The organism is Corynebacterium marambiense, assembly GCF_016342275.1.
GTDB lineage: Bacteria > Actinomycetota > Actinomycetes > Mycobacteriales > Mycobacteriaceae > Corynebacterium > Corynebacterium marambiense.
In genome coordinates this window covers 57,672-115,342 of the sequence record NZ_JAEIOT010000008.1, presented here as the reverse complement: position 1 = coordinate 115,342, position 57,671 = coordinate 57,672, and the positions used below count along the sequence as shown (strand labels likewise).

Genomic DNA, 57,671 nt, shown 5'->3' with positions numbered 1-57,671 from the left:
GCAGTTCGTCACGGCGACGGGGCGGGCACCGGTGACGGCGACGTTGCGGTACGCCTCGGCGAGTGCGAGTCGGGCACCGGTCTCCGGGTCGAGCTTGGTGTAGCGCCCGGAGGCGTCCGCCGAGACGGCGACGCCGCGCCCGGTGGTCTCGTCGATGCGCAGCACGCCGGAGTCGGCGTTCCGGGCGAGCACCGTGTTGCCGCGGACGTAGCGGTCGTACTGCTCGGTAATGAAGGCCCGGGAGCACAGCGCCGGGGAGGAGATCATCCGCATCCAAGCGTCATGGATCGCGGCGGCGTCGGTGGGCTTGTCCACCTCGACGGGCCGCTGGAGGTCGTCCTGCCAGTCGGGGCGGGCGAAGGGGCGCTCGTAGACGGGGCCCTGGTGGGCGATGGTGTGTGCGGGGGCGTCGACGACGGTCTCCCCGCGGTGGGTGATCACGAGGTGGTCGTTGTCGGTGACCTCGCCGATCTCGGCGCAGGCGACGTCCCAGTGGGCGCAGATCTCGAGGAAGCGGTCGACGTTCTCGGGTGCGACGACCGCGCACATGCGTTCCTGCGACTCGGAGGCGAGGATCTCCGCTGCGGTCATGTTCTCGGCGCGCAGGGGCACGGCGTCGAGGTTGACGAGCATGCCGCCGTCGCCCGCGGCCGCGAGTTCACTGGTGGCGCAGGACAAGCCCGCGCCGCCGAGGTCCTGGATGCCGACGACGACACCGGCGCGGTAGAGGTCGAGGCAGCATTCGATGAGGACCTTCTCGGCGAAGGGGTCACCGACCTGCACGGCGGGGAGCTTGCGTTCGGCGCCCTCCTCGAAGGTGTCGGAGGCCAGTACGCTGACGCCGCCGATGCCGTCGAGGCCCGTGCGAGAGCCGAAGAGCATGACCTTGTTGCCCAGCCCGGAGGCGAAGGCGAGTTTGAGGTCCTCGGTCTTCAGGGTTCCCACACACAGGGCGTTGACGAGGGGGTTGCCGGCGTAGGAGGCGTCGAAGACGGTCTCGCCGCCGATGTTCGGCAGGCCGAGACAGTTGCCGTAGAAGCTGATGCCGTCGACGACACCGGGCAGGACACGGGCGGTGTCGGGGGCGTCGGCCGGGCCGAAGCGCAGCTGGTCCATGACGGCGATGGGGCGGGCACCCATGGCCATGATGTCGCGGACGATGCCGCCGACGCCGGTGGCCGCGCCCTGGTGGGGTTCGACGTAGGAGGGGTGGTTGTGGGATTCGACGCGGAAGGTGACGGCGTGGCCGTCTCCGATGTCGACGACGCCGGCGTTCTCCCCGATGCCGGCGAGGATCTTCGAGTTCATCTCGTCGGTGGTGGTCTCCCCGAAGTAGCGGAGGTGCACCTTCGAGGATTTGTAGGAGCAGTGTTCCGACCACATGACGGAGTACATGGCGAGCTCGGCGTCGGTGGGGCGACGGCCGAGGATCTCCCTGATCCGGGCGTACTCGTCGTCCTTGAGCCCGAGGCTGGCGTAGGGCTGTTCGGCGTTCGGGTCGGCGGTGGCGGCGTCGACGGTGTCGTTGAAAGTCATGGTGTTTTTCTCCGGTGTCCTTCTCGTGATGGCGCGGTCAGGCACCGATGTGGCTGATGGCGGACAGGAACAGTTCCAGGCCGTCGGTGGATGGCCCGGTGAGCTTCTCGACGGCGTGCTCCGGGTGCGGCATCAGGCCGACGACGCGACCGTCGGCGCTGCTGACGCCGGCGATGGCATTGACGGAGCCGTTGAAGTTGTCGGTGTAGCGGAACACCACGCGGCCCTCGTCCTCGAGCATCGTCACGGTCTCGGCGTCGGCCTGGAAGCGGCCCTCGCCGTGCTTGGCGGGAATAAGGATTCTCTGCCCCTGAGCCAGGGTGTTGGTCCACGCGGTGTCCGCGTTGGCGACCTCCAGATAGGTGTCCACGCAGTGGAAGTGCAGGCCCTCGTTGCGAGTCAGCGCCCCGGGGAGGAGGTGGGCCTCGGTGAGGATCTGGAAGCCGTTGCAGATCCCGAGCACCGGCATGCCCTTGTGCGCGGCGTCGATGACCGCACGCATGACCGGTGCCAGCGCGGAGATGGCACCGCTGCGCAGGTAGTCGCCGTAGGAGAATCCGCCGGGAACGACGACCGCGTCGACACCCTTCAGGTCCTCGTCGGCGTGCCAGAGTTCGTGAACCTCGGCGCCGGCGATGCGGGCCGCACGCGCGGCGTCCACGTCGTCGAGAGTGCCGGGGAAGGTGATGACACCGATTTTCGCGGTCACTGGGCTCACGCCTCCCCGCGGACGATGGTGAACGTCTCGATGACGGTGTTCGCCAGCAGGGTTTCCGCGAGGTGGTTCAGCTGCTCGTCGGTGACGGTGTCGTCCACCTCTAGTTCGAAGCGCTTGCCCTGACGGACGTCCGCGACGCCGTCGATTCCGATTCGTCCCAGGGCACGGTGTACGGCCTGTCCCTGCGGATCGAGGATCTCTGCCTTCGGCATCACATTCACAACTACACGGGCCACGGTGTGTCAGCTCCCTATTTCACTGGTGTCAGGGGTGGTTCCGGCCCACGCTCCGTGAGCCGACGGATAACGGCCTTAAGACTACCGGCTACCGGGGCGTTCACACAGCTGCCAGGGGGTGTGCCCGCCCGTTCGACGACCGCCGTTGTTCCCCTGAGTGCCGGTACGCACCGGAAGGCTCCCGCGGCCGCGGCATCACGCCGTGGGGCGGGCACCGTCTCCGAAAACCGGTGCCCCGAGCCGTGATCCGGTGACCGCGTAGGTGACCGCAACCGTTCGAGTTGACCCCGGAGAGTGAATTCACCTGACACAACTTCCCGGCACTCGTCCCGGGAACCATTTACCGGCTACCACTTCCCCATCACGCCCTCACCCAACTTGTTTCCACCCATACCGGGACAACCGACCCGGTATGGGGGAAACACAGGGATGACGGTCATCCCGCGGCCGCGGCACAACGCCCTCCCCTCCCCACTGAAGGTTTCCCGCTCTCCTCAGCACCGGCAGCTGCACGCCGGAGGGGTGATCGGAAGTGATTATTGATACGCCAATTGCAGGATTGATTGAAGCTTCAGAAGTGCCGCTATACCATGGCCGAAAATCATATAATTTCCCTCGGAAAAATCTGGGCATTGAGCCGAACCCCGCCTTGTCCACCTCGCGAACACCATTGAATTCGATGGTTTCACCGTCACACCGGTATCCGGACAATTCAGCCCCCCTTTCTCCGCCTGCCACGGCATCACCCCTCAGGAGCACACATGACAACCGTATCCAGATATCTCCTCATACTGATGGCGGCGCTCGCTCTCATCTGCGGGGTCACGCTGCACCCGCAGATGTCGGGTACCGCCGAGGCCCAGACCGCTGGCGTCGTGCTGGCGGGGCCGACCATTGCCACCGGCGGCTCGTACACCTGCGCGATCATCACTGACGGAACCGTCCAGTGCTGGGGGTACAACCGTTTCGGTCAGCTGGGCAACGGGACCACAGTCGACTCCGCAACGCCGATGACCGTCACCCGTCTCAGCGGGCCAGCCACCGCTCTCAGCACATCCGGAGGCCACACCTGCGTACTCATCGAGGACGGCTCAGTCGAGTGCTGGGGCATCAACTCGCACGGCGAGCTCGGCGCCAGACCCGGAAACCACTCGAGTACACCAGTGACGATCACCGGGCTCAGCGGGCCAGCCACCGCTGTCAGCGCAGGCGGGGGCCACACCTGCGTACTCATCAATGACGGTTCCGTACAGTGCTGGGGACGCAACGACGAAGGCCAGCTCGGCGATGGAACCACCAGGGACTCCACGAAACCGGTGACCGTCAGGGGACTCGGCGGCACAGCGGTCGCCGTCACTGCAGGTGGAAAACACACCTGTGCGCTGATCGACGGCGGCGACATCCGCTGCTGGGGCTCGAACTACAACGGTCAGTTGGGTAACGGGCGCGCCGACGACTCGACCCAACCGGTGAAGGTCAGGGGAATCCCGGGAACCGCTGTCACCGTCAGCGCGGGTTTCGGTCACACCTGTGCACTCATCAATGACGGTTCCGTGCGCTGCTGGGGGCACAACTACTACGCCGAATTGGGCGACGGCACGAAGAACGACTCCAACACCCCGGTAGCCGTCCGGAATCTCCGCAGACCGGCCACTAGTGTCGTCGCAGGTCCGACCGAGACCTGCGCCATCATCGGCGACGGTTCCGTGCAGTGCTGGGGACTGCACCTCTACAGCCTGGGGAATGGGACCGATCACTTCTCCCCGTCTCCGGTCACCGCAACACTGGTCAACGGCACCGCGACAGTAGTCACCACAAGCGGTGAAACCGAAGGCGGTTCCTGTGTACTGATGGACAGCGGTGAGGTTCAGTGCTGGGGCGCCAATCACAACGGCGCGCAGTCGACCGTGCCGGTGACCATCACCGGATTGGCCGGCCCCGTTCTGCAGCCTGGGACCGCACCGTCGCCGTCCGAGTCATCTCCGCCCCTGGCGGATCTCTCATCAATGCTGGATACATCGCCGTCGCGGGGTGGCACAGGGCTGATCGCGATTCTGACGATTCTCGGCGCATCAGCGGCCCTGGTCGGCTACCTGAACTCCACCGGATTGTTCCGTATTCCGGCGATCCAGCTGCCCCCACTTCCGCGTTAGGGGACCGAGAACCCAGCACGGCAGCACACGCCCGCGCTGCTGTGGGCACAGTTCACCGCTCAAATCCCCGATCATCCGCTGCCACGATCCCCGAGGGTCGTGCACCTCGTGGCGCGCGTGCGCCAGTGGATCGGCCCGAGTATTCCCCACGGTCATCGCCCACCGGCGCATCTCAGGTACGTCCCGCGTGCGACGCAGATGCAGTCACCGCAGTCCGTGGAGTGAACCACACACCGGATTGCCGGGACGCGGAGTATCACGGTCGCCGCGCCTACCGGCGCTTCCGGCGGTAAGGGGTGGCGCGGAGTTCGGTGTAGCCGGGTTCGTCACCACCCTGGATGCGTTCCCACACATCAAGGTAGAGCTCCGCCGGGGGCATGACCTGCGGACAACCGGCGATCATGCCGCGCACGCGGTGATCCTCCCACAGCAGATGGTGGGGAGCCTTCCACACCTCCATCGGGCGATCGGGGCTGGACGCCTCCATCCAGCCCCCGGGCAGGAACCTCGTCCGGTTGGCACCCTTGCGCTTGGCCTCGATCACTAGTCCCCGCTGCAGCAACTCGGTGGCGGCTGCGTCGAGAGCTTTCCTGGTCCACCCGTTGAGTTCCCGGATGACCTTGTCGTCGGGAGCGGTCAACGCGAGGAGCTCCAGCCAGTAGCGGGCCGCGTCCGTGCCCAGTCCCCTCGCATCCGCAACCTCCTGCACCAGGTGTGGGACAGCCACCGCCGGATCCCACCGGCGCGGGTCCGGAGGGAAGCCTCCGGACTCGAGCCAGCTGATGAGGTCGTCCATGCCGCCGGCTGCAACGATCCGGGCGAGAACGGGGACGGGTTGATCGTCCACCAGCGTCCAGCTGTTGTCGGCGAGCCCGGGGATCGGGACCTGCCGGTCCCATTCCCTCCGTAGGGTATCGGGGCGTTCCCGCACCCAGTCTGCGGCCGACCTCATCTGGCAGGCGATCCAGGCGGCCTCGTCGGCACTGATGGAACACTCGACCGCGATAGTGATCAGCAGCCCGAGATAGCCATCGCGGACACCGGTATCGTCGACGACCTCCTCGCCACGCAGCAGCCGGCGAATGGTCCGCTCGTCGGGGTCGGTCTGCCTCCCGACGAGAAGGTCCAGGTCCGAGTCAGTCAGTCGGACCGCAGGTTCACCAAGGACACGGCCGATCGCCGCGCTTACCCCATCGGTGTCTGGGTGTCCGGTGGTGATTTCCGTGGGGTTGTCGGGGTTGACGGCGGCTGCGAGGATCGCGGCGCACTCCTCGGGTTCGAACTGGGCGATGATCTCGCGGACCGTCTTCGACTGCTGCACGGTCAGTCCCAGCAGGGCACGCTGCTCTTTCGTCTCCCGGTGAGTGGGTGGAAGGGGTGCGCCGAGGAGCCGGAGCAGGACCTGGGCGGGAACGGCGGAGTCCCGGGCGATGGTGTCAGCACTGGCCCGGAGCGTATCCAGTCGGCCCGTCGTATTCTGGGAGTCCTGCGCATCGACGGCGTCAAGCACTGCGGTGAGGGCGGCCGCCTCCAGGGAAGTGTCCGCACTGTCCCCCAGGTCCACTCCCATCCAGTGCCGCTTGTCCACCGGCGCGAGCAGGACGATTCGGTCCCCGCGGCCGGTTGATCCGGTGCAGTTGTGGTCGTACCTGTAGCTGATGACGGCGCAGTCGTCGTGCCACCCCTCGTACAGGGTCTCGGTGGACTCCACGGCATCGGCCGGAACCTCGACGTAGCGCCAGCCGTTGCACACCAAACCGGCCTTCAGCAGCGAACGGACGAACACCGCGGCCTCGCGACGCAGCTCCGGCGACAGACACGGCGCGGCGACGAGGGCGGCGAGCACCCGCTCGTTACCGATGAAGCCGATACCCCAGTTGATGCGGTCCCATTCCTCGTAGCCGTAGCTGTGCAACTCATTTCTCTGGATGACGCACCCCAGGTTCGTGAGGAGTGCCCCGTAGTTGTTGAGCCCGCCACCACCGGTCCCCAGATACCCGTGGATGTAGGCGTCGAGATCCTCGCTGATATCGGGAACCCGGAAATGCCTGTCGACCGGGGGGTGGATCTCGTTCATCGCCTGCGCCAGTTCCGCGCTGCGGCACACGAGCCCGTCGATGGCGTCGATGACCACCGTGTCCCGGACGCCGAGACGCTCAGCGATGAGTTCCCGCCGGTGACCGGGGTTGAGATCGTCGTCGAGCAGCGGGGCGACGTCGTCCGCAGTAACCGTGCGCAGGCTGGCGCTGAGTATCTCATCACGGGCGGAAAGGAAGTGGAGACAGGTGTCCGGGAGATGGTCGAGGTAGCTCTGTCGGCCGTCTCCCTCACAACTCTGCGGGAGGCGGTGGCCGGTGACCGCGTCGATGAAGCCGTCTGCACAATTGACGACTACTCCACCTCCCGGGCGGGCGATCGCCGTGGTCGGGCTGAGCCGCCGGTCCCGGGGAATACGGAATGTCCCCAGTGGGCCGATGATGTGGTGGTACCGACCGTGATCCACGGGGAAGTTCAGGTGCCAGCCACCGCAGTGCCCGGTGAGGCTGTCCGCTGTGGTGCCGGTGATGGGCAGACAGGTGGAGTACTCCAGCCTGTGCACCGTATCCCAGTCCGCGTCGGGGTCGCCTGAGAACTCCCACACCGCGGGCGGGAGAACACCCAGGTCGAGGTCACCGACGGGGCCGCCGAGTTCGGTGAGGCGTTCGGGCCAGTATCGTAGGTCGATCTCCCCGCATCTTTCCCCGGTCCGGGGATCGAAGCTCGGGCAGGCGTGATGCACCAGGGACCGCACGCCGACGACAGCCGACGGGGTGACCAGCACGGGTGACTGCCAGCGACCGGCGGTGACGTCACCGTCGGTGATCAGTCCGTTCGCGGTGATCCGACCGGTGCCGATCTCCCAGCTGGCCGAACCCTCCACCGACGTGACGAGCTCCCCGGTGTCGTGCCCCGCATCGTCGCCGCTCCAGAAGACACTCTCCTCGTGCGCGTGGCGGGCTTTGTAGCTGACCCGGACACGCCCGCCCACCGTCCGCACGCCGACGACCTTGCCGACCTCCCCGGGTACCCGCAACTCACGCACTATGCCGTCGGCGTCGAATACCACGACGAACCCACCGCAGCTGACGGCGTGCAGCGGCCAGCTCTCGTGGATTTCCAGGGGGTCGGACTCCCAACTCCCGGGCACGGTGCGGCGGGTGTCGGTGCCTGCGGCGAGGGCGCGGACGCGCTCCACCGCCTCCTCCAGGGCGGGGAAGGTGTACTCCACCGCAAGCCCCAAACGGAGCGCCGCCGCGACCTCCTCGGCCCGGTCGAAGGCGAAGATCCGCTCGATCGCTCCGGGGTTGAACTCGTCGATCCTCGGGTTCCGCAGCCGCTGCACCGGTCCGTCGACGAATCGCTCGAGCGCCTCAAAGCTACCGGCGGCGGCCGCGCGCTCGGCGGCGAAGTCGTCCAACCGCATGTTCAGCAACGTGGTTGCGCCCGGGTGGCCGAGCACGGTGTCGGCGTGATGCGCGAGGAAACCGGGATCGAGGCTCCGGGCGGCGACGGGCCCGAGAACCGGGTCGGCGGCGAGGTGGCTCAGATCTCTGCGCGATTGTCCGGCCTCCTCGTGTTCTCCCCCCAGCCAGCACAACCACGGTTCGTTCAGGGAGTCGGCCCGGACCGAATCGTAGAAAGACCGGGGTGGGAAGACCACTCCAGCGGCGCACAGCGCGTCAAGGAGGTCGAGACTGAGGTTCCACAGGCCGCGGGAACCGCTTCGCCTGCCCGCGAGTGCGTCGTGGCCTGCGTCAATGGTCTCGATCAGGTGTGGGGTGGCGGGTACTTCTCCGGCCGCACCACCGCGAAGCTCGTCGACCAGGCGGAGGATCAGGTCACCTGTGGCGAGGGGGTCGGTCGTGACTGTCCGCCAAATCCCGCTGTCCCGGAGCAGGATGAGGTAATCGTCAACACCGAGTTCGCGGGGGCGCGCCTCGAGTAACCACGACGCCGCCTCCGGGTGTCGCCCGATGTAGCTGATCAGGGAATCTCGTACGGCATCGAAGAATCCCGCCGGCGCACGGCGCACCGCCACGAGCCCGACTATGCGCTCCAGCAGCGCCTCATCCACCCGGTCGGGACTCAATCCCGCAGCGGCACCGACATCGCGGAGATCGCGGGCGAGATCGGCGTAGGGCGGTTGCCCGCCGACGGCGATCCGGGCGGTGTTGAGTTCGAGCAGATAGTCGAAGGCGTCGCGGGGGTCCGCGAAACGCCCGACGGCGCCCTCGGCTTCGGCGGTCAGCTCGCGAGCACCCACAATGCCCAGGGACGAGAACTCGGTGAATACGGCGCGGTGGCGGGCGGGGTCCACGGGGATGCCGTGGGTGCGTTCGATCTCACGGGCACGGCCGAAGAACTGCAGGGCCAGCGCGTCGTTGCCGACGTCATGGAGGATCCGCGCGATCTCCTCGAAAAGCGGCGGAACGAAGTGGGGAGCCGACGCCGTGAGGTCGGCGGCGAGCGCCTCGAAGCGCTTCTTCACGTCCCCGGGCCGCGAATGCGCCACCCGGCGCGCCCATTCGACGTCGCCCACGAGGTGCAGGGCTTCTCGGGCATTGTCCGGGTCCACGAGAATCGGCCACGCGGGGAAACCGATCGCCGTTGGCCGTACCTGTCCAGCTCCGGTCGTGCGTGTGCGAGAGAATCCCTGGGCTGCAAGGGCGGTATCTTCGGCCTCCAGCAGGGGCTCCGCGACGAGCCGCACGATGGTGTGCGTGGGCGAGGCGTAGGTCGCGGCCACCAGGGGGACCGACCGGGCGTTGGCGGGTGGTTCCGCATCCGGGGGCAGGATCGCACCACGGCGGAGTTCGGAGTCGACGGCGTGCGGGGTGGACATCATTTCTCTGTCGGTCATGGCACTACCATCCATCAATCTCGGTTTCCAGAGTGCCACCGGCGTAGATGTACCGCCCCATGCGGATCGCCTCGGAGTAGGCGACGGGTCCGACATCCTCCGGGCTGATCGTCCGACCGTCACGTTCGAAGTACAGGTAGTCGAGGTCCGCACCATCGTCGAGGCCATCAGTCCGGATTTCGAGGACCGCGGTGGTCAGTACACCTGATTCCCCCACCGTGACGCGGACACCGTCGAGGCTGGCCACGAACCCGGCGTCACGAGCACGTTCCAACAGGTCGGAGGTTTCTTCGTACATAGCGTCTGCATAGGCGCCGAGGGAGGCCCGCAGCGTCTCCTCGTCCTCGGGCCTGGGATGGACCTCGCGGAACAACTGTTCGATGTTCTGGTGGATTCCCGAGTCGATGGCGAGCTCGCGCCAGGCGGCGATTCCGGGTATCTCGGCCGGGTGGGGAAAGGTCAGCGTCCCAGTGCCGGTGACGGCCACGGTGACGCTCCCGCTATCCGGGCTGAGCACGTGCAGCCCACGGTCATCGACGTCACGCAGCAGGCCGGTAACGGTGCCGGAGCGAATGACGAGATCGGTCAGCCAGTGGCGCCAGGCCTCGTCCTCCCAGACGGCCTCGATCAGGGCGAGAGGAACCTCCTCGCCGTTCAGGAACCAGCCGAGCACCGTCGACTGGCATCTTTCGTCGTGTCGGGCAAGTAACTCGCGGGTGGCGCTGAGTATGTTGAACGCCTCCGTTTTTCGCACCTTCGCGGGAATCGTCTTCAGCGGTCTTCCGCAGGCGTTGCGACAGCGGATCTCCCCGCCGTCCAGTGCCAGCTGGTAGCCGTCGGCGTCTATCCACTGCGGTTCGCGGGTTCTGTCACTCATGGGGATCCCTCAATCCGGGAAGGTCCGGGGCCGCACCACGACTACGCGTCCCCGGGAGCGGCGCCGTGACTATTCCTCTGCGAAAAACACTACATCGGCAGCTCACCTGCAGTCACCGTTGTTTCGACCGCAGGTACCCCCTCTTTTTCTCACCCGAACGCGGAGCGGTCCGCGTCGACGGGGGCATCCACCCGGTAGATGCCGGGGCGTCCCGCCGCGGTGGCATAGCTCTGCGCCCAATAGGAGGTGGCATCCGGATCGAGGACGGTGGCGGTGTGGAACCAGTCGGCCTGGGTGCGTTCGCGCGTGATGTCGACGCAGAGGTAACCGTGGTAGCGCAGGTCGATCCACTTGAACCAGGGGTCGAGATCCCTCAGGGTCTGCTGCGCGGGCTCCATCGCGGGCGCCGTAACGGCCTCGTACGCGCGGTCCTTCGTGACGGTGTCGAAGACGGAGGCGCCCGTGATCGACGGCGCGACGAACTCCGTGGCGACGGCCTCCCCGCCGCGCATCCGGCGGTAGGTGAAGGCGTCGCGGGGGATGTCGGCGGCCCACGAAGTGTGGATGTCGCCGGTGAGGAATACCACATCGGTCCGTCCGGCGGCGACGAGCGCGTCGATGAGGCGTTGACGTTCGGCCATGTAACCGTCCCATTGGTCGGTGTTCACTGCCAGTCCGTTGGGCGGGATTCCGAGCTGATTGACCAGCCAGTCATGGATAATGGGGTCGAGGGTGTCGGGGATGGTCAGCGGTGCGAACATCACCTCGTTTCCGATCATCTGCCACTGGGCGGTCGAGGTGGTCACCGCGTCGCTCAACCAGTCGAACTGGGTCTGCCCGAGCATGGAACGGGAGTCACGGCCGACCGCGCGGAGGAAATCCGGGTCGGTGACATTCGCCAGTCCCTGTTCGACCTGGACGTCCCGGTAGCTGCGCAGATCGGGGATGATCAGTTCCATGAGGCTGCCCCACCGCAGGGTGCGGTAGAGGTGCCGGTCATCTGCGGCCCCCTGCGTGCGCACCGGCATCCACTCGAAATAGGCGCGGGTCGCCGCCGACTTGAGCGCGGCGAACTCGGGGCCGGACCACTCGTTGTCGCCCGTAGCACCGGCCCGCCAGGTATTGTCTGCGAACTCGTGGTCGTCCCAGATGCAGACCATCGGTTTCGCGGCGTGCAGGTCGGCGAGGTGGGGATCCCGGTGATAGCACCCCTGCCGGATCCGGTAATCCGCGAGACTCACCGTACGGTGCGGCGGCTGGACGGGCCGGACGACGGTGCCGTATGTCCCGGTGTATCCGCCGGTCTCGTACTCGTAGGTGTAGTCCCCGAGGTGCAGGACAAACTCAATGTCCTCGCGGGCGGCCATGTCCCGGTAGCCGAGAAAGTGCCCGGCCTCGTAGTTGGCGCAACTGGTGACACCGAAGCAGACGTTGGCGTTGTGGTCGAAGCGTCCCGGCGCAGTCCGGGTGCGTCCCGTCCGGGAGACAGAACCCGCGGCGGGGCCGTCGAGGACGGTGAAGCGGTAGAAGTAGGTTGTCGCGGGTGTCAGGCCGGTGACGTCGATCTTCACCGTGTGGTCGAACGCGGCGCTCGTGTGTTCGCCGCCGCTGCGGACGATGCGGCTGAAGCCGGGGTCGAGGGCCACTTCCCACCGCACGGTGGTGATGTCGCCGAGGCCGGATCCCGGGGTCGCCTCGGGTGTGGGGGTCACGCGGGTCCAGATGATGACAGCATCCGGAAGGGGGTCCCCGGAGGCGACGGAGTGGAGGAAGGCGGGATTTCCCGGCGTCCCAGGATCCGCATGTGCGGCTGCCGGGCTCGATGCGAGCCGCGCTCCCGCGAGCGCCGCGCCGGTGAGGGCAGTGCTCTTGAGGAAAGTGCGGCGTCCGAGGCCGCGGTTGACGGCTCCGGTGACGGCTGGGCTGGGTGAAGGACGTGCGGCGTGCTGCATTCTCGGGTCCCCTGGGCTGATCCGGCGGGTGGCGACCCCGGGCCCTGATCCGCCCGGGGGTACCGCAGCACGGTAACAACCTCAGGTGACCGACACTTGGGGGTTCCTGCAGGTCAGGTAAATATCCCGGGTGGTTTCACCGGGATGCCTGCGATATTTCACCGGAGTTTCACCAGCCCGCCAGCGCAGGGTCACCGCATGGGGGTGCGCCCGAGGCGGACCTCGGGGCGTGCGGTGACGTTCGGCGCCAGCCGCGGCGCACCCCGGGGACCGGATCAGACGGGGAGATGCTGCTCAATCAGTTCGATGATCTCGTCATCCTCCGGTTCGGTCCGGGGGTCGAAGCGCCCGAGAACCTCTCCCGCCTCATCGACGACGAACTTCTCGAAGTTCCAGGAGATGTCCGCCCCACCGGTCTCCTTCTTGAGGAAGGTGTACAGCGGGTGCTCGTTCGCCCCATTCACGTCCGTCTTGGCGAGCAGCGGGAAGGACACTCCGTACGTCGAGGAGCAGAACTCGGCGATCCCCCCGGCGTCACCCGGCTCCTGCGCGCCGAACTGGTTGCAGGGGACACCGATGACGAAGAAGCCGCGCATGCGGAACTCGTCATAGACGTCCTGCAGCCCCTCGTACTGTCCGGTCAGACCGCACTCGCTGGCGGTGTTGACGATGAGCAGGACGTGACCGGCCCAGTCGGCCATGGTGGTGTCCCGGCCGTCGAGCGTGGTCACGGGAATGTCGTGGAGGGAACTCATACCGAACAAGTCTAGTGGCTCCGGTATGTGTCCAGGTCCACCTGCGGGGTGGGCTGGAGCCGTTCCGTGGCGGGGTTGACCACGGTCGGGTTCTTCAGGCCGACGGTGTCGTCCACCTCGGATTCGATGTAGGGGATCTTCCCGTCGAGGACGTCGTGGACGCGCTGACTGTCGATCGTCCCGGTCCAACGGCCGACGAGGAGGGTGTCCACGGCGTTGCCGACGGAGGCGGCCGCACGGACGGAGCCGATGCCGATGGTGCAGAAGATCACCGGGGAGATCATCCTCTTGATCAGGGACACGAACACCGTGCCGACGACCTTGAAACCGGCGGCGGCCTCGGGGGCGATTAGGCCGAAGGCGATGCCCGCGATGACGGCGACGATGACCGCGATGTAGAGCCAGTGGGTGCTGCCCTTCTTCGTCTTTGGCGCGGCGATACGCGGGCCGGAGATTCACTCCGGCTAGTGGTGGGTTGGTGCGTGGCCGGAGTGCACCCGGCGATGTGGTGACAATACGCCCACGACCACCCCGATCTACAGCCTGCTCAGACCCGGCAGCAAAAACGCTGTATTCAGGGGGTATATCAGAAAATACCCCTGCCCTACAGCCCCTCAAACACCCCCATGCGGGACCGGCGCCATCACGCCACCCGGGCACGACCGGATGCCGGTACCCGTCCCTCCGGGCTACTCGGTGCGGCCCGTCGCCTGGTTGATCAGCCAGGCATACTCGAACGCGGTCTGCCGCCAGCGCTCGTAGCGGCCGGAGACCCCACCGTGCCCAGCGGACATCTCAGTGCGGAGCAGGAAATCACCCGACGTCGCGGTGACGCGGAGTTTCGCTATCCACTTCGCCGGTTCGACGTAGAGCACTCGGGTGTCGTTCAGCGAGGTCACGGCGAGGATGTTCGGATAGGGCTTGGCCTCGATGTTCTCGTAGGGGGCGTAGGAGGCCATGTATTCGTACGCGGCCTTATCGTGCAGCGGGTCGCCCCACTCCTCCCACTCGGTGACGGTGAGTGGCAGTTCCGGCATCAGCATGCTGGTCAGGGGGTCGACGAACGGCACAACGGCCTCGATCGCCCGGAACCGGTCGCCGCCCATGTTCGCGACCGCGCCCATGAGCAGGCCGCCCGCAGATCCACCGAGGGCGACGAGCTGATCGCGGGTGGTCACGCGTCGATCCAGGAGGTCGTCCGCGACGTCGATGAAGTCGGTGAAGGTGTTCTTCTTCGACATCGTCTTGCCGTTGTCGTACCAGAGGCGGCCCATCTCCCCGCCGCCGCGGATGTGGGCGAAGGCGGTGATCATGCCGCGGTCGAGCATCGACAGCCACGACACCGAGAAGCCGGGGTCCATGGAGGATTCATAGGATCCGTACCCGTAGAGCAGGGTGGGGTTCGGGCGGGTCAGGTCGAGATCGGTGCGGTGCAGGAGGGACACGGGGATCCGGGCGCCGTCGCGTGCGGTGACCCACAGGCGGGTCGCCGTGTAGTCCCGCGGGTCGTAGCCGCCGCGGACCTCCTGTTCCTTCAGTAGCACCCGTTCACCGGTGGCGACGGTGTAGTTGTACAGCTGGGCCGGGGTGACGAAGGAGGTGTAGCTGAGCCGGATGACGGGGGCGTCCCACTCGGGTTGTCCACCGGCGCCGACGCTGCTCAGTTCCTCGTCGAAGCGGATCTCCTCGAAGGTGCCGTACCCGTCGGTTCCGTCGAGCCGCATGACCGCGACGCGGCCGATGGCGCCGGCGCGGTAGGCCAGGACGATGAAGTCACGGTAGGTATCGACGCCCTCGATGCGGACGTCGTCGCGGTGCGGAACCAGCTGCCGGAGGGAGCGCAGGTCGATGAGCCCACCGACGGCGCACTCCCCGACGGCGAAGTTCGGGCCGTCGGCGTTGTGGGTAATCAGCCAACGATCCTCACCTCCGATGACGGCATGGTCGACGTCATACTCGATGCCGTTTTCGCGCGGGAGCAGACACCGAAACTCCCCCGTCGGGTCGTCCATATCCAGCACCCAGGTCTCGCTCGTGGTCTTGGAACCGGTACTGATGAGCACGAACTTCTGACTGCGGGAAGTTCCGACGCCGGTCCAGAACCGCTCGTCTGGCTCGTGGAACACGCGCACGTCCTCCTCCGTCGGGGTGCCGACCCGGTGACGCCAAACGGAGTCCGGCCGCCAGGCGTCGTCGACGCGCTGGTAGAAGATGTAGTCCTCCCCTACCCAGGTCGCGCCGTAGGAGATGCCCTCCAGCCGGTCGTCGAGGAGTTTCCCCGTCTGCAGGTCCTTGATCCGGAGGGTGAAGCGTTCGTCACCTGCGGTGTCCACCGAGTAGGCAAGGTAGCGGCCCGAGCGGGTCACACTCGACGCCCCGAGGGCGAAGAACTCGTGCCCCTCGGCAAGTTCGTTGCAGTCGAGGATGACCGTCTCCCCCTTGAGCGTCCCGTCCTCGGGGATGACCGGCGGCACCCAAGCGTCGGCCCCAGGGTCCGCGGGCACCCGGCAGGAGATACCGTAGCTCGACCCCTCGACGGTCCGCCCGAAGTACCACCACTCACCGGCACGGGTGGGAACGGACATGTCCGTCTCCTTCACCCGGGACTTGATCTCAGTGAAGACGTTCTTCCGCAGGACATCCAGGTCGGCAGTCATCGCATCGGTGTAGGCGTTCTCCGCACGCAGATGGTCGAGGGTCTCCGATGATTCCTTGTCCCGCAGCCACTCGTAGTCATCGACGAGCCGGTGTCCGTGATACTCGCGGACGACAGGATGCCGGGCGGCGAGCGGCGGTCGTACGGTTTTCGGGCGTGTTGCTCCGGATTCTGCATTGTCCATTTCGTTGATGCTACTCGCGCACCGCTGGCCCCGCGTTCCCGGAACAGGCCCCGCGGAACAGCCCGGAGGAGGAGGGGCATTTCCCGCCGTATCCGTCAGTTCGGGCTATTGACCGTACTGGTGAATCCACCCCCTCAAACCACCCCCTATTTTCTGGGTCAGGACGGAACTGACCACTGTTTTCGTCGCTCACGGGAGAGCTGAAACATAGTGCCACAACGATTGTTAACGAATGAACACGTCCGCCCGCTACATTTAAGTCGAGTACCGTCTCGTACCGAACGCAGACGGAGTGCCTGCGGGTCAGCGGTGAAAAGCATGATCCGGGTGAACATCCCCGGAGTCCCGCCAACCACGGACGATCAAACCACCCCCTCGCAGGTACCCCCTGTGACATACACAGTTGAAAGAGGCACCATGTCCAAACCGATCGACAACATCGGTGAACACGAATCCATCGTGTCCCACCCCTACCTCTCAGCGAAGTCCCACGGTGACGTCGACCCGTTCGAGCACCACGACATCGGCCCCGGTGCACCCCACGAATCTCCGGGACAGCAGGCGGAAGCCGTCGAACGCAACGAACTGATCCGGCAGCGGGCCGGACTCGTCGGCGGCGTGCTCCTCGCGATCCTGATCTACTGGATCATGCCGAATGACACCACCACCCACGAGATGCGGGCAACCGCGGCGATCGCGACCCTCATGGGCATCTGGTGGATGACTGAAGCCATCCCGATCCCCATCACCGCGCTCCTGCCCCTCGTCCTCTTCCCGGCTTTCAACGTCGCCAAGATCAAGGACTTCTCCGGCGCCTACACCCAGGACGTCATCTTCCTGTTCATGGGTGGCTTCATGCTCGCGCTCGCCATGCAGCGGTGGAACTTGCACCGTAGGATCTCGCTGCACATCGTCCGTGCGATGGGCACCTCCTCATCGACGATCATCCTCGGTTTCATGCTCGCCACGGGGTTCCTGTCGATGTGGGTCTCCAACACGGCGACAGCCGTGATGATGCTCCCGATCGGTGTTTCTGTCCTGACCCTGATCAACGACAGCCTGGACGCCGACAAGAAGCGGGAACTCGGTGAGGACCCCGACGCCCTCGACGATTCCGAAGGTGGCCCCGCAGAGCCACCGAAGACGAACTTCGGTATCGCACTCATGCTCGGCATCGCCTATGCCGCGTCCATCGGTTCCCTCGGCACGATCATCGGTACCCCACCGAACACACTGCTCGCCGGCTACATGTCCGAACAGGGTCGCCCCATCAGCTTCGGCGAATGGATGCTCGTCGGTGTGCCCCTCGCGGTGGTCCTGCTTCTCGCCTGCTGGCTCCTGCTCGTCAAGGTTGTGTTCAAACCGGAGATCGACCACATTCCGGGTGGACGCGAGGTGATGCAGAAAGAACTCAAGGCGATGGGCCCGATGTCCTCCGGTGAACGTCTCGTCGGCATCGTCTTCGTCTTCGCGGCCGTCGCCTGGATCGCCGTTCCCCTCGTCTTCAAGGGCACGACCTTCGCGTCAAACTTCAGCTCCGCCGTCATCGCGATGATCGTCGGCATCATTCTGTTCATCATTCCGGCGGACCTGAAGAAGGGCACTCCGCTGCTCGACTGGCACACCGCCCTCGAACTTCCCTGGGGTGTTCTCCTGCTGTTCGGTGGCGGACTCGCCCTGTCCACCCAGTTCTCCGCCACGGACCTGTCCCTGTGGATCGGTGAACGCGTCGGTGCCCTGGAGAACCTGCCCATCGTTCTCCTCGTCCTCGTCCTCGGTGCGGTCGTTCTCGTCCTCACCGAGTTCACCTCCAACACCGCGACGGCCGCGACCTTCCTCCCCGTCGTCGGCGGAGTCGCCATCGGCCTCGGCATGAACCAGATGTACCTGGCCATTCCGGTTGCCCTGGCTGCCACCTCCGCGTTCATGCTCCCGGTGGCGACACCACCGAACGCCATCGCCTACGGTTCCGGATACGTCACCATGAACAACATGCTGAAGGCCGGAATCTGGCTCAATGTCATCGCGCTGTTCCTCATCACCATCATCGTGATGACGCTGGGTGTGGCCGTGTTCGATCTCAACAGCCCGCTGCCCGTACCCGTCGGCTGAGGTAGCCTCACCCACCGGCTCCGACGACAAAGACGACGACGCCCGCCCCGTGCGATCGGGGGGCGGGCGTCCTCGTCTGCGCTTCCTCAGTACCGAACTTCGGGGACCAGGGGAATCGCGGCGAGTGCGGTGGCACCGGTAGCTGGCGGTCGGTTCCGGGAGCTCAGCCGTCACACGTGATTCACATGCTGCTGACCGCTGGCGTGCACCCCGACCTCGACGTCGGGGTGGTTGGGAAAACGGACAACAAGTCAGACGCAGCAGCCGATCCAGTTACCGAACTTCTGACCGGACACCCGCTCATACGCCTCAATGTAACGCTCACGGGTCGCCTCGACGACCCCACCGGGAAGCGGCGGAGGCTGCGTATTCGAGGACTTGTCCCAGCCGGACTTCGGCCCGGTGAGCCAGTTGCGCACGAACTGTTTATCGAAACTCGGTTGGACCTTCCCCTCCTCGTAGACATCCGCAGGCCAGTACCGGGAGGAATCCGGGGTGAGGACCTCGTCCGCGAGGACAAGATGGCCGTTCTCGTCGACACCGAACTCGAGCTTGGTATCCGCGAGAATCAAGTCATGCTCGAGAGCGAGCTCCGCGGCCCGAGTGTAGATGGCCAGGGTCGCGTCACGCAGCTCCGTCGCGCGGGCTTCACCGAGACGCTCGGCAACCTCCTCGAAGGTGACGTTCTCGTCGTGATCACCGAACTCGGCCTTGGTGGCCGGGGTGAAGATCGGGTGCGGGAGACGCGAGGACTCCCGCAGCCCCTCGGGAAGCTCGATTCCGCAGACAGCACCGGTTTCCTGGTACTCGGTCAGCGCCGAGCCGGTGAGGTAACCACGGGCCACGCATTCGAAGGGGATCATCTCCAGCTTCTTGCACACGAGGGCCCGCCCAAGGACCTCCTCCGGGATCCGCTCATCGTCGATGGGACCCGCGAGGTGATTCGGGAAGTCGATGGCGTCGAAGAACCAGACCGTCATCGCCGTCAGGATGCGGCCCTTGTCGGGAATCTCTGTGTCGAGGACGTAGTCGTATGCGGAGATACGGTCAGACACGACCATCAGCAGGTTATCCTCGTCGATCTCGTAGATCTCGCGGACCTTTCCGGCTGAGAGATGGTTGTACTGGGAGAGTTCGGGGCGCATGTCGACACAGTCTAGCCCTGCGCCCATACCCGCGCCACGTGAACGGCCTGACTGATCTCCATCTGTGGCACATAGCACCGCCCGACCGCCACAGCAATCGACGGCAGCGCCAGTTCATCCCGATAGCAGAGGTACCAGGACTCGTGGCGGGGATGGAACTTCGACTTGAATGCAGCCAGCGACTTGAACCCGTAGAGGGGCTCCAGGAACGCGCCAACACGATCCAGCACGGCAGTAACGCCGCCGGTGTCCACTCCCCCCGTATGGGCGAGGGGCGCCCCCGAGAGTGAGATCCACTCGAGCCCGTCAGCCTGGGCCTGCAGCATGGTCTCTGCGATGAGGAACTCGACGACCGGCCGAAATCCTTCGGTGTCGCGGCGCATGAAGTCCAGCATCCTCCCGACGACCCGCCCGTCGCGGCGGACCGGCAACCAACTCGTCACCCCGTGCACCCGGTCGTCGTCGTCGAGAGCGAGCATCAAGGCGACATCCGGTGCCACGATCTCGTTGATGCCGCCCAGGGTGAAGCCCATCTCAGGCAGCGCCTTGTCCGCGACCCATTCCTCACTCAGCTCGATGATCTGGTCCCGCATCCCGGGGCCGAGTTCATTCCACGAGGTCCATTCCGCCCGGATCCCCTCTTTCCCGGCGCGGTTCCTCGCGGTGCGGACATCCTGAAACTTCTTGCCGCGGAACTCCACGGCGGTGGTGTCACAGACAGCTTCCGAGGCCACCTGCACCGACCGGAAGTCCGCGGAAGCACGGGCTTCCGCGAACCCGGCGCGGACCGAGTACCAGGCGACCCTGCGCCCACGGGTCGCGGCAAAGTCCTCGAACCGACGGGCGAGATCCTGCGGATCCGAGGCACCCGCCACGACCGGTTCCCCGACTGTGACGGCGACATCAGCATGCACCCGGTAAGCCACGTAGCCGTCGTCAGTGACGAAGTACCGGTTGCCGGGCCAGAGCGTCATCGCGGAGAGATGGTCGCCGGTGCCCGCATCCAGTAGCTCCGCCGCTCGTTTCCGGTTCCGGGTGTCTTCCGGGTCCCCGGTGGAGGTGATCGCGATGAACAGACAGAGTGCCACACCCGCCCAGAAGACGACGCCGATCCAGACGGACAGCACCCAACTCAGCTCACCCACGGGCACCAGCTCATGGTCGATGTTGTCGCCGAGCACCGGCGGGATGTAGTGCAGCAACCAGGACCGCAGGACCGACGGGAGATCCGCTCGCGGAAGGAAGTCGTTCCGGAGCGCTAATGCACCCAGGATCCAGGCCATCCCGGTTCCGAGGAGCAGTAGCAGGGTCCTCCGAGCCAGGGCGTGTACCGCGCCGCGGTGCACGCGCACACGGAAGAGCCGACGGTACCGGATGAGTAGCGCAAGGATCACGATCCATGGCAGGACGACACCGGCGAGATTCGACCAGGCGTACAGTCTTCCGCCGAACTCCTCGAGAAGCGTCAGCATCTCGAGGGTCAAGACTACGACGGTCGCGGACAGAGTGAGCACGGCGACACCGAATGCCAGTCGGCGTCCCCTCGCGATCCCGAGAGCAATGACGGCCATGAGAATGACCGGAAGCTGGTTGAGCAGGAACGGGCCGAGCCCCGACTCCCGCAGTTCATTCGTCGCCTCGGCGCAGGCCATCGAGGCCGGCTGTGCACCGCAGATCTCGAGGGCATGCCGCGGGCTGACCCCCGGGTCGAAGGTCAGGACCGCCACCCCGGACAAGGGGCCAGCGGAGTCTGGGTTGAGCCCGGCGACGAACGGACCGACCGCCACGGCGAGCATCGCGATCGCGAGCAGGGTGCGGCTCTCCCGGAAAGAGATAGACCCCGGACGGAGGGAGCGCTCCACCAGCCACTGCCCGATGAGCAGGCCGATGATCACAGCCGCGAGGCGCACGAAGTCGGCGACGATTCCCGAATAGAGGAACAGGGTGAGGGAGAACGCGAGGACGACGGCCCTGACCCGACGCCTCCAGAGCGCCTTCATCGAGGCCGAGGCGAACGCTGCGGTTCCGAACACCCAGGACACCGGCGTGAGAGTGTGCTGACCGTCGAGGATCTCACCCCAGTGACTGTCGGTGATGACGACCATCTGTGCCGCGGTAAGCCCGACGATCACCGCGAACGCCTGAATGACGACCGCTGCGATGGCGTACCTGTAGCTCCCGAGGCGACGCTCCGCCAACAGCCCCAGGGACACCAGTGTCAGGGATCCGAGGAGCACCGTCGACAGCGTCGGTCCGGTCAGCCCCGCGGTGAGGACCGCCCAGGGATGAAGGCTCGGGGCGGCCGCGCCAAACGCCTCCTCCAACGCGTCCCCGTCGCCCCGCCAGATGATGAACAACAGCCAGTTGATGATGAGCGCGACGAGGGTGATCGGCGCACTGATGAGGAGGTTTCCCGCCCAGTGGATACCGGTCGACGCAGTGCGCACGGCACTACGCCCCACGGTGCGCGGCGTGTTCCGCCGTTGTGCTTCCTGTTTCCCGCCGGCCATCAGCTCAGACCTCCCCGCTGAGCCGCGAAGTCGAGGGTCTCCCGGAACGCGTTGCGCCATGTCTTGTAGTCGTGGCTTCCGTGGACCGTGAAGAACTCGGTTTGCATACCCGCATCGCTCGTCACCTTCTGCATTGTCTTCAGGTCCCCGATCGCCTCGTGATCGTCCTCACCGGCGACGAATCTCCCGGCGATCCCGGTGTAGGCGGTGGAGCCCTCCCTGATGGCCTCGGCCAGCTGATCCGCGGGGTTCGCCCGGATGAAGGAGAGTTCGCTGCCGCCGAAGTACTCGTCCACGGTTTCCTTGTGGTTGCCGGTGCCGAGTTCAGCTTGCCCCGAGTAGTTGAGGAAGGTGCCGTAGGAGTTCGGATGGTTGACCAGAACCTGCAGCGAGCACGTTCCGCCGTAGCTCAGTCCACCGATCGTCCACCGGGATTGGTCGGGGTCGACCCGGAGTTTCTCCCGGATCCCCGCGGGAACGTCGACGGCGAGCCAGGTCTGGACCTGTCCGCGCTCACCGTTGATGCACAGCGGGTTCGCGCCGAAGCTCCCGGTACCATCCACGCTGATCACGATCGGGGTGACTCCGCCGTGTCGGGCCTGATAGTCCGCGAGGGTATCACTGGCGCCGCCTGCATTAAACCACTGATCCGGAGCACCAGGGTTCCCGGCGAGGAGCACGATGACGGGGAGCTTGAGGTCCGGATCGGAGAAGTACGCCGGCGGGATCCAGGCGATCGCGTCCCGGTGCGTGAACTTCGATTCGGTGGCGTCCAGCGGGAGTGTGACCAGGGCCGCGGCATCGTGGCCCTTGATCTTCGGTGTCTCCGTCCGGTCCCGGAAGTCCGCGTAGGTCATCTCTACCGCGACGGGAGTCGGATCGAGGGACCGGAGTGTGGGGTAGCTCTGGTAGATCTGGTTAACCACCGCCGCGGTCGCCACCACCCCGAGCACCGCCGGGATGACCAGGATCAGCCGCCTGCCCTTCTGCAGCACTAGGGCGGCGATGACGAAGAACGCCACCGCCCCGGCGAGATAGATCCGGAACGGCAGCGAGTCCGGGAACGGCCTCCAGACGTGTTCGATGATCAGCCAGGAGAGGACCGCGAGCGCGAGGCCCGTGACGGCCGCCCACAGGGTCCGGCGCCTGAGTCCTGGTCTGCGGGCTCCCACGGCCGCGAGGACAGCGGCTGCCGCGAGGATGAAAATGGTCACCGCGGCAGCGGTGGACCCCGTGATCGGGATGGCGGGTAGTTCGGTCATGCGGACGAATCTATCGTGTCGAGCCACGAACGTGCTTGCGGGATCCTGTCAGTCAGCTGTGGAACGGCGTGCCAACAGCTGTCAGAGGATCTCACCGGGGCGGTAGGCAGCCGCCACGGGATACCGGTTGACTAGGTCCTGGATCCGGGTGAGGACCCTGGATACCTGGCTCTCCGCGGCACCGATGAACGCGTGCCGGTCAGCTAGTGCCTCGACAAGCTGCGCCCGGTCAAGGGGAAGCCGATCATCTGCGGCCAGCCGGTCAACCAGATCCTGGTCCCCGCCGTTTTCCCGCATGTTGAGGGCGCAGGCCACGGCGTTGTCCTTGATCACCTCGTGGGCGGTCTCCCGACCGAGCCCCGCACGGACAGCGGCCATGAGGATGCGGGTGGTGGCGAGGAATGGGAGGTAGCGCTCCAGCTCCCGGTCGATCATCGCGGGGAACGCCCCGAACTCATCGAGGACGGTGAGGAAGGTCTCGAACTGTCCATCGAGCGCGAAGAAAGCGTCGGGCAGCGCGACCCGGCGGACGACGGAGCAGAACACGTCCCCCTCGTTCCACTGCTGACCGGAGAGGTCCGCGAGCATCGTGAGATAACCACGGAGGATGATCTGCAGTCCGCCGACGCGCTCGCAGGAACGGGCGTTCATCTTGTGTGGCATGGCGGAGGAACCGACCTGGCCCTCCTTAAAGCCCTCGGTGACGGTCTCATTGCCCGCCATCAGCCGAATGGTGTGCGCCAGGGACGAGGGGCCTGCACCCAGCTGGACGAGCGCGGAGACCGCATCAAAGTCGAGGGAACGCGGGTAGACCTGACCGACCGAGTCGAAGACACGGGAAAAGCCGAGGTGATCGGCGATCCGGGTCTCCAGGGAAGCGAGCTTGGTCTCGTTGCCCCCCATGAGATCGAGCATGTCCTGAGCGGTACCCATCGGGCCCTTGATGCCACGCAGCGGGTAGCGGGCGAGCAGGCCCTCGGTGCGTTCGACGGCGACGAGCATCTCGTCCGCGGCGGAGGCGAACCGCTTGCCGAGTGTGGTGGCTTGGGCCGCGACGTTGTGGGAGCGCCCGGCCATGACGACCGACTGGTATTCCGCGGCGCGTTCACCGATGCGCGCGATCACCGCAACGGCCTTGTCACGAACGAGCTCGAGGGAGCGGTGGATCTGGAGTTGTTCCACGTTCTCGGTCAGATCCCTGCTGGTCATGCCCTTGTGGATCTGCTCGTGTCCGGCGAGGGCGTTGAACTCCTCGATGCGGGCCTTCACGTCGTGTCGGGTGACGCGCTCACGATCGGCGATCGACTCCAGATCGACCCGGTCGATCACCTTCTCGTACGCGGCGATGGCATCGGCTGGGATGTCCACCCCGAGGTCCTTCTGGGCCTTCATGACCGCGATCCAGAGCTGGCGCTCCATGATGATCTTGGCTTCCGGACTCCACAGGTTGGTCAGCTCGGTGGACGCGTAGCGGGTGGACAGGACGTTGGCGATCTTCTTCTTTGCGGGCACGCGGCCATTATCGCACGCCGGGATCATCAGTTCCGCGGAATAACCGGTTCGGGTGGATCAGCCCGCCGCGACGAACGCCTCGATCCGGTGGGGGTCACCAGCGGCGATCACGAGGTCTCCGGACCTGATCGTTTCATCGGCCCCGGCCACGACGAATCCCGCTCCGGGATGCCGGACTGCGACGATGTGGATTCCCCGGGGTACGGCGTTCACCGGTTTACCGAGCATCGACAACGGTGGGGCGAGCTTAACGACGGCGAAATCCCGATCGAATTCGGCGTACTCCTCGACGTTGCCCGTCATGAGGTGGGCGATCCGGCGCCCGGTGTCACGTTCGGGCCGGATGACGTGGTGTACGCCGATCTGGGTGAGGATCTTCGCGTGCGCGTCACTGTCAGCCTTGGCCCACACGTTCGGCACACCAAGCTCGATGACGGCGGAGACCGTGAGCAGAGACGCCGCCATGTCGGAGCCGATTCCGACGACGACACGCTGGCACTCGTGCACTGACAGCTGACGCAGGGCCTCGATGTTGGTGGTGTTCGCTATGGTCGCGTGGGTGAGTATGCCGGCCGCGGCAGAGACCACATCCTCCCGGTCGTCGACCCCAAGGACCTCGACGCCGGAGGCGACGAGCTCCTCCCCCAGGGCCATACCGAAACGCCCGAGCCCGAGGATGACGACGGGGGGCAGCGAACGCCGTTGCAGGAAGCTAACCAATGTGGGGCCTTTCGACTGGGTGCGAGTAGAGGATGCCGTTGCGGTTCCGGGTGGCGAGCGCAGCGACGAGGGTGATCGGGCCGATCCGGCCCGCATACATGAGGGGGACGAGAAGTAGTTGACCCGCCGCGGGCAGGTCCGCGGTGATACCGGTGGACAGGCCGACGGTGGCGAAGGCACTGACCACCTCGAAGACGATACGGTTCGTCTCGATCTCGGGGGCGAGTATGAGCATGCTCCCGATGGATCCGGCCACCGACACCCCTGCGAGGACGATGACGGTGAGCGCCTGCCGGATCGTGCGCTGCGGGATCCGGCGGCTGTAGGCCGAGACGTGCTCCGCGCCGCGGATCTCGGCGACAACGACGGCGACCAAAACCGCGACGGTGGTCACCTTCACACCACCTGCGGTACCACCGGAGCCGCCACCGATGAACATCAGCACATCGGTGAGCAGAAGGCTCGAAGGGTGAAACTCCCCGAGATCGACGGTGTTGAAGCCCGCGGTCCTGGTGGTCACCGACTGGAAGAACGAGTTGAGGAGCTTGTCCCCGAGGCTAAACTCGTCGAAGACCCCGCGCCATTCCAGCGCCGCATAGCCGACCCATCCGGCCATGACGAGGATCGTGGTACCAGTCAGCGTGAACCGCGTGGTCAGCGACATCTGGGGGAGCCTGCTGATGCCCTGGGAACGGCGCCGCACCCGCAGCGCCATCTCCAGCAGCACCGGATACCCGAGACCGCCGATGATGATCGCGCCGGCGATGGGCAGCACGATCCCGCTGTCCCGTGCGTAGGGAACGAGGTTGTCGCTGCGCAGCCCGAAACCCGCGTTGTTGAACGCGGAGACCGCATGAAAGCAACCCTCCCAGACACTCGCCGCCCAGTCGAAACCGTAGGACCGGAAGCGGAGGGTCAGGAGGACTGCGACGATGAACTCGGCGACGACGGTGAAGCTGACGGTGGCCACGAGGAGGGTACGGACGTCACCGAGGTGGATACCCCGGCCCTCCGCGGCTGCGTTGAGCCGCGACTTCACTCCGATGCGCCCGGCGACGACCCAGGAGGTGAACGTCGCCAAGGTCATGATTCCGAGTCCACCGAGCTGGATCAGGACGACGATGACCGCCTGCCCGAAGTGGGACCAGTAGGTGGCGGTGTCGACGACGATCAGTCCCGTCAGACACACCGAAGATGTCGCGGTGAACAGAGCCGTCACGACATCCGCTCCGCCATCTCCAGCCCGTGCGGCGGGCAGCAGGAGAAGAAGGGTTCCAGCGGTTATCAGGACAGCGAAGGCGCCAGCCACGAGCCTGGCCGGGCTGAGGGGACGACGCGGGGAAACCGTACCCCGCCCCAAGGGAGTTCTGCTCACGCCGTAGAACTCTAGACCTCCGTGGCCCGAAGCGTGTCAGATCCGGATGCGACCTTCGACAGCGGGGCCCGCAATGTCCGACCGGTAGTGTCCGCCCTCCATCGTGATACCCCGGAGAATTCCGTATGCTTCTTCCCTCGCTGCGGCGAGATTCGGGCCAGTTCCGACGATGGACAATACCCGCCCACCTGCGGATACAAGGTCGCCGTCCGCATTTCGCGCCGTTCCGGCGTGCAGCACACCGGCGACGTCGGCCCCGGTGATCACATCCCCGGAACGGGGGGATGCTGGGTAACCCTCAGCCGCGAGAACAACAGTCAGGGCGTAGCCGTCCCGCCAGCGGAGCGGCGGCTGTGCGGCGAGCGTACCGTTCGCGACCGACCGCAGGAGTCCGGCGAGCGGGGTCTCGAGCAGCGCGAGGACCGCCTGGGTCTCCGGGTCTCCGAACCTGCAGTTGAACTCGACGACCGCGGGGCCGTCCGCCCCCCACGCGAGTCCCGCGTACAGCAATCCCGAGTAGGGGCAACCCCGGCGCGCCATCTCCTCCGCGACGGGCTTCACGACGTCCCGGACGATCTGTTCCACGGCACCGTCGGGCAGCCACGGCAGTGGCGCGTAGGCACCCATGCCGCCGGTGTTCGGCCCTTCGTCGTTGTCACGCACCCGCTTGTGGTCCTGTGCGGGCAGAAGCGGGACGACGGTGCTCCCGTCGACGAGGCAGAACAGGGATACTTCGGGGCCGTCGAGGAAACTTTCGAGGAGCACCGGGTTTCCGGCCGCGTGCACGGCACGGACATGCGCGAGAGCCTCGTCGCGGTCAGGCGTCACGACGACGCCCTTGCCGCCCGCGAGTCCGTCGTCCTTGACCACCCAGACGGGTCCGAAACGGTCGATGGCTGCGTTGATCTCGTCGTCGGAGACACCGGGGTCCAGCGCCTCGGCGTGTGCGGTGGCGACACCCGCGGCGGCCATCACGTCTTTGGCGAAGGCCTTGGAACCCTCGATCCGGGCTGCTTCCCGACCGGGACCGAACACGTCGATCCCGGCTTCCCGCAACGCGTCGGCGACGCCCGCGACGAGTGGAATCTCCGGCCCGATGACCACGAGGTCGGCATCGATCCGGCGTGCGAGGTCGGTGACCTGCGCCGGATCGTCGACCTTCAACGGGGTACCGTCGAGTTCGGTGTGTCGGGTCGCCAGGGGTTCCATTCCGGTGTTGCCCGGGGCGACGTGAAGTTCTGGTCCGATGGGGTCCTGTGCCAGGCCACGCAGCAGTGCATGCTCGCGGGCGCCGGATCCGATGACGAGGATTCGCATGTCTCTCACCCTACCGCCGCCGGTTTCCGCCGGAGCGCGGAACTGCGCAATCCAGGAGCGGCGCGGGCGGCGCGGGGCCGCTACCCTGGATTGGTATGAGCAGCGTATTCACGAAGATCATCAACGGCGAGATCCCCGGACGATTCATCTGGCGGGACGACAGGGCGGTCGCCTTCCTCACCATCGAGCCCCTCTCCTACGGTCACGTGCTGGTGGTTCCGGTCGAGGAAGTCGACCGGTGGACCGATCTGGACCAGCGGAGCTGGGGCCATCTGAATGAGGTCGCACAGATGGTGGGCGCGGCGATCCCCGAGTGCTTCGACGTCCCCCGGGCCGGCTACATCATCGCCGGATTCGAAGTCCCGCACGCCCACATCCACGTGTTCCCCACGTCGAGCATGGCCGACTACGATTTCAAGCGCGTGATCCCGGCCGACCAGACCGACCCGGAGAAGATGGACGAGGCTGCCGCCAAGCTGCGCGCCGCACTGGGCACCGATGAGACCGGCCGTCCCGCTTGAGGGATCTCTCCGCCCGACTGCCGCGACTGATCCCGGAACTGGACGTATCCGTTCCGGTCGGCGCCCGACTGCGGGTCCGGGGCTGGGTCGAGGACGACTGGCGGGCCCGCCCCACCTCGGAACGGCCCTGGCCGGTCATCCTCATCCACGGCACCACTGTCACCAGCGGCGACTTCGAGGATCTGACGGCACAGCTCCGTGAACTGGGGTGGGCGGTGTTCGTCCCGGACTACGGCAACCGGGCGACGAACCGCATCGAGGATTCGGCGGAGCAGGTCGGCGCCTACATCGAGCAGGTTCTGCACGCGACCGGCGTGGACCAGGTGGTCATCGTCGGCCATTCCCAGGGTGGGGTTCTCGCCCGGTGGTGGATGCGGATGCTGGACGGTGCACGCCACGTCCGGCACCTCGTGTGCCTCGCGAGCCCGAACCACGGCATCCAGGAGGCGGGCCTGCTCAAACCCTTCGTGCACACCGAACTGCAGGCCGAGTTGACCAACCGTGCAACGACGACGGTGTTCGGCCCCGCCGGTCGGCAGCAGTTCACGGGCTCTGCTCTGCTCACGGCACTCAACGCCGACGGCGACACAGATCCCGGGGTCAGCTACACCTGCATCGCCACCCGAACTGATTCCACGGTCGTCCCCGCCGACTCGTGCTTCCTCAATGGTCCCGACGTACGGAACATCTGGTTGCAGGATCTCCACCCGCGGGCGGTCGTGTTGCACACGGAAATGCCGCGGAGCAGAATTGTGCGAACCCTCGTCGCGGAGATCCTCGAATCCCTGCGACCCACCATCTCCAGTTGAAGGGGACACCGTGAATCTCGCCCTGCTCATCCCCCGTCGGGGCATCCTCCCCGATCCGCTTCCCCCGGTGGCCGGGGACATCCCGGTGGTCCTGCTCCACGGAACAGTGAGTTCACCGGGCAATTTCGCACTCATCGCTGCACGACTGAAGGATGAGGGGCGCCGGGTCATCGGTGTGGAGTTCGGGCACCGGGGCACGGACCGACTCGAACTGTGCCTCCTCGACATCGTGACGGCCCTGGAGCGCGAGCTGGAGCCGGGACAGCGGTTCGACATCGTCGGCCATTCACTCGGAGGTCTCATGGGGCTGCGGCTCGCGCATCTCCCCGGGTTCGCGGGCCGGGTGCGGACACTGGTGGGGCTCGGGGCCTGTTTCCGGGGGCAACCGGTTGCATGGAATCCACTGGTCCGGGCGCTCGTCACGGCGGTCACCGGACCGTCGCTCGTCCAGCTCATGTGTGACGCGAAGATCGACGCCCCTATTCCGGAGGGCGTCCGGGTCATCTCGATCATCTCCGACAACGATCGTGTGGTCGACCCCAGTTCCTCGCGGATCGGCGAGGTCCGGTGGGTGGAGGGCACCTCGCACGCCCTCCTGACGAAGCATGCAGAGGAAGTCGCACAAGCACTGTCGGACGGAGCGGACGAACCGCACGAGATTCCCGCACCGGAAGACGCGGAACAGGATCTCTCGGCCACCGGACACGAGACGTCTCCCCGGGTGGAGAAGCGTTAACCGGTCATCCCGGTGGCGTCGTCGCCACGCTCACGGCCCCGCCGGGCGATACCCCGGATACCCCGCCCAACCCCACCCTGCTGTGCCATTGCGAATAAGACAGGATTCTCTCATTCTGCATGGTGCAGTGGGAGCCTCACGGTGAATACGGATCCTTCGCCCGGCGCGCTCCGCACACCGACAACACCGTCATGCGATTCCACCAGAGATTTCACGATGGCCAGCCCCAGCCCGGATCCCCCGGAGGCCCGGGACCTGGAGGCGTCCGCCCGGTAGAAACGGTTGAAAATGTGCCGGGTATCCTCCTCCGTCATTCCACAGCCGTCATCCGCGACCGTCACCACCAGCGTCTTCCCATCTACTCCGAGACCGAGGGTGACCGTAGCGTCGACACCCGCGTGAAGCAGCGCGTTGCCCACCAGATTTCCGATGACACGGTGCAGACGTTGCGGATCCCCGGCGACAACCGCCGCCTCCGGTGCGGTATCCACCACCCGGATCTCCCGGTTCGGATGTGCCGCACGCATCGTGGTCACGACATCGAGACACACCGAACGCATGTCGACGGGACGGGGATCCATCGGTGCTTCCTCCGCCCGGGTGAGCGCCAGGAGGTCTTCGACCAGGACACTCATCCGGCCCGCCTCCTGTTCGATCCTCCCCAGCACCATGTCAACGTCCCGGGTGGCACCCGAACGGTAGAGCTCCGCAAACCCCCGGACACCGGTGAGTGGCGTTCTGAGTTCATGTGACGCGTCACCGACGAAGCGCCGCATCTGTTCCTCTTTCGTTCGGGCGGAGTCGACCGACCGTTGCAGGCGCGTGAGCATGATGTTGAGGGACTCCGCGAGCTGCCCCACCTCAGTCGTTACAGGCCATTCAGGAACCCTGCGGTTCAGATCACCACCGGCGATGGCCACCGCCGTCTTCTCAACCTCGCGGAGCGGATGCAGCGCCCTCCGGACGATCCACCGGGCAATACCCCCGACTGTGGCGAGCACGAGAAGTCCGACGATGAACTGGAAGAACAGCAACGAACGAAGCATCGCCTTCTCGACCACCAGTGAGTAACCGACGACAGTGGTCACTCCGCCGCTCGCCGCCGCCATCACCCGCCAACCGACGTCTTCTCCGGAGCCGGGAACGGACTCCACCGTGACGGGGTACTCACCGGGCACCACTCCGGCGATATCCGGGACTGCGGAGCTTGCATTGAAAGTCAGCGTCGTCCCGTCCGGGTAGATTTTCTCCAGATAGAAGGAGCTCGGCAAACGAGGACCATCTGCTTCTAAGCGTGGGATGTCACTGTCGGCCCAAGTGCGGAGCGCTTCCTCCAACTGGTCGTCGATCTGCGCGTAAGTGTAGTCACGCATCACCCCGCTCACGACGATAGCGGACAGCCCCAAGCCCGTCGCCGTCATGAGGAGCACGATCAGGATGAGGCTGGTCCGCAGTGGTAACCGCACGTTCCAGCCGGTGGCGGCATCCCGGATCATGAGCGTGGGGTGCGCAGAACGTATCCGACGCCGCGGATGGTGTGGATGAGGCGCGGTGCTTCAGTATCGATTTTCCGCCGCAGGTACGAGATGTAGGATTCGACGACGTTCCCGTCACCACCGAAGTCGTAGTGCCACACGTTGTCGAGGATCTTGGCCTTGCTGAGGACCACCTCCGCGTTGAGCATCAGGTAGCGCAGAAGGTTGAATTCCGTCGGGGACAGATCGACGACCCGCCCCGCCTTCGTCACCTCGTGGGTGTCATCGTTGAGGGTGAGGTCCGCGTACCGGAGGGTCGCATCCGAATCCCTGTCGTCAAGGAGTCGTCCCCGCCGCAGGATCACGCGCAGCCGCGTGATCACCTCCTCCAGGGAGAACGGTTTGGTGACGTAGTCGTCTGCCCCGATCGTCAGGCCGTGGATCCGATGTTCGACGGCGTCCTTCGCGGTCAGGTACAGAACCGGGCCGTCGAAGCCCTCTGCACGTAGTTTGCCCAGAAGCTCGAAGCCGTCCATTCCGGGCATCATGACGTCCAGGATGAAGGCGTCCGGTGTGTTCGCCCGGGCGACCCGCAGCGCCTCCTGGCCGGAGCCTGCGGTGAGCACGGTGAATCCCTGGAACTTCAGGCTCACCGCCAGCAGCTCCACAATGCTCGGCTCGTCGTCGACGACGAGGACCGTGACGGGGATATCCCGCATGGATTCCAAACTTCTCACCGCTCCTTCTCCTCCACCTGCTTCTCCGGCGCGTGGCGTGCCTTCCTATCCACTACACACGCAGGCGGTGTGGAATCACCGTGCACGAGCTGTGAGGAACCTGTGAATTCCGCTCCGGTCGCCGCAGCCCACCGATGTCACACGGTCCCCGGGATCTGCGCTCTCCTCACCCCCAGGTGACGGTTTCCGGGTCGACGCCCTCGGCACGAGCCTTCGCCTCGACGAGCTCGACCAGATAGTCGGCCGCGTCCCCGGTGTAGCCGGCATAGCGATCATCCGCCGCATACATCCGGGCGAGAATGATCTGCTTCGCCCGGGAGCACGGGTAGAACGTCGCCACCAGCATCGCGTGACGTTCTACGAGCGCATCCGCTTCGACGCTACCCGGTGCCACTCCTCGGTCGCGGGCGGCGACGAGTGCCCCGGCGAAGGCACCTGTCTCCGCCTTCACCCTGCGGAAATCGTCGGCAGCCATCGCCGTCATCGCGTCCCGGGCGTGCGCCCAGTCCTCGGTGTCGCCCCAGCGCTCCTCCGCTTCGGCCTGGTGGTGCGGAAAATCCTCGCCGAATATCGCCTTCTTGTCCTGCATTGTCACGGTATCCCCTTCCAGGATCGAATCCACTGCCCGGACCATCCGGTGCAGGTGACCTATCCGTTGGACGAGGAGCTCCCGCTGGGTGAGCAGCCGGTCCCGCCTGCTCCCGGGTTCCGTCAGCAGATCGGCGATGTCCCTGAGCGGGACACCGGCCCGCCGGTAGATGAGGATGTCGAGGCCGCGGTCCAGGTCGGCGTCGGTGTACAGGCGGTAGTCGCCGGTCGTCGTGCGCCAGCCCGGGCTGAGCAGCCCGATCTCGTCCCAGTGCCGCAGGGTCCGGGCGGTCACGCCCAGTTCCTCCGCGGCCCGTCCAATCGTGTAGTCGGTCACGGACACCACTCTCAGGGTTGCCGTGGTGTGAAGGTCAAGATCGGCCGCCGATCAGGGGCGCGGGATATTCCGGAGGTTGCTCATCGCGAGGTTGTACATCCGGCCCACGCCACCGTCGAGGACCGTGCGGGCGGCCGCCTTAGAGAAGCCCATGACCTGTTCCAGGGTGATGTCCGGCGGGATGGACAGCGCGTTCGGGTCGGTGACGATGTCGATGAGCACCGGCTCGTCGAGGGCCAGGGCGGCACCGAGTTCCGTGCGCAGTTTCCCCGGATCGGTGATCCGCACCGAGCGGATACCGCAGGCCTCGGCGATCGCCGCGAAATTGACTTCCTCGTGGTCCGTGGCGAATTCGGGGATGCCCTCGACGAGCATTTCCAGCTTCACCATCCCAAGGGAGGAGTTGTTGAACACGATCGTCTTGACGGGGAGCTGGTGCAGCTTCACGGTGAGCAGCTCCCCCATGAGCATCGCCAGGCCACCGTCACCGGACAGGGAGATCACCTGCCGGTCGGGGGCCGCGGCCTGAGCTCCGATGGCGTGTGGGAGGGCGTTGGCCATCGTGCCGTGCCGGAAGGAGCCGAGCATCGTGCGCCTACCGGTGGGGTTGTTGATGTAGCGGGCGGCCCACACGTTGCACATGCCGGTGTCGACGGTGAAGATCGCGTCGTCTGCGGCGAGGTCGTCGATGATGTCGGCGGCGTACTCGGGGTGGATCGGGGTGTGGTGCTCGATGTTGCTGGTGTACGCCTCGACGACGTGCTCGATCTTCTTCGCGTGTTCCTTGAGCATCTTGTCCAGGAAGGAGCGGTCGGTCTTCTCCTCGATGGAGGGGAGGATGTTCTCGATGGTGGCCTTCACGTCGCCGACGACGGGGATCTTCACCTCGGTGCGCCGACCGATGTGGGCGCCGTTGATGTCGACCTGCGCGACATTCCCGCTGGGCAGGAAGTCGTTGTAGGGGAAGTCCGTGCCGAGCAGGATCAGCAGGTCCGCCCGGTCGCAGGCGTCGAAGCAGGCCCCGTAGCCGAGGAGTCCGGACATGCCGACCTCGTAGGGGTTGTCGTGCTGGATGAACATCTTGCCGCCCAGCGCGTGGCCGACCGGAGCCTTGATTTTCTCCGCGAGAGCGAACACCTGCTCCCGGGCATCGGCACACCCGGCACCGCAGAACAGGGTGACGGTCTTCGCATCATTGATCGCCTGAACCAGCTTCGCGGCCTGTTCGGGGTGGGGGAAGACGATCGGGCGGTGCGTGGAGATGACGCTGTTCAGCTCCGGGGTGGGCACCGCGTCCTCGGTGGTGACGTCCCCGGGGACGACGATGACGCTGACCCCATTGCCGGCCATCGTGGACTGGATCGCGTTGTGCAGCACCCGGGCGCCCTGGGACGGGGAGTTGATCAGCTCGCAGTAGCCGGAGCACTCCCCGAAGATCTGCGTCGGGTGGGTCTCCTGGAAGAAGTCGGAACCGATCTGCAGGGACGGGATGTGGCTGGCGATGGCCAGCACCTTCGCCCCGTTGCGGTGCGAATCGTAGAGCCCCTGGATGAGGTGGGTGTTTCCCGGCCCGCAGGAACCTGCGCACACGGCGAGTTCACCGGTGACGAGGGAGTGCGCACCGGCGGCGAAGGCCCCCACCTCCTCATTGCGGACGTGGATCCACTCGATGCTGCTGCGGCGGACCGCATCGACGATCGGGTTGAGACTATCCCCGACGAGACCGAAGATCCGGGTCACTCCCTGCCGCTCAAGGCTGGCGACGATCTGTTCGGCGAAACTCTGTGCCATGTTCTGCTGTGCTCCTTGTGTGCGCACTTTGTTGGAACCTGATTGGTTCCCTGTCTTCATCCATGGTGAACCTCTCCACCAATTCCTGCCATATAGCAGATAAGACGCCCTCTCCCGGAAGTTCCTATCCACAGCCCGCCTCCGTGCGCCCCATGTGTTGAACGGAGGCGCCACAGTCGCGGAGAAACCACAGGAGCTGTTCACCACAATCCGGCCGTCGGGCAATCCCGACCGTTCGGGCAAAGTCGGACCCGCATCGTACCTATACCGCCCGGATGGTATCGGTACGGAATGTCATACCCTTTCCCCACCGCCCGGCGGTGGGCGTTTCCCGCCATCATCAGTTCCGGGCTGCTCCTGATCGGCATCGACAACTCGATCCTGCACACGGCCCTGCCAACCCTCCGTCGGGAACTCGGCACCACCGCCCACCAGGCACTGTGAACCATCAACGCCCATCCGCTCGTCATAGCCGGACTACTCCCCGGCGCAGGCACACTCGGTGATCGTATCGGCCACCGCAGGATTTTCACCACGGGACTGGCGCCGTTCGGCGCAGCCTCACTTATGTCGGCCTTCGCGCCGACGGTGACGATCCTGATCGTCGCCCGCATGGCGCTCGCTGTCGGAGCCGCGATGATGCTGCCCGCGACGCTGGCACTCATCCGGGTGACCTTGACTGACCCCCAGGAACGCAATACGGCGATCGGCGTCTGGAACGCGACGTCCGCACTCGGTACGGTAGACCCACTCGCGGGCGGCCTGCTCCTGGAGTGGTTCTGGTGGAGTTCCGTGTTCCTCGTCAATGTTCCCGTCACTCTCGTCCCACTCGCCCTCATACCATTCGCCGCCCCACCAAACCGGACGAATCCCCACCACCGCTGGGACGCCCCATCCTCTCTGCTAGCTCTGCTCACCCTGTCCGGGCTGATCCTCGCGATCAAGCTTTAGGTACCCAGCCCAGTCCCCTCATCGCCGCCACCAGCGCCCTCACGGCGATCGTCGGCGCACTGCTGTTCCGACGGAGATAACAACGCATACCGGAACCGCTGGTGGATTTCGGGATCTTCCGCCAAAGGCTGTTCACCGGCGGTGTTCTGGCTGCGGGACTCGGAACGTTCCTCCTCGTGGGCACGGAGCTATTGACAGCTATTGACCACGCAACGATTCCAGTTGGTGTCCGGTTTCAGCCCACTTCAGGCAGGAGGACTCGCAGCGACCGTTGCCCTGTCAGCGGTCCCCACGGCACTGGCCGGTGGCGTACTGCTCCGGAGCCTCGGGTTACGGCACCTCATCGTCGGGGGATTCTCCGCGTGCACAACCGGATTCCTGATATTCCTGGCGGGTCATCACCTGGACAGCCCGGTGGTCTACGTCGCGGGGCTGATGGTCGCCGGTGCAGGCACCGGCGCGACGCTCTCGGTCGCAGCGGTCGCGATCCTGGGAAGTGTGGAGCCGTCCCACGCCGGAATGGCATCGGCGATCGAGGAGGTGTGCTAAGAGTTCGGTGCACTAATCCCCATCGCCGTACTCGGCAGCCTGCAGGCTGCCCTCTACGCGGGCCATGCACCCGCCGCCGACGGTGTGGGACAGGCACTCGCCACCGGGTCAGGGTCCGTCATCGACGCCGCGCGGGGCGCGTTCGACCACAGTTTCGGTCTGATCATGGTGGTTGTCGCGGTGCTGAGCGGTACCGTGGGCATGGTCCGGATCTTCTCCGAGCGAACCGCAGATCAGGTGAAGGAGACCCGGCACTAATGCGCCCGAGCAAACGCGACCATGTCCTGAAGTCAGCAATCGCACTCATTGAGGAACACGGGCTCAACGCGGTGTCTCTCGAGTCGGTCACGGACCGGGCCGGTATCAGCAAGGGGGGACTGATGTACCACTTCCCCACACGCCAGGAACTCCTCCTGGGGATCGCGGGCGCACTCGCGGAGGAGTGGGAGCAGCAGCTGCGGAAACTCGCCGGGGGACGGCGGACAGCGTCGACGCAGATACCCGGCTCCGCGCCTATGTACTGTCCATGGCGACGTCGGTCACTCGGGCGGAACTCATGCTGACATTGGAGGCCACACAGAACCCGGAGCTCGGTAGCGCGTGGCAGCCGGTTCTCGCCCGCTGGGCCCCAGATGTGTCCGACACCGCCACCGACGCGAGCCGGTGCCGCTACCTGAAGATGCTCGCGGCAGAGGGTCTGTGGCTGCATGACGCGTTCGACTACCGCACCATGACCGCTGAGCAGCGCACGGCGATGACCGAGGCCATTCTTGATCTCCACTGACTCACCGGGGTACCAGGGCGGCGGACGGCACAAACGGAAAACCCCGTAATGGGAACAAGATGCCGTGGTTTCTCGGTCAGATCGAGCTGGAGATGGGACTCGAACCCACAACCGCCGGTTTACAAGACCGGTGCGCTACCAATTGCGCCACTCCAGCAACGCCCCGGCTCATGTCTCCAGGGCACGCGAGGATGATACCGGACGAGTACCGGTCAAGTCCAAGACGTGCGCCATCCAGCGCATGTTCCGTGCCCGGGCACACAGGGGTAAGCTGCTCCCGGTGCGCGGCACCGCGCGCTCCCACCAGTCGTTTTTCCGAAGGATCAGTAGCCGACGTGTCCGACATCTTGACCAGGCTGCGGCTGTTCCGGTCCCGTCAGGGTCGTTTCGCGACGATCGACGAGGCCAAAGCCGCTCCCCCACCCTCACCACTGGCTCCGATCGATCTCACCGACCCTGCACAGGTCACCGGGGTCATGGACCTCGCCGCCCGGATCGGTGGCTATCTGTTGTACTCGGGGACCGGTAACCACGACACCCGCGCCCACGTCCACACCGTGTGCTCCGCCTACGGGCTGCACTATGTACACGTCGACATCACCTTCAACACGATTCAGCTGTTCACCCAGATCGACACGGGCCAGAAGATCCCGATCACGGTGTTCCGGGTCGTGCCCAAACTGGACCTGGATTTCTCCAAGCTCGCCGAGATCGACCGCTTGATCCGCTCAATCCAGGCTGGCGCGACACCACCGAACGTCGCGGAACAGATCATGAACGATCTGACCTCGATGCCCCCGCCCTACGGGATCCGCACCGCTCTCGTCGGCTGGGCGGCCCTGGCCGCCGCCGTCGCCGTTCTGCTCGGCGGAGGCTGGCTGGTCTCGGTGATCTCCTTCCTCACGGCCCTGGTGATCATGGCCGGCCACATCTGGCTGGAAAAGAAGGGCCTACCGGAGTTCTACCGGAACATGTACGGCGGGTTCGTGGCCACCCTGCCTGCGGCCATGACCTACAACTGGGCGCTGGAGAACGGGATCAACCTGGCACCGGGGCAGATCATCGCCTCGGGGATCATCGTGCTGCTCGCCGGTCTGACGTTGGTACAGGCTATCCAGGACGGCATCACGGGGGCCCCAGTGACCGCCTCTGCCCGGTTCTTCCAGACGATCATGCTGACCGGCGGAATCATCGCCGGCGTCGCCATCGGGATTCAGGCGTCGACGGCGCTCGGGGTGACACTGCCCCCGCTCGAGGCGACGACGCCTGCCAACTTCGCCTCCTCCTCCGCGAAGGTTCTCGCTGGTGCTGCCGCGTCGGCCGCGTTCGCCGTGGCGGCGTTCGCGGAGTGGCCCTCGGTGTGGATCTCGGGGATCACCTCTTTCGCCGGCTCCGCCTGCTACTACTTCGTGCTGCTCCCCCTCGGTATGAGCCCGGTCGTCGGACTCGGCATCACGGCGACGATCATCGGCCTCGCTGGTGGTCTGCTCGCCCGGCGATTCCTCATTCCACCCCTGATCACGGCGGTCGCGGGCATTACTCCCCTCCTGCCTGGCCTGACGATCTACCGGGGCATGTACACCCTGCTCAATGAGCAGCTGGTGCAGGGATTCGGAAACATGGCGCTGGCGCTGGCCATCGGTTCCTCCCTGGCCGCCGGTGTGGTTCTGGGCGAATGGGTCGCACGGAAGCTGCGCCGACCGCCACCGCTGAACCGGTACACTAGCTTCGCTCGACGCAGCGCCTCATCCTTCCGGCATTCCAAGCCGGTGGAGAAGACGGCCCGGGTCGTCCGACGGACCGGGTCCGTCGTCAACCGTCGCCAGTACAGGGCCCGGAAAGCGGTACGGAGCGCAAAGACCCGGCACCCGGGCATGCCCGGTGGTGCCACCGGCGCCCCCGATTCACCGAATCACCCCGACCATCAGAACTGAACGCACCGGCACCCGCCGGGGCGGCATGTTCCCGGCGGCGCCGTGGCGTAGGATGAGCGGTGCGCAGCCCAGCCCTAGCCGACGATTCCAGGAGGATCAGTGCCGCCCAAGGTCACAGACACCCGCACCACAAACGCCGAGTCGCTCCACACAGTGGAGGAGAATACCGCGAAGGCGGCCCGCCGGATCGTCGCGACCTACTCCACCGATTTCTTCGACTGTGTCACCCTCGCATCCATGCTCGGTGTGGCTCCCGAAAGCCTGAACTACCGCAAGATCGCCGCGGAACACGCTGAGGCCACCGAAGCGGAGGCCACCAAGAGCCGCAAGAGGACCACGAAGAAGGCCACCACAAAGAAGACCACGGCGAAGAAGACGACGAAGAAAACCACCACAAAGAAGACCACGGCGAAGAAGACGACGAAGAAAACCACCACAAAGACCGCTGCGAAGAAGACCACGGCGAAGAAGGCCTGACCGTGAATGCCGCGCCACGCACCCCGGCGGAGGGCGGAAATGACTTCGTCGTTGTGGCGAACAGGCTCCCTGTCGACGTCACCGTCGCCCCGGAAGGAACCCGGAGTTTTACCCCGAGTCCCGGGGGACTCGTCACCGCGTTGAGTCCGGTCCTGGAGCGGAACTCCGGATGCTGGGTTGGCTGGCCCGGCACAGTCGGCGGCGGAATGGAACCCTTCCGCACGGATTCGGGGATCCTCCTGCACCCGGTGACACTCACATCGACGGACTACGAGGAGTTCTACGAGGGATTCTCCAACGCCACCCTATGGCCGCTCTATCACGATCTCATCGTGCCGCCCACCTATGACCGTTCATGGTGGGAGACCTACCGGGAGGTTAACTACACCTTCGCCCGCGAAGTGGCCTCCGTCGCCGCCGAGGGTGCGACGGTGTGGGTGCAGGACTACCAACTCCAGCTTGTCCCCGGTATTTTGCGACAGCTGCGCCCGGACCTGACGATTGGTTTCTTCCTGCACATCCCCTTCCCGCCTGCGGAGCTGTTCCGCCAGCTCCCTTGGCGGGAGGAGATCGTCCGCGGACTCCTAGGATCCGATGTCATCGGCTTCCATCTCCCCGAGAACGCCGACAACTTCCTCACCCTGGCGCGCTCTGTCGCGGGAACCCCAGGCTCGCACACCGGGCAGCCCGACAGTCTCAATGTCGAGGGTCAATCCTCGGTCCGGGAGATCACCGCGCACATCACCGCCCCCGACGGTCGTCGGGTCGGTGTCGCCGCGTTCCCTATCTCCATCGACACCGCCTCGGTGATCGAGAGTGCAGCACAGGTGGACGCCGCGGACATCCGACGCCGACTCGGTGACCCCGGGACGATGATTCTCGGGGTGGATCGACTCGACTACACGAAGGGCATTCTCCAGCGGCTTTCCGCCTACGAGGAGCTGCTGGAGTCCGGTGCTCTCGTTCCGCACGACTCGGTGATGCTGCAGATCGCCACCCCGTCGCGCGAGCGCCTGGAGCATTACCGTCGCACCCGCGCCAGGGTGGAGGAGGCCGTCGGCCGGATCAACGGGCGTTTCGCGGAGGTCGGACGACCCGTGGTCCACTACCTCCACCGTTCGCTGAACAAGCAGCAGCTCTTCGGCTGCTACGTCGCCGCCGACGTCATGCTCGTGACCCCTTTCAAGGACGGCATGAACCTGGTTGCGAAGGAGTACGTCGCCTGCCACGGTGACGGCTCAGGTGCCCTGGTTCTCAGTGAGTTCGCGGGCTCAGCCACCGAACTCAACCGGGCCTTCCTGTGCAATCCGCACGATGGGGACTCGGTGAAGCGCCAGCTGATGACCGCGGTGACGATGCTACGCGACAGTCCGGATGAGGCCCGCGACCGAATGCTGGCGATGCACCGCCAGGTCGTCGACCACGACGTGGACCTCTGGGCCCGGTCCTTCCTCGACGCCCTCCGGAGCCACTGATGGGTACCCGATTCCGAACATCGACGACGATCGTCGCCTTGGGGGCGCTCCTCCTCACCGGGTGCACCCAGGGCCAAGCTCCGGTGACCTCGTCGAACTGGCAGGTGACCAACGTGTACACCGATGCGGAGCACCCGAGCATCCTGCCCGACAGCCTCGCCGGACGCGCGCATCTCGCCTTCGGGGACAGCACCGTCGTCGGGGACACCGGCTGTGCCCCCTTCACCGGATCGGTGGACTTCCTCGACGGGGAGGGGGATCGGGTTGCCGCAACGGACCCCACCGCCGCAACCTTCGTGTTCCGGGACCTGCGTGTGCGCGAGGATGTCGACTGCGAGGGCGTCGACCTGTACTTCCACAACGGGCTCCTGCGGATCCTCCATGCCGGGGAGCTCACGGTCGCCCGCCCCCAGGACGGTGAACTACTACTGACGGACGCCACGGATCGGGCCGTCGACAAGCGGGCCGTGCGACTGACCACGTCGAGCTGATCAGAGGACACTCGAAGTACCATCTGGTCATGGACAACACCAGCCTCGACTCCAGACTCGATTCCGTCATCCAGGCACCCAGACTGCTCGTGATCTCCGATTTCGACGGCACCATCGCCGATTTCGCGGATGACCCCGAGAACGTTCCCGTCAACCGGGCCTCCATCGAGGCCCTCGAGACTCTGGGCGAGTTCCCGGACACCGGGGCGGTCATCCTCTCCGGTCGAGATCTGGCCACGCTCCGGCGGTTGTCCGGAACCAGAGACTCCGTCGAACTCGTCGGTAGCCACGGGGCGGAGAGCACCGGTGTTCCGGTTGAACCCACCGCCGCGCAGCGCCAACGACTCGACGCGGTGGGCAGGCGCCTCAACGATCTCATCGCGGGGCATCCCGGCGCCGCGGTGGAGTCCAAGCCTTTTCACCGGGTGCTGCACACGAGGCGGGTGGCCGACCGGGAACTCGGGGACCGGATCCTCCGTGAGGCGCTCGAGCTACATCCGGAGGGGATGCACGTATCCACCGGAAAGTGCATCGTGGAGTTTTCGGCGGTGTCCGTGAACAAGGGCACCTGGATCACCGGGGCCAAGAGTCGGGGCAACTGGGATTCCATCGTGTTCCTCGGCGACGATGTCACCGACGAGGACGGTTTCCGGGTTCTGGGGGACGGTGACCTGGGGATCAAGGTCGGGGACGGAGACACCGTGGCCGCGGGCCGCGTGCCGGACACCGATGGCGTGCGGATTGTCCTCGAGCGGCTCGCCGCGGAGCGGGCCGCCCATCTCACCCGCTGAGACGCCGGTTCAGCCGGTGGGCCGAGGCGGGGCGACCGTGCCGCCGGGCCGGAGCTTCGTCTCCAGCAGTTCGCGCTGCGACTCCTTGGTGGGCGGTTCCTCGTCCGACAGGCGCTGCTCGATGAGGCGGAAGAGCATCCGACCCGCCGCAGCCCCCTTTTCCCGGTTCGGCTGGATGACGGTGGTGAGATCCCTGGCCATGGCGGTGACGATCCCGTCGAAACCCGTGACCGACAACTGCTCGGGCACGGAGATCCCGCGGTCCGCGCAGTAGTCGAGGACACCGAGGGCCATTGAGTCCGTGGTGCAAAGCACCGCGGTGAGATCGGGATGGCACTCCAATAGCTCTCGGGCGGCATCGATGTTGTTCGCCCGGTCGTTGATGTGTCGCTCGACCACCGGCACGGTGGCCGGATCGATCCCCGCCGAGGCGAGGACGTCCAGTGCGCCGAGGACCCGGGACCGCTGCACGTGCAGGCCCGCGTGCTGCAGGCGTTCGGCCGACACCGGACCGTCGTTCTTCCGCCGGTCCAGCCGAATCGAGAGGATCCCGATCCTGCGGTGCCCGGCACCGATGAGCGTCTGTGCCGCGGGCGCGATCGCCGCACGGTCGTCGATTCCGACGAACGGGAGGCCCAGTTCATCGGCAGGCTGGTCGCAGATGACCAGCGGGAGCCGACGGTTCCGGGCCGCCTGCAGGTAGGGGTCGTCGGCGGCGACCGAGTACACGACGAAGCCGTCGATCACGGGTTGGTTGACCAGCTGGGCGGCGGCGGTGACGTCGACGGAACTGTCCGGGCCGACCGGGACCAGGGTGAGGCAGGTGTTTCCGCCGTAAGAGGCTTCCGCCATACCCGCGAGGAAGTCGACCGAGGCGAGATCCTCGAACGCGTAGGTGAGGTGCTCAGTCAACAGCACACCGATGGCCCCGGCACGGCGCGTCCGCAGCGACCGGGCCGTGGGGTGCGGCCCCGGGTAGCCGCGCTGCTCCGCGGTGGCGAGGATCTTCTCCCGCAGGGCTGCGGACAATTGTTCCGGACGGTTGTAGGCGTTGGAGACGGTTGTCCTCGACACTCCGAGTTCGGCGGCCAGAGACGCGAGCGTACCGCGCTGCCGATTACGTTTTGTCATGGTAAAAACCTAGCACCCGGTTCGGAACGGATCCGGTGCATGGTCGACCGGACAGATCATTTAAACGATAGTAAACTTGACAAAGGTTATCATTTGGCTGAAACTGGGTTTCATGATCAACAGTAGCCTCCGTCCCCTCCTCCACAATCTCCGGAGCCGCCCCGCCCGGACCACAGGTGCCGCACTTTTCGCCACCGGCATGGTCATGGCCGCCGCCGGTTGTTCACCGGGGAACGAGAACCCCGCTCCGGAATCAACGTCCTCGACTGAGCAGTCCAGCACCACCCAGGCGAAAGAAACCGGCGACAAGCTCAACATCGTCACCTCGACCCAGATCTGGGCCGACGTCGTGGACATGGTCGTCTCCGATCAGGACGCCGACATCCGCGCCATCATCGTCGGTGATTCCATCGACCCCCACTCATTCGAGCCGACAGCAGCCGACATGGCGCTGGCCAAGGAAGCCGATCTCATCGTGGTCGGTGGCGGCGGATACGACTCCTGGCTGTACCGCAACATGGATGAGTCGGTCATCATCCACGCTCTTCCCCTTACCGTCCACGACCACGACCATGGGGATGACCACGACCATGGGGATGACCACGAGCACGGACACGACCACGGTGACCTCGTGAATGAACACATCTGGTACGACCCGCACGCTGTCGAGGAGGTCGGGACCGAAGTCGCCGAGCGGGTTTCCGCACTACGTCCCGATGCGAAGGTCGACACCGGCAAGCTAGAGGAGAAGCTCTCCGCACTCGAGAGCAAGATGGACTCCATCCCGGCGGTTCGCGTCGCCCAGACCGAACCCATCGCGGACTACATCGTGGAGCACTCCCCCCTGACCGAGGCCACCCCCGAGGGATACCGGACCGCCACCCTCAAGGAATCCGAGCCCTCCGCAGCAGATTACGCAGCATTCACCGAGGCCCTGAAGAACGGTGAGATCGACGTCCTTATCTTCAACCCGCAGACCGCCACCGATGCGACCGAACGCCTCCGCGACGAGGCTCGGGGACACGGGATCCCGGTAGTCGAGGTCTTCGAGACCCCGTCCCGGAACGAGAACTTCTTCGACTTCTTCAGCGGCGCCGTCGAGCGCCTGAAGACCGGCGCAGATCAGGTCAAGAAGAACTGATTCCCAACCGGTCGCGTTCCACCCTGTAGCCTTCCATGCGGAGTCATCTTCCGCATGGAAGGCTCAACTACTGTCCGGGATGCTCTCCGGATGTCTGATCAGAAAGAACCACGATCATGGTCCTCACCTTCACCGGAGCTGCCGTCGACCCGCTTTTCTCGGATCTGAATCTGACGGTCGAGCCCGGCGAATTCCTGGCGGTTCTCGGACCCAACGGTGCCGGGAAGTCGACGCTCCTGCACACAGTCACCGGAACCCGCAGGCTCACCCGCGGCACGGTCTCGGTGGACGCACGAACCGGATTCATCCCTCAGCAACGGATGTTCTCCGCTGATCTTCCCTTACGTGCCCGGGACCTGATAAACCTCTCCGCCGCACACGGCGTGATCACGCGACGCCGGGCCAGGCGGGGCGCCGTCGAGGGACTGCTCCGGGAGGTCGGGGCGACGGGGATCGCGGACCGGCGGGTGGGCAACCTTTCCGGTGGCCAGCAGCAGCTGGTGCGCCAGGCGCAGGCTTTAGCCAACGATCCCGAGCTCCTGCTCTGTGATGAGCCCCTGCTCTCCCTCGACATGGGTGTACAGCAACGCACCGTGGATCTCATCGACCGTCGGCGCCGGGAAGCCGGAACAGCGGTCGTCTTCGTCACCCACTCCATCAACCCGGTCCTGCGGGTCGTCGACAGGGTGCTCTACCTCGCCCCGTACGGGCACGTACTCGGAGACGTGTCCGAGGTGATGCGCTCCGAAACCCTCTCCGAGCTCTACGGCACGCGCGTCAAGGTCGCAGAGGTCAACGGCCGGCTCATCGTCCTCTGACTCATCCCACCGATCCGCCCATCGACCCGAGGAACAACCATGGACATGACCCAGTTCATCACCGACACTCGCTACCTGCTCGGTGTCGACTTCGTGCGGGATTCCCTGATCGCCGCGGGACTGCTCGGGATCCTCTCCGGAATCATGGCCCCGCTGATTGTGCTGCGCCGGATGTCCTTCGCGGTCCACGGTACAAGTGAACTCGCTCTCATGGGCGCCTCGGCAGCACTCCTGCTCAGCGTCAACGTCGGTGTCGGCGCCGTGGTGGGCTCCATCGTGGCGGCCATCGTTCTCGCATTACTGGGCATGCGGCAGCAGGACACGGCCGTCGGTGTGGTCCTGAGTTTCGGCATGGGGCTGTCGGTACTGTTCATCCATCTGTACCCGGGGCGATCATCCAACGCATTCGCGCTACTCACCGGCCAGATCGTCGGCGTGCAGTCGAGCTCGGTGTGGTTATTGGCCGGGATCACGGCCCTGGTCGTAGGATGCGTCGTCATATTCTGGCGGCCGATCCTGTTCGCCTCCGCGGACCCGCAGATGGCCGCAGCGGCCGGGGTCAACGTGCACCTGGTCGCCGTCGGGTTCGCGGTCCTCGTCGGGCTCTCCGCGGCCGAGGGGGTGCAGATCGTCGGTGCGCTACTGGTGATCTCCCTGTTGATCACACCGGGTGCCGCGGCCGCCCAGGTGACTTCCAGCCCGGTCCGTGCGGTCGTGCTGTCGACCGTGTTCGCCGAGGTCGCCGCACTCGGTGGTTTCGTTATCTCGCTCGCCCCCGGACTACCGGTGAGCGTGTTCGTGACCTCGATCTCGTTCGCAATCTACCTCGTCTGCCGCCTCATCGGGTACTTCCGGGGGCGGACGGCGCAGCGGGATGAAGACGCCCTCCGGCTCCGTGCCCAGGGTGGACTGCAGGAGATCGGCGACCACGCCCCGGAACCGACGCGGACCGAGCCGACGGTGTAGCGACCACCACCTGCGAAGCACGAACGGCCCCACCGTCATACCGGTGGGGCCGTTTCTCACGTCTGTCACGGACGGTGGTACGTCACTTCAGCTGTGCACGACGCTGACGGGCGAACTCACTGAGGACGACGCCCGCGGCGACGGACGCGTTGAGTGATTCCACCCAGTCGGCCATGGGCACGGACAGGGTAACGTCGCAGGTCTCGCCGACGAGCCGGGAGATTCCCTTGCCTTCACTGCCGACGACGAGGACCGTGGGACCGGTTCCGTCGTAGGTGTCGAGGGTGTGGTCGCCTCCGGCGTCGAGCCCGACGACCTGGTAGCCGGCCTTCTGGAACTGCTTGAGGGTACGGGTCAGGTTGGTGGCCTTCGCCACCGGGAGACGCGCCGCGGTACCCGCGGAGGTACGCCAGGCGACGGCGGTGACCGATGCCGAGCGGCGTTCCGGGATGACGACGCCGTGTCCGCCGAACGCGGCGACGGAGCGGATGACCGCGCCGAGGTTGCGGGGGTCGGTGACGTTGTCGAGGCAGACGATAAGCCCGGGTTCGCCCCGCTCGTTGACCTGCTCAATGAGGTCCTCGACCGCCGAATAACGGAACGGGGGCATCTGCAGACCGATGCCCTGGTGCATGCCGTTGCCGGTCATGTGGTCCAGGTCAGCACGCGGTACCTCGATGATGGAGATGCCACGGTGACCGGCGAGCTGCACGGCCTCAGTCAGGCGCTCGTCGCTCTCGGTGCCGAGGGCGACGTAAAGGGCATTGGCGGGCGCCTTGGCGCGCAGGCACTCGACGACGGGGTTGCGCCCCACGACGAGCTCGGTGGTCTCCTCCTTGATGTGGCGGCCGCGTGCGCGTCGCTCGGCCTCCTTTTTCCGCTTGTGCGCGGGGTGGTAGGTGCGGTCCTCAGCCTTCGGGGTGGGGCCTTTGCCCCGCAGACCACGACGGCGTTGGCCACCGGATCCGACCTGGGGGGCCTTCTTGTCGGTCTTGCGCACCGCTCCGGTGCGCTTGGTGTTTCCAGCCATGTTGCTTCAGGGGCCTTACTTGTCGTCGGTGTTGGTCCGCAACGACCACTGTGGGCCGTCGGCGGTGTCGGTGATCTCGATGCCCGCCGCCGCCAGGCGGTCGCGCACCTCATCTGCTGTCGCCCAGTCCTTCGCCGCGCGGGCGGCGGTGCGGCGGTCAAGTTCAGCCCGGATCAGGGTGTCCAGGGCCTTGCTTGCAGCGTCATCGGTGCCACCGGACGCGGTCCGGGAGGCGGTCCAGGTATCGGACTGGGGGTCGACACCAAGGATGGCCATCATCGCACGGATCTGACCTGCGAGGCGAACCGCTTCATCCCGGTCACCCGCGGCGAGGACCGTGTTTCCGGCGCGGACCGCGTTGTGTACCTCGGCCAACGCAGCCGGGACCCCGAGATCGTCATCCATCGCGGCGGCGAAGCGCTCGGTCCACGTGGTGCGTTCAACGGGGCCCACCCGGTCCAGGAAGGCCTCAATGCGGCGGTACCCGGTTGCCGCGTCGGCGAGGGTCTGCTCGGAGTACTCGAGCATGGACCGGTAGTGGGCGCTACCGAGGTAGTAGCGGAGCTCAACGGGGCGCACGAGAGTGAGGACATGCGGGACGGAGAGCACGTTGCCGAGGGACTTGCTCATCTTCTCTCCGGCCATGGTGACCCAGCCGTTGTGCATCCAGTAGCGGGCGAATCCATCGCCTGCCGCGGTCGCCTGGGCGGCCTCGTTCTCATGGTGCGGGAACTTCAGGTCCAGTCCTCCGCCGTGGATGTCGAACTCCTCGCCGAGGTATTTGGTGGCCATGGCCGAGCACTCGAGGTGCCAACCGGGACGACCGTCCCCCCACGGCGTCGGCCAAGACGGTTCGCCCGGTTTGGCGGCCTTCCACATGGTGAAGTCACGCGGGTCCCGTTTGCCGGTGCCCGCCGATTCGCCCTGGTCGAGTTCGTCGAGGCGTTGTCCGGAGATCTTCCCGTAGCCCTCGATGGTGACCGGTGAGCAGTAGACGTTGCCGTCCGCGGCGTAGCCGTGGCCGGCGTCGATGACCCGCTGCATGTACTCGATCATCTCGGTGACGTGGCCGGTGGCCCGGGGTTCGAGGGACGGGGGGCGGACACCGAGCTGATCATAAGCCCAGGTGAAGGCACGCTCGTGGGTCGCGGCCCACTCCCACCAGGGGCGTCCGGCCTCGGCGGCCTTGGTGATGATCTTGTCGTCGATGTCGGTGACGTTGCGGACAAACGCCACGTCGAGGCCCTTGGCCTCGAGCCAGTTACGGAGGATGTCGAACGCGACACCGCTGCGGACGTGGCCGATGTGCGGAACCGACTGGACCGTCGCACCGCACAGGTACACCGAGGCGTGCCCGGGGCGCAGGGGCACGAAGTCGCGGAGGGTACGGGTCGCTGAGTCATAGATTCGCAGAGTCACGGCCCCCATCCTATCTGCCGTACCCCCGGGCTCGGGCGGTGGGAGGACCGGTCAGGCCGCGGGGTACACCAGTGCGGTGGCGACGGCGGCACGTCCCTCGCCTCGCCCCGTGAAGCCCATGCGGTCGGTCGTGGTGGCGGAGATGTTGACCGGGGCACCAAGGATACCGGCGATGGTCTCCCGGGCTTCGGCCCGGCGCGGCCCCATCTTCGGAGTGTTGCCGATCAGCTGCACGGCGGCGTTTCCGATCACCCAGCCGTTGGTCTCCAGAAGTTCGCGTGCCTCGCGGAGCAGGCGGGCTCCGGAGACCCCGTCGTATTCGGCACGGCCCACTCCGACAAAGGAACCGAGATCGCCGAGTGACGCCGCGGACAGCAGAGCATCGACGAGCGCGTGGGCGACGACGTCCCCGTCGGAGTGGCCCTCACAGCCGTCTGCGCCCTCGAAGTGCAGGCACGCGATCCAGCAGTCCTTGCCGACCTCGATCTGATGGGCGTCGGTACCGATGCCGACGCGCGGGATGATGGGGGTCTCAGTCACCGGGAACCTCAAAGATAGTGGGTTCTGCCTCGTCGGTGATGTGCCGGGCGAGGATCATGTCCATGGGCGTGGTCACCTTCAGCGCCATCGGATCCCCCTTCACGCAGGTTACGGTGTGCCCCGCCCATTCCATCAGCGAGGCGTCGTCGGTGGCGGTGAAGCCGGGGGCGTCCGAGCTGAAGTAGGCGATGTTCGCGGCGCGCAGTGCGGCGAGGTCGAAGCCCTGCGGGGTCTGGACGGCGCGGAGGTCGGAGCGGGGCGGGGTGTCAACGACGTGGTCACCGTCGACGACCTTGATGGTGTCGGTCACCGGGACCACGGGGATCACCGCGACCTCGCCGCGACGCACGCGGTGGACGACACGGGCGATGAGCCCCGGCGGGGTGAGGGCGCGGGCCGCGTCGTGGATGACGACGACACCGTCGTCCGAGTCGATGGCGCGGAGCCCGGCCCAGACCGAATCGGCGCGTTCGCCGCCGCCGTGCACCAGCCGGACGGGCAGGCCCGGGTCGTCGAGCAGCCCCGCACGGTCGAGGATCGTGCGAGCGTAGTCGGCCATGTCCGGACTGACCAAAACGATCACGTCGTCGATGACGCCCGAGGTGGCCATGGCACGGACGCTGCGCTCAACGAGGGTCATGCCGCGCAGCGACACGAACGCCTTCGGAACCGGGGCACCCAGTCGCGTCCCACGCCCGGCGGCCGCGAGAAGCGCGGTCACCCGGCGGTCATCCACGGTGACTGACACTGTGCACTGGGGGCTAGTCGTCGTCGGAGTCAAGATCGACGTCGTCGAGGTTGACGTCCGGGACCTCACCGTCGTCACCGTCGTCCTTCCCCGGAGCGTCCGCATCGTCCCCGGCCACGGCGCTGTGCCGTTCGATGGTGGCCTCCATCTGAGCCTCCAGGTCATCGGCCTTGGCGTCGTCGACGCCCTCGGCGAGCGCGAGTTCACCGACGAGCACCTGCCGGGCTTTCGCCAGCATCCGCTTCTCACCTGCCGACAGGCCACGATCCTGGTCGCGCCGCCAGAGATCGCGGACGACCTCGGCCACCTTGTTCACGTCGCCCGAGGCGAGACGTTCCTGGTTTGCCTTGTACCGGCGCGACCAGTTGCCTGCCTCCTCGACATCGGTTTCGCGGAGAACCCCGAAGACCTTCTGCAGGCCCTCCTCGCCGACGACATCACGGACGCCGACGAGCTCGGCGTTCTTCATGGGGACCCTGACGGTCAGGTCTGACTGGTGGATCTGCAGGACCAGATAGTCAAGCACCTCGCCGCCGATCTCCCGGCTCTCGATCGCCTCGATCACGGCCGCTCCGTGATGCGGATAGACGACGGTGTCGCCGACCTTGAAATCCATGCCCACTTGGTGCACCTTCCTGCGCCCACCGGCGCCACGGTGAATATTCACTGTTGCGGGAGTGATTCTATCACGCCCGCAACCAGCCGTTTTGTCCGAACTCCCGAAGCGGTGACGTGCACGAATCCACCACGGATCCACGTCCAGCCCTTGGATATCGGGCATGCGAGTGGCAGTTGACGCAATCAAAGGATTGCCCCCACCCTCCCCCTCCTCCGGTCGCGGGAACTGTGTGGAGAGTCTGAACAACAGCTAGAGTAAGGGCAACAACTGCCTTACCCGAAAGCCTTCCGATGGAGGACACTGAAAGTGATGACCACCAAGACCGTGAAAGGCGCGGCAGCGGCCCTTGCCGCCGTTGCGGCGGCCCTGACCTTGAGCGCCTGCAGCTCCGGCCAGATCTCCCAGACAGCAGACCAGGTCGCCGCGGTTGACGGTGCCCGAGCGGACACCGCGGACGGAAAGCTGGCTGTCCGTGACGTCACCGTCGAGGTCAACGGAAGCCCGACCGCGTCGCTCCGGTTCACCCTGGTGAACCAGGACACCGACATGACGGTCCACGGGCTGAAGAGCGTCACCGTCGACGGTGAAAAGGTATCCCTCAAGGGCAATGCCGACCTCAAGCGTGACTGCTCCATCGTGGCCGGCTCCCGGGAACACCTGGACGCGCTGCCGGAGGCCGGTGACGGCATCTGCATCACCCGGGTGGTCACCTCGGTCCGGGACAAGGGCTTCCCCCCGGGAGGTAACGCCGATGTCGTGTTCACCTTCGACAACGGCCAGACCATCGATCTTGCCGCGACGATCGCCGCCCCCACCCTGGCACCGGTCGACATCGACCGCACCAACCAGAGCGGCGACGGGCACGGAGAGCATTCCGGACACTGACCGATCACCCCCTCCACGAACCGGCACCTTCCCGATGCGGGAGGAGCCGGTTTTCGTTTTCCACCATTTGTGCACATGCGGCTGACTGCCGAGAAACCAATCCTGCCCCGCCAAGTGCCGTCCGCATGGGACAGTGCCCCGGCGAACCTGTGGGGCGCCTGTCCAGACGACTCTCAGCCGCAGGGCCGACGGTGGATTGCGGTGTCCGCCCTCCCGGTCTCGCCCGTCATGATGATCCGTTGATGGTTGCTGGATTGGCCGTGGGCCCGGTTTCGTCGGTTGTCGCTCCCAGGCCCCGCTAGCAGCGCGGTGGCCTGGCGCCCCGAACCCCGACCGGTAGAACAGCCGGACATCGCCGGAAAACGACCGCATTCGAACTGCCTTTCGTATCCGCGTCGGGTCCACACGTTAGGGTGATCCCCATGGCGAAGAAACCGCGCAGCGTGCACACCTGTTCAGAGTGCGGCTACAGCACACCGAAGTGGTTGGGCCGCTGCCCCGACTGCGGCGGCTGGGGCACGCTCACGGAGTCCCGTACCCCCTCCGGCGGTGGCTCCGGCGCCGCCACCGCCGCAGTGGGGGGAACGCTGCCCACCGGTCTGGCGCCGACGTCACCGGCTGTCCCGATCAACCGCATCGATCCGGCGACCGCACGGACCGTCTCCACCGGAATCGGCGAGCTGGACCGGGTCCTCGGAAACGGTATCGTCCCCGGCTCGGTGGTACTGCTCGCGGGTGAACCCGGCGTGGGGAAGTCGACACTCCTGCTGGAGGTGGCCGCCCGCTGGGCGGCCCAGCCCTCTGCGACGGCCCGAACGGACGATCCGCACGCTGGTACCCGGACCGCCCTCTACATCACCGCAGAGGAGTCCGCGGGCCAGGTTCGGATGCGGGCCCAGCGCACCGGGGGACTCCAGCCCACGTTGTACCTCGCCGCGGAATCGGACCTCGACGTGGTCTTCGGGCACGTCGAACAGCTCAAGCCGAGTCTGCTCATCGTGGATTCCGTCCAGACCATGCACATCAGCGGAGTCGAGGGCGTGGCAGGTGGTGTAGCGCAGTCCCGTGCCACCACCGCCGCACTGACGACACTCGCCAAGACATCCGGGATACCGGTGCTCCTCGTCGGGCACGTGACCAAGGACGGGTCCGTGGCAGGCCCCCGAGTACTCGAGCACCTGGTCGATGTGGTCCTGACCTTCGAGGGTGACCGCCATTCCTCGCTGCGGATGCTGCGCGGCATCAAGAACCGTTTCGGGGCCACTGACGAAGTGGGGTGTTTCGAGCAGACCGGCGAAGGGATCAGGGAGGTGGCGGACCCTTCGGGTCTGTTCCTGTCCCACCGTGACTCCACGCCCGACGGCACCGCGGTGACGGTCGCCATGGACGGGGTGCGCCCGATCCTCGCGGAAGTGCAGTCACTCCTGGTGCCCACGCAGTCGAAGAATCCACGGCGGGCCGTCACCGGCCTCGACGCGACCCGGGTGCCCATGGTGCTCGCGGTTCTCTCGGCTCGCGCAGGTCGTCCATCCTTCGACCGGGAGGTGTACATCGCCACCGTGGGTGGCATGAAGGTCGGGGAACCGGCAGCAGACCTCGCGGTCGCACTCGCCACGGTGTCCGCGATGGACGGTCGCCCGCTGCCGCCGAAAACCGTAGTCCTGGGCGAAGTCGGGCTCGCCGGGGAGATCAGGCGGGTCCCGGACCTGCGGCGCCGGCTGCAGGAGGCGGCGCGCCTGGGGTACGTGTCCGCTGTCGTCCCCGCCGGGGAGAAACTCAGCGTACCGGGAATGCGGATCACCCGGGTCTCCACCATCGGGGAGGCGATCACCGCCCTCGGCTGAGGGCGGTGCATCACATCAGGTTAAACGGATGTGCATCCGAATGGTTATCGCCGACGAGGGTGTGCAGGTAGTATCCGCCAGCAGGAACCTGCGCCCGCGCCGCGCAGCTGCCCGGCGCGGAGTTCGTCCTGGACCAGACCGCTTCGTAGTAGCGCTCCTCCCCCGCGGGGAAAGTCCGCTCGGTGACATCCACGGCGGGATTGCAGTCCACGTCGGACCAGACGCGGCGGTTCGTCGCCAGGTCGTAAACCTCGAAGCGGAGCACGTCCTTCCCCAGGTCGATGACACAGTCGGCGGCTGTCGGGTTCGTGACCGTCATATAGAACCTGGGCTGGACATCAGGGGCGTAGGCAACCTGGTCCGAGGTGGCGGTGACGATGAGGTCGCTGAGCGCGCAGGTCGTCTTCGGCTCCGGCGAGGGCGACTCGGTGGTCATCGCTGCGGACGCCTCCGATGACGCGTAGGGCTTGTCTCTCTCCGACTCGTCAGCGGGCCGTCTGGCGGTGGTCCCGGACATCGACCCATCCCCGTCAGCGGCGGAGGTCGTGGACGCCCGGGAGGTACCCGATGCGGGTGTCACCTGAGTGGAGGTGGTGGTTTCGGATCCCTCCGCAGCGGTCGGCTGCGGGTTGTCCCCACCAGCGAGTGCCACGATCAGCCATCCGACCAGGAACACGACGATGATCAGCACGACACCTGCCGCCACCCGGCGGCGGATGTAGATCTCTCTGGGCAGTCGACGGTTTCTGTTGTCCACGAACCCGAGTGTATGCGGAGCCGAGCCGCACATGTGTCAGTCCTGCGGCGTGTCCCTGTTTGTTTTGTCAGTCGTCGTTGACGCCGATGGTGACCACGGGCTCCGCCATTCCGTCGGACAGACGGTACCGAACACCGACGATGCCACACGTTCCCTTGGCTACCCGGGCCTTGATCTCAGGTGACCGGGACAGGACCTGGTCGACTGTCTCGGCCACGTGATGCGCCTCGAACTCCTCGATGGTCCGGCGCCCCGCCGCCCGGGCGTCAAGGATCGAGGGGCTGACCTTCTCAATGAGCACGCGCTGGAATCCACCGGGGATCTCGTGCCCGTCCAGTGCCGCCATCGTCGCCCCGACGGCGCCGCAGGACTCGTGCCCGAGCACGACGACGAGCGGAACGTGGAGGGACTCCACCGCGTACTCCAGCGAACCGAGGACGGCGAGGTCGATGATCTCACCCGCAGTGCGGATGACGAAGACGTCACCGAGGCCCTGGTCGAAGATGAGTTCCACGGGTACCCGAGAGTCGGAGCATGCGAGGACCACCGCCAGCGGTTCCTGCCCCTGCGTCAGTTGGCTGCGTCTCAGAGCGTCCTGGTTCGGGCGTTCCACCGAGAAGTTCATGAAACGACGGTTGCCCTCCATCAGCGCGGCCCACACGGCCTTCGGGTTACGGGGGGTCCGGTCTTCATCCGGTGAAAGGGTATTCGTCATGACTCAATTGTGCACCGTCTGCGTCGGTGGCGGGAGGTTATGGGCGAAGTGTTACCGCCAGGCAAAACCGGATAGACTCGTGCCCTTGTGATCACACCGACTCTCCTACGCTGGTACGAAGCCAATCGGCGTGACCTGGTGTGGCGTACTCCGGCGACGGGGGCGTGGGGGGTTCTACTGTCCGAGGTAATGAGCCAGCAGACCCCCGTCCGGAGGGTTGAACCGCTCTGGTGCGAATGGATGCAACGCTGGCCGACCCCGGCGGATCTCGCTGCAGCCGGCACCGATGAGGTGCTGCGTGCGTGGGGACGACTCGGGTATCCGAGACGTGCACTCCGCCTGCAGGAGTGTGCGGTGGCCATCACGGAACGTCATGGCGGTCGGGTACCCGACGACGTCGATGAGCTGCTCGCCCTTCCCGGGATAGGTGACTACACGGCGCGGGCGGTGGCGGCCTTCGCCTACGGGAAGCCCGTTCCGGTGGTCGATACGAATGTGCGGCGGGTGTACCGGCGACTGGTGGATGGACGGTTCCTGGCCGGGTCACCACGCCGCCGGGATCTCGATGACGTCGCGGCGATTCTGCCCGAGGATCCGAAACTTGTCCCACAGTTCTCGGTGGCCTTGATGGAACTCGGCGCGCTGCTATGTACCGCGGCCCGCCCGAACTGCGGAGCCTGCCCCGTGCGGGTGGATTGTGCCTGGCAACAGGCCGGCTGCCCCGAGCCGACCGCGGATGAGTTGGGTGCAGCGAGGAAGCGGGTGCAGAAGTTCGTGGGCACCGATCGCCAGGTACGCGGGAAGATCATGGCCGTGCTACGGGACGCGGACGGGCCTGTCGACCGGTCTCGGGTGGACTCCGTGTGGCCCGATGAGGCTCAGCGCACACGCGCGCTCGTCAGTCTGCTCGGCGACGGTCTCGCCGAGGAGGACGAGGCAGGTCGGATAGGTCTGCCCCGCCGGGGTGCTGCGATGGATCGCTGAGCTGCTTGTGCAGATCGATGGTCCGACCGTAGGCCCAGTCCCGATCGGTGAGCATCCGGGCCAGCGCCAGGCCCGCCGCGATGCTAACAACGACCAGCGCAGCCGAGGCGGCCGCCGACATCGCGAGGTCCATGTCTCCGGTGTTCAGCGCGTACATCGAGGTGTACATGGCGACGCCGGGGATCATGATGACGGACGCCGGCACCGTCACGGTGATTCGCGGAACCCGGGCGGACCGGTGAATGAGCGCGGTGATCACACCGATGAGCACGCCTGCGATGAATGCGGCGAGGTGCTGAGGCACCTGATGGAAGACGAGCAGGATCCGGAACATGTTCGCGACCATCGCGATGGACGCCCCGAGCAGGACCATGCGGCGTGAGCAGTTGAACAGCAGGGCGAACCCGGCGACTCCCGCGAAGCTCGCAGCGGCGGCTGCCACCCACCACATGGTGGACGGCGGGCCGGGGCTGGCGGGCAGCGGGTTGAGCCCGGTGACCAGGCTGACCATCCCGACGGAGATCGTCGCCGTGATGATGACACTCACCGCGTAGGTCAGCCGGGAGATCCCGGCGGTGATGTCGAATCTGGTCAGATCCAGCAGCGCGGAGAAGAGCGGGAACCCGGGGATGAGGAACAGGACGGCGGCGACGTAGCCTGCGGCGAAGGAGGTCGTGTCGGTGTTCCCGATCATCCCTATAACTACCGTGACCGCCCAGTAGACGAGGCAGGCCATGGATCCCGCGGCGGCCACCGTGCCAAGCTGGTTGAAGTGCCGCCGTCCGAGCGTCACCCGGATGAACTGCCCACACGCGGCCGAGACCGCGACGACGGCGGCCTCACTCGCCGGATAGCGATTCAGTATCGCGAAGGAGGCGCAGGCGACACCAGCGGCGAGGGCGAGCAGTAACCGCGACCAGCGTTTGACTACGTTACGTTCGATACTGTCCAGCTGATGGTTGAGCTCATCCACCGTGAACCTGCGGTGCATGTGGTGGGTGAGGTCCTCGAGGGCCTCGATCCTGGAGGCATCGACCGACGGCTCGTGATGGTTCGCGACGACGGTACGGAACATGTCGCCGCGGTGGAACGTGCACGTGATGGTGTTGACCGACACGATCGCATCCAACCGGTCAAAACCGAGGGACCGGGCGGCCCGCTTCATCGCGCGCAGCACCCGGTATCCGCCGGTACCTGCTGCCGTCATCATCAGACCGAGACGAAGAACCGCGTCGGCCTCCCGCCCCATCTGCTGCTGGAGCTGCATCAGCTGCTGCAGCTCGCCGTCCGATCGGCTGTCACTCGCCACAACCAGTCACCTTTCTCACACGTCGCCGGGGATTTCGTGGGTCGTCCCGTTGCCGGGATGGCTCAGCGCCAGCGGCCACGCCAGTTGAGGCCACCGGGAAGTCGGAGCGAAATCCGGCCACGCGAGTTGACGGTGAGGGGGCCGAAGCGCTTGGAGACAGAGGCCCCCGATCCCGAGAGATTGAGCCATGTGCCCTTGCCGAGTGATTTACGTCGACGATCATTCAGTCCCACTATTACTCCTGGTTCCTCGGTCGGCGGTAATGCCCGTACGGACATGCCCGGACACCTCCGGGTCCGTCCGTGTCTGAATACCGGAACGGGCACCGCATCACCCGATTCTACGACCGTCTCGCCGGGGCCCTCCGACTGGGCCTCCCACCGGTGCTGTGGCCCGGTA

At 66.1% G+C, this 57,671-nt stretch carries 51 protein-coding genes, 1 tRNA gene and 1 pseudogene (1 of these 53 only partly in view); 22 read left to right on the top strand and 31 right to left on the bottom strand.

Features of this window, described 5'->3' with window-relative positions:
- The 3 genes in view from purL to purS are tightly spaced (at most 37 nt apart) and all read right to left on the bottom strand, a layout consistent with a single transcriptional unit that may run on beyond the window.
- Positions 1-1,536, bottom strand: the 5' portion of a protein-coding gene (purL, locus tag JDV76_RS09050) for a phosphoribosylformylglycinamidine synthase subunit PurL (protein WP_198736570.1). Its footprint begins 798 nt before the window's first position; 1,536 of the gene's 2,334 nt are visible here — the first part of the coding sequence; its start codon is at positions 1,534-1,536; the stop codon falls past the left edge of the window.
- Between the two features lie 37 nt (positions 1,537-1,573).
- On the bottom strand, positions 1,574-2,245 hold the full coding sequence (gene purQ, locus JDV76_RS09045; RefSeq protein WP_198736612.1) for a phosphoribosylformylglycinamidine synthase subunit PurQ: 672 nt from the start codon (positions 2,243-2,245) through the stop codon (positions 1,574-1,576).
- A 5-nt stretch (positions 2,246-2,250) separates the two neighbouring features.
- On the bottom strand, positions 2,251-2,490 hold the full coding sequence (purS, locus tag JDV76_RS09040) for a phosphoribosylformylglycinamidine synthase subunit PurS (RefSeq protein ID WP_198736569.1): 240 nt from the start codon (positions 2,488-2,490) through the stop codon (positions 2,251-2,253).
- A 761-nt stretch (positions 2,491-3,251) separates the two neighbouring features.
- Here purS and JDV76_RS09035 point away from each other — a divergent pair.
- The gene (locus JDV76_RS09035; protein ID WP_198736568.1) at positions 3,252-4,643 is read left to right on the top strand and encodes an RCC1 domain-containing protein; all 1,392 of its coding nucleotides are present in this window, start codon (positions 3,252-3,254) and stop codon (positions 4,641-4,643) included.
- 271 nt (positions 4,644-4,914) lie between these two features.
- Here JDV76_RS09035 and JDV76_RS09030 read toward each other — a convergent pair whose 3' ends face one another.
- The 6 genes and pseudogenes from JDV76_RS09030 to JDV76_RS09005 all read right to left on the bottom strand — a co-directional run bounded on the left by JDV76_RS09030 (position 4,915) and on the right by JDV76_RS09005 (position 15,967).
- Positions 4,915-9,543 carry a hypothetical protein gene (locus JDV76_RS09030; protein WP_198736567.1) on the bottom strand — a complete coding sequence of 1,543 codons (4,629 nt, stop codon included), beginning with the start codon at positions 9,541-9,543 and terminating at the stop codon, positions 4,915-4,917.
- Between the two features lie 4 nt (positions 9,544-9,547).
- Positions 9,548-10,420: a DUF4132 domain-containing protein gene (locus JDV76_RS09025; protein ID WP_198736566.1), complete on the bottom strand. Its 873-nt coding sequence runs from the start codon at positions 10,418-10,420 to the stop codon at positions 9,548-9,550.
- A gap of 149 nt (positions 10,421-10,569) precedes the next feature.
- A complete protein-coding gene (locus JDV76_RS09020; RefSeq protein ID WP_198736565.1) occupies positions 10,570-12,372 on the bottom strand; it encodes an alkaline phosphatase D family protein in 1,803 nt (600 codons plus the stop codon).
- A gap of 275 nt (positions 12,373-12,647) precedes the next feature.
- A complete protein-coding gene (locus JDV76_RS09015; RefSeq protein ID WP_198736564.1) occupies positions 12,648-13,127 on the bottom strand; it encodes a glutathione peroxidase in 480 nt (159 codons plus the stop codon).
- Positions 13,128-13,339: 212 nt separating this feature from the next.
- Positions 13,340-13,582, bottom strand: a pseudogene (locus JDV76_RS09010) (cation:dicarboxylate symporter family transporter); the annotation flags it as partial.
- Between the two features lie 234 nt (positions 13,583-13,816).
- A complete protein-coding gene (locus tag JDV76_RS09005) occupies positions 13,817-15,967 on the bottom strand; it encodes a S9 family peptidase (RefSeq protein ID WP_198736563.1) in 2,151 nt (716 codons plus the stop codon).
- Positions 15,968-16,384: 417 nt separating this feature from the next.
- Between JDV76_RS09005 and JDV76_RS09000 the strand changes: the two genes are divergently transcribed.
- Positions 16,385-18,079: an SLC13 family permease gene (locus JDV76_RS09000; RefSeq protein ID WP_198736562.1), complete on the top strand. Its 1,695-nt coding sequence runs from the start codon at positions 16,385-16,387 to the stop codon at positions 18,077-18,079.
- 251 nt (positions 18,080-18,330) lie between these two features.
- Here JDV76_RS09000 and JDV76_RS08995 read toward each other — a convergent pair whose 3' ends face one another.
- The 7 genes from JDV76_RS08995 to purD form a co-directional block, all read right to left on the bottom strand.
- Positions 18,331-19,224, bottom strand: coding sequence for a phosphoribosylaminoimidazolesuccinocarboxamide synthase (locus JDV76_RS08995; protein WP_198736561.1), 894 nt, complete (start codon positions 19,222-19,224; stop codon positions 18,331-18,333).
- 11 nt (positions 19,225-19,235) lie between these two features.
- Positions 19,236-21,734 (bottom strand): bifunctional lysylphosphatidylglycerol flippase/synthetase MprF, encoded by a 2,499-nt coding sequence (locus JDV76_RS08990; protein WP_198736560.1) that lies wholly within the window; start codon positions 21,732-21,734, stop codon positions 19,236-19,238.
- Entirely contained in the window at positions 21,734-22,996 is a 1,263-nt protein-coding gene (locus JDV76_RS08985; protein WP_198736559.1) for an alpha/beta hydrolase, read from the bottom strand. Before JDV76_RS08985 ends, JDV76_RS08990 begins: the two co-directional genes overlap by 1 nt.
- A gap of 81 nt (positions 22,997-23,077) precedes the next feature.
- Positions 23,078-24,535, bottom strand: coding sequence for an adenylosuccinate lyase (gene purB / locus JDV76_RS08980; RefSeq protein ID WP_198736558.1), 1,458 nt, complete (start codon positions 24,533-24,535; stop codon positions 23,078-23,080).
- Positions 24,536-24,565: 30 nt separating this feature from the next.
- A complete protein-coding gene (locus JDV76_RS08975; RefSeq protein WP_198736557.1) occupies positions 24,566-25,228 on the bottom strand; it encodes a potassium channel family protein in 663 nt (220 codons plus the stop codon).
- Complete coding sequence (locus tag JDV76_RS08970; RefSeq protein WP_248141067.1) at positions 25,221-26,603, bottom strand: TrkH family potassium uptake protein; 1,383 nt, start codon at positions 26,601-26,603, stop codon at positions 25,221-25,223. The genes JDV76_RS08975 and JDV76_RS08970 overlap by 8 nt, the downstream gene beginning before the upstream one ends.
- A gap of 36 nt (positions 26,604-26,639) precedes the next feature.
- Positions 26,640-27,920: a phosphoribosylamine--glycine ligase gene (gene purD, locus JDV76_RS08965; RefSeq protein ID WP_198736556.1), complete on the bottom strand. Its 1,281-nt coding sequence runs from the start codon at positions 27,918-27,920 to the stop codon at positions 26,640-26,642.
- Positions 27,921-28,015: 95 nt separating this feature from the next.
- Between purD and JDV76_RS08960 the strand changes: the two genes are divergently transcribed.
- Genes JDV76_RS08960 through JDV76_RS08950 form a run of 3 tightly spaced genes read left to right on the top strand, consistent with a single transcriptional unit; the run spans position 28,016 to position 29,986 of the window.
- Entirely contained in the window at positions 28,016-28,441 is a 426-nt protein-coding gene (locus JDV76_RS08960) for an HIT family protein (RefSeq protein WP_198736555.1), read from the top strand.
- On the top strand, positions 28,438-29,250 hold the full coding sequence (locus tag JDV76_RS08955; protein ID WP_232959195.1) for an esterase/lipase family protein: 813 nt from the start codon (positions 28,438-28,440) through the stop codon (positions 29,248-29,250). Before JDV76_RS08960 ends, JDV76_RS08955 begins: the two co-directional genes overlap by 4 nt.
- Positions 29,251-29,260: 10 nt before the next feature.
- Positions 29,261-29,986, top strand: coding sequence for an alpha/beta fold hydrolase (locus JDV76_RS08950; RefSeq protein ID WP_198736554.1), 726 nt, complete (start codon positions 29,261-29,263; stop codon positions 29,984-29,986).
- Positions 29,987-30,096: 110 nt separating this feature from the next.
- Here JDV76_RS08950 and JDV76_RS08945 read toward each other — a convergent pair whose 3' ends face one another.
- The 4 genes from JDV76_RS08945 to JDV76_RS08930 all read right to left on the bottom strand — a co-directional run bounded on the left by JDV76_RS08945 (position 30,097) and on the right by JDV76_RS08930 (position 34,914).
- Complete coding sequence (locus JDV76_RS08945; protein ID WP_198736553.1) at positions 30,097-31,482, bottom strand: sensor histidine kinase; 1,386 nt, start codon at positions 31,480-31,482, stop codon at positions 30,097-30,099.
- The gene (locus JDV76_RS08940) at positions 31,479-32,180 is read right to left on the bottom strand and encodes a response regulator transcription factor (RefSeq protein ID WP_198736609.1); all 702 of its coding nucleotides are present in this window, start codon (positions 32,178-32,180) and stop codon (positions 31,479-31,481) included. The genes JDV76_RS08945 and JDV76_RS08940 overlap by 4 nt, the downstream gene beginning before the upstream one ends.
- Positions 32,181-32,364: 184 nt before the next feature.
- Positions 32,365-33,123 (bottom strand): TipAS antibiotic-recognition domain-containing protein, encoded by a 759-nt coding sequence (locus tag JDV76_RS08935; protein WP_198736552.1) that lies wholly within the window; start codon positions 33,121-33,123, stop codon positions 32,365-32,367.
- Positions 33,124-33,174: 51 nt separating this feature from the next.
- Positions 33,175-34,914 carry a pyruvate dehydrogenase gene (locus tag JDV76_RS08930; RefSeq protein WP_198736551.1) on the bottom strand — a complete coding sequence of 580 codons (1,740 nt, stop codon included), beginning with the start codon at positions 34,912-34,914 and terminating at the stop codon, positions 33,175-33,177.
- 291 nt (positions 34,915-35,205) lie between these two features.
- Here JDV76_RS08930 and JDV76_RS08925 point away from each other — a divergent pair, with 291 nt between their 5' ends.
- The 6 genes from JDV76_RS08925 (at position 35,206) to JDV76_RS08900 (ending at position 37,198) form a co-directional block, all read left to right on the top strand.
- Positions 35,206-35,358 carry a hypothetical protein gene (locus JDV76_RS08925; RefSeq protein ID WP_198736550.1) on the top strand — a complete coding sequence of 51 codons (153 nt, stop codon included), beginning with the start codon at positions 35,206-35,208 and terminating at the stop codon, positions 35,356-35,358.
- Positions 35,359-35,361: 3 nt separating this feature from the next.
- Positions 35,362-35,865, top strand: a complete 504-nt coding sequence (locus tag JDV76_RS08920) for an MFS transporter (protein ID WP_198736608.1) — start codon at positions 35,362-35,364, stop codon at positions 35,863-35,865.
- 201 nt (positions 35,866-36,066) lie between these two features.
- Positions 36,067-36,414: an MFS transporter gene (locus JDV76_RS08915; protein WP_198736549.1), complete on the top strand. Its 348-nt coding sequence runs from the start codon at positions 36,067-36,069 to the stop codon at positions 36,412-36,414.
- Positions 36,415-36,498: 84 nt separating this feature from the next.
- On the top strand, positions 36,499-36,672 hold the full coding sequence (locus JDV76_RS08910) for a hypothetical protein (protein WP_198736548.1): 174 nt from the start codon (positions 36,499-36,501) through the stop codon (positions 36,670-36,672).
- On the top strand, positions 36,672-36,977 hold the full coding sequence (locus JDV76_RS08905; protein WP_198736547.1) for a TetR/AcrR family transcriptional regulator: 306 nt from the start codon (positions 36,672-36,674) through the stop codon (positions 36,975-36,977). Before JDV76_RS08910 ends, JDV76_RS08905 begins: the two co-directional genes overlap by 1 nt.
- A complete protein-coding gene (locus tag JDV76_RS08900) occupies positions 36,971-37,198 on the top strand; it encodes a hypothetical protein (protein ID WP_232959191.1) in 228 nt (75 codons plus the stop codon). Before JDV76_RS08905 ends, JDV76_RS08900 begins: the two co-directional genes overlap by 7 nt.
- An 84-nt stretch (positions 37,199-37,282) precedes the next feature.
- Here JDV76_RS08900 and JDV76_RS08895 read toward each other — a convergent pair.
- Positions 37,283-37,355 (bottom strand) — tRNA-Thr (locus JDV76_RS08895).
- A gap of 178 nt (positions 37,356-37,533) precedes the next feature.
- On the opposite strand from JDV76_RS08895, the gene thrE reads away from it, so the two are divergent.
- The 5 genes from thrE to otsB all read left to right on the top strand — a co-directional run bounded on the left by thrE (position 37,534) and on the right by otsB (position 42,366).
- Positions 37,534-39,132 carry a threonine/serine exporter ThrE gene (gene thrE / locus JDV76_RS08890; protein WP_248141065.1) on the top strand — a complete coding sequence of 533 codons (1,599 nt, stop codon included), beginning with the start codon at positions 37,534-37,536 and terminating at the stop codon, positions 39,130-39,132.
- Between the two features lie 99 nt (positions 39,133-39,231).
- Entirely contained in the window at positions 39,232-39,609 is a 378-nt protein-coding gene (locus tag JDV76_RS08885) for a hypothetical protein (RefSeq protein WP_198736545.1), read from the top strand.
- 2 nt (positions 39,610-39,611) lie between these two features.
- Positions 39,612-41,084 (top strand): alpha,alpha-trehalose-phosphate synthase (UDP-forming), encoded by a 1,473-nt coding sequence (locus tag JDV76_RS08880; protein ID WP_248141063.1) that lies wholly within the window; start codon positions 39,612-39,614, stop codon positions 41,082-41,084.
- Positions 41,084-41,575, top strand: coding sequence for a hypothetical protein (locus tag JDV76_RS08875; protein WP_198736544.1), 492 nt, complete (start codon positions 41,084-41,086; stop codon positions 41,573-41,575). The genes JDV76_RS08880 and JDV76_RS08875 overlap by 1 nt, the downstream gene beginning before the upstream one ends.
- A 29-nt stretch (positions 41,576-41,604) precedes the next feature.
- Complete coding sequence (gene otsB / locus JDV76_RS08870; RefSeq protein WP_198736543.1) at positions 41,605-42,366, top strand: trehalose-phosphatase; 762 nt, start codon at positions 41,605-41,607, stop codon at positions 42,364-42,366.
- 9 nt (positions 42,367-42,375) lie between these two features.
- On the opposite strand, the gene JDV76_RS08865 is transcribed toward otsB, so the two are convergent.
- Entirely contained in the window at positions 42,376-43,497 is a 1,122-nt protein-coding gene (locus tag JDV76_RS08865) for a LacI family DNA-binding transcriptional regulator (RefSeq protein ID WP_198736542.1), read from the bottom strand.
- 112 nt (positions 43,498-43,609) lie between these two features.
- Between JDV76_RS08865 and JDV76_RS08860 the strand changes: the two genes are divergently transcribed.
- The 3 genes from JDV76_RS08860 to JDV76_RS08850 all read left to right on the top strand — a co-directional run bounded on the left by JDV76_RS08860 (position 43,610) and on the right by JDV76_RS08850 (position 46,422).
- On the top strand, positions 43,610-44,638 hold the full coding sequence (locus tag JDV76_RS08860) for a metal ABC transporter solute-binding protein, Zn/Mn family (protein ID WP_232959189.1): 1,029 nt from the start codon (positions 43,610-43,612) through the stop codon (positions 44,636-44,638).
- Between the two features lie 116 nt (positions 44,639-44,754).
- Positions 44,755-45,456 (top strand): metal ABC transporter ATP-binding protein, encoded by a 702-nt coding sequence (locus tag JDV76_RS08855; RefSeq protein WP_198736541.1) that lies wholly within the window; start codon positions 44,755-44,757, stop codon positions 45,454-45,456.
- A gap of 39 nt (positions 45,457-45,495) precedes the next feature.
- Complete coding sequence (locus tag JDV76_RS08850; protein ID WP_198736540.1) at positions 45,496-46,422, top strand: metal ABC transporter permease; 927 nt, start codon at positions 45,496-45,498, stop codon at positions 46,420-46,422.
- A gap of 82 nt (positions 46,423-46,504) precedes the next feature.
- On the opposite strand, the gene rlmB is transcribed toward JDV76_RS08850, so the two are convergent.
- From rlmB to JDV76_RS08825, 5 genes are read right to left on the bottom strand one after another with little or no spacing between them, the layout of a single operon-like run.
- Entirely contained in the window at positions 46,505-47,452 is a 948-nt protein-coding gene (gene rlmB, locus JDV76_RS08845) for a 23S rRNA (guanosine(2251)-2'-O)-methyltransferase RlmB (RefSeq protein ID WP_198736539.1), read from the bottom strand.
- Between the two features lie 15 nt (positions 47,453-47,467).
- Positions 47,468-48,871 (bottom strand): cysteine--tRNA ligase, encoded by a 1,404-nt coding sequence (cysS, locus tag JDV76_RS08840; RefSeq protein ID WP_198736538.1) that lies wholly within the window; start codon positions 48,869-48,871, stop codon positions 47,468-47,470.
- A gap of 51 nt (positions 48,872-48,922) precedes the next feature.
- A complete protein-coding gene (gene ispF, locus JDV76_RS08835) occupies positions 48,923-49,411 on the bottom strand; it encodes a 2-C-methyl-D-erythritol 2,4-cyclodiphosphate synthase (protein WP_198736537.1) in 489 nt (162 codons plus the stop codon).
- The gene (gene ispD, locus JDV76_RS08830) at positions 49,404-50,147 is read right to left on the bottom strand and encodes a 2-C-methyl-D-erythritol 4-phosphate cytidylyltransferase (protein WP_248141081.1); all 744 of its coding nucleotides are present in this window, start codon (positions 50,145-50,147) and stop codon (positions 49,404-49,406) included. The genes ispF and ispD overlap by 8 nt, the downstream gene beginning before the upstream one ends.
- Before the next feature lie 25 nt (positions 50,148-50,172).
- The gene (locus JDV76_RS08825) at positions 50,173-50,775 is read right to left on the bottom strand and encodes a CarD family transcriptional regulator (RefSeq protein ID WP_198736535.1); all 603 of its coding nucleotides are present in this window, start codon (positions 50,773-50,775) and stop codon (positions 50,173-50,175) included.
- Between the two features lie 312 nt (positions 50,776-51,087).
- On the opposite strand from JDV76_RS08825, the gene JDV76_RS08820 reads away from it, so the two are divergent.
- Complete coding sequence (locus JDV76_RS08820) at positions 51,088-51,663, top strand: hypothetical protein (protein ID WP_198736534.1); 576 nt, start codon at positions 51,088-51,090, stop codon at positions 51,661-51,663.
- Between the two features lie 422 nt (positions 51,664-52,085).
- Positions 52,086-53,507: a DNA repair protein RadA gene (radA, locus tag JDV76_RS08815; RefSeq protein WP_198736533.1), complete on the top strand. Its 1,422-nt coding sequence runs from the start codon at positions 52,086-52,088 to the stop codon at positions 53,505-53,507.
- Positions 53,508-53,517: 10 nt separating this feature from the next.
- Here the strand turns inward: radA and JDV76_RS08810 are convergent, their stop codons facing one another.
- Complete coding sequence (locus JDV76_RS08810; RefSeq protein WP_198736532.1) at positions 53,518-54,297, bottom strand: hypothetical protein; 780 nt, start codon at positions 54,295-54,297, stop codon at positions 53,518-53,520.
- A 34-nt stretch (positions 54,298-54,331) separates the two neighbouring features.
- Positions 54,332-54,979 carry a carbonic anhydrase gene (locus JDV76_RS08805; RefSeq protein WP_198736531.1) on the bottom strand — a complete coding sequence of 216 codons (648 nt, stop codon included), beginning with the start codon at positions 54,977-54,979 and terminating at the stop codon, positions 54,332-54,334.
- 87 nt (positions 54,980-55,066) lie between these two features.
- Here JDV76_RS08805 and JDV76_RS08800 point away from each other — a divergent pair, with 87 nt between their 5' ends.
- Positions 55,067-55,963 (top strand): HhH-GPD family protein, encoded by an 897-nt coding sequence (locus tag JDV76_RS08800; RefSeq protein WP_198736530.1) that lies wholly within the window; start codon positions 55,067-55,069, stop codon positions 55,961-55,963.
- On the opposite strand, the gene JDV76_RS08795 is transcribed toward JDV76_RS08800, so the two are convergent.
- Both JDV76_RS08795 and JDV76_RS08790 read right to left on the bottom strand, forming a co-directional pair.
- Positions 55,878-57,212 (bottom strand): threonine/serine exporter family protein, encoded by a 1,335-nt coding sequence (locus JDV76_RS08795; protein ID WP_198736604.1) that lies wholly within the window; start codon positions 57,210-57,212, stop codon positions 55,878-55,880. The genes JDV76_RS08800 and JDV76_RS08795 overlap by 86 nt on opposite strands.
- A 122-nt stretch (positions 57,213-57,334) precedes the next feature.
- Positions 57,335-57,505, bottom strand: coding sequence for a DUF4236 domain-containing protein (locus JDV76_RS08790; RefSeq protein ID WP_198736529.1), 171 nt, complete (start codon positions 57,503-57,505; stop codon positions 57,335-57,337).
- Between the last annotated feature and the right edge of the window lie 166 nt (positions 57,506-57,671).

Coding starts and splice junctions, on each gene's coding strand:
- JDV76_RS09035 (WP_198736568.1), top strand. CDS start 3,252: ATGACAACCGTATCCAGATATCTCCTCATACTGATGGCGGCGCTCGCT.
- JDV76_RS09030 (WP_198736567.1), bottom strand. CDS start 9,543: ATGACCGACAGAGAAATGATGTCCACCCCGCACGCCGTCGACTCCGAA.
- JDV76_RS09025 (WP_198736566.1), bottom strand. CDS start 10,420: ATGAGTGACAGAACCCGCGAACCGCAGTGGATAGACGCCGACGGCTAC.
- JDV76_RS09020 (WP_198736565.1), bottom strand. CDS start 12,372: ATGCAGCACGCCGCACGTCCTTCACCCAGCCCAGCCGTCACCGGAGCC.
- JDV76_RS09015 (WP_198736564.1), bottom strand. CDS start 13,127: ATGAGTTCCCTCCACGACATTCCCGTGACCACGCTCGACGGCCGGGAC.
- JDV76_RS09005 (WP_198736563.1), bottom strand. CDS start 15,967: ATGGACAATGCAGAATCCGGAGCAACACGCCCGAAAACCGTACGACCG.
- JDV76_RS09000 (WP_198736562.1), top strand. CDS start 16,385: ATGTCCAAACCGATCGACAACATCGGTGAACACGAATCCATCGTGTCC.
- JDV76_RS08995 (WP_198736561.1), bottom strand. CDS start 19,224: ATGCGCCCCGAACTCTCCCAGTACAACCATCTCTCAGCCGGAAAGGTC.
- JDV76_RS08990 (WP_198736560.1), bottom strand. CDS start 21,734: ATGGCCGGCGGGAAACAGGAAGCACAACGGCGGAACACGCCGCGCACC.
- JDV76_RS08985 (WP_198736559.1), bottom strand. CDS start 22,996: ATGACCGAACTACCCGCCATCCCGATCACGGGGTCCACCGCTGCCGCG.
- purB (WP_198736558.1), bottom strand. CDS start 24,535: ATGATCCCGGCGTGCGATAATGGCCGCGTGCCCGCAAAGAAGAAGATC.
- purD (WP_198736556.1), bottom strand. CDS start 27,920: ATGCGAATCCTCGTCATCGGATCCGGCGCCCGCGAGCATGCACTGCTG.
- JDV76_RS08960 (WP_198736555.1), top strand. CDS start 28,016: ATGAGCAGCGTATTCACGAAGATCATCAACGGCGAGATCCCCGGACGA.
- JDV76_RS08945 (WP_198736553.1), bottom strand. CDS start 31,482: ATGATCCGGGATGCCGCCACCGGCTGGAACGTGCGGTTACCACTGCGG.
- JDV76_RS08940 (WP_198736609.1), bottom strand. CDS start 32,180: ATGCGGGATATCCCCGTCACGGTCCTCGTCGTCGACGACGAGCCGAGC.
- JDV76_RS08930 (WP_198736551.1), bottom strand. CDS start 34,914: ATGGCACAGAGTTTCGCCGAACAGATCGTCGCCAGCCTTGAGCGGCAG.
- JDV76_RS08925 (WP_198736550.1), top strand. CDS start 35,206: ATGTCATACCCTTTCCCCACCGCCCGGCGGTGGGCGTTTCCCGCCATC.
- JDV76_RS08905 (WP_198736547.1), top strand. CDS start 36,672: ATGCGCCCGAGCAAACGCGACCATGTCCTGAAGTCAGCAATCGCACTC.
- JDV76_RS08900 (WP_232959191.1), top strand. CDS start 36,971: ATGCTGACATTGGAGGCCACACAGAACCCGGAGCTCGGTAGCGCGTGG.
- JDV76_RS08875 (WP_198736544.1), top strand. CDS start 41,084: ATGGGTACCCGATTCCGAACATCGACGACGATCGTCGCCTTGGGGGCG.
- otsB (WP_198736543.1), top strand. CDS start 41,605: ATGGACAACACCAGCCTCGACTCCAGACTCGATTCCGTCATCCAGGCA.
- JDV76_RS08865 (WP_198736542.1), bottom strand. CDS start 43,497: ATGACAAAACGTAATCGGCAGCGCGGTACGCTCGCGTCTCTGGCCGCC.
- JDV76_RS08860 (WP_232959189.1), top strand. CDS start 43,610: ATGATCAACAGTAGCCTCCGTCCCCTCCTCCACAATCTCCGGAGCCGC.
- JDV76_RS08855 (WP_198736541.1), top strand. CDS start 44,755: ATGGTCCTCACCTTCACCGGAGCTGCCGTCGACCCGCTTTTCTCGGAT.
- JDV76_RS08850 (WP_198736540.1), top strand. CDS start 45,496: ATGGACATGACCCAGTTCATCACCGACACTCGCTACCTGCTCGGTGTC.
- rlmB (WP_198736539.1), bottom strand. CDS start 47,452: ATGGCTGGAAACACCAAGCGCACCGGAGCGGTGCGCAAGACCGACAAG.
- JDV76_RS08825 (WP_198736535.1), bottom strand. CDS start 50,775: ATGGATTTCAAGGTCGGCGACACCGTCGTCTATCCGCATCACGGAGCG.
- JDV76_RS08820 (WP_198736534.1), top strand. CDS start 51,088: ATGACCACCAAGACCGTGAAAGGCGCGGCAGCGGCCCTTGCCGCCGTT.
- radA (WP_198736533.1), top strand. CDS start 52,086: ATGGCGAAGAAACCGCGCAGCGTGCACACCTGTTCAGAGTGCGGCTAC.
- JDV76_RS08810 (WP_198736532.1), bottom strand. CDS start 54,297: ATGTGCGGCTCGGCTCCGCATACACTCGGGTTCGTGGACAACAGAAAC.
- JDV76_RS08805 (WP_198736531.1), bottom strand. CDS start 54,979: ATGACGAATACCCTTTCACCGGATGAAGACCGGACCCCCCGTAACCCG.
- JDV76_RS08795 (WP_198736604.1), bottom strand. CDS start 57,212: ATGGGGCGGGAGGCCGACGCGGTTCTTCGTCTCGGTCTGATGATGACG.